Source organism: Pseudomonas carassii (genome assembly GCF_036324045.1).
Lineage (GTDB): Bacteria > Pseudomonadota > Gammaproteobacteria > Pseudomonadales > Pseudomonadaceae > Aquipseudomonas > Aquipseudomonas peradeniyensis.
This window is the reverse complement of sequence record NZ_JAZDCT010000006.1, coordinates 1-56,219: the sequence shown is the minus strand read 5'-3', so window position 1 is coordinate 56,219 and position 56,219 is coordinate 1. Positions and strand designations below refer to the sequence as shown.

At 67.0% G+C, this 56,219-nt stretch carries 52 protein-coding genes (1 of these 52 running past the window's edge); 26 read left to right on the top strand and 26 right to left on the bottom strand.

The window, feature by feature from the left end; translation table 11 throughout:
* Positions 1–50: the 3' end of a polyamine ABC transporter substrate-binding protein gene (locus V0R62_RS06360; RefSeq protein ID WP_330103135.1), read on the top strand. The gene continues 1,039 nt to the left of window position 1, outside the view; 50 of the gene's 1,089 nt are visible here — the last part of the coding sequence; its start codon lies off the left edge, out of view; it ends in the stop codon at positions 48–50.
* Between the two features lie 13 nt (positions 51–63).
* Positions 64–1,359, top strand: coding sequence for an NAD(P)/FAD-dependent oxidoreductase (locus tag V0R62_RS06355; protein WP_330103134.1), 1,296 nt, complete (start codon positions 64–66; stop codon positions 1,357–1,359).
* A gap of 10 nt (positions 1,360–1,369) precedes the next feature.
* Here the strand turns inward: V0R62_RS06355 and V0R62_RS06350 are convergent, their stop codons facing one another.
* Positions 1,370–1,675 (bottom strand): helix-turn-helix domain-containing protein, encoded by a 306-nt coding sequence (locus tag V0R62_RS06350; protein WP_028689488.1) that lies wholly within the window; start codon positions 1,673–1,675, stop codon positions 1,370–1,372.
* The gene (locus V0R62_RS06345) at positions 1,656–2,039 is read right to left on the bottom strand and encodes a type II toxin-antitoxin system RelE/ParE family toxin (protein ID WP_330103133.1); all 384 of its coding nucleotides are present in this window, start codon (positions 2,037–2,039) and stop codon (positions 1,656–1,658) included. Before V0R62_RS06345 ends, V0R62_RS06350 begins: the two co-directional genes overlap by 20 nt.
* 179 nt (positions 2,040–2,218) lie before the next feature.
* Between V0R62_RS06345 and V0R62_RS06340 the strand changes: the two genes are divergently transcribed.
* From V0R62_RS06340 to V0R62_RS06310, 7 genes are all read left to right on the top strand, one after another.
* The gene (locus tag V0R62_RS06340) at positions 2,219–2,896 is read left to right on the top strand and encodes a DUF3313 domain-containing protein (RefSeq protein WP_330103132.1); all 678 of its coding nucleotides are present in this window, start codon (positions 2,219–2,221) and stop codon (positions 2,894–2,896) included.
* A 212-nt stretch (positions 2,897–3,108) separates the two neighbouring features.
* Positions 3,109–4,812 (top strand): amidase, encoded by a 1,704-nt coding sequence (locus V0R62_RS06335; protein ID WP_330103131.1) that lies wholly within the window; start codon positions 3,109–3,111, stop codon positions 4,810–4,812.
* A 141-nt stretch (positions 4,813–4,953) separates the two neighbouring features.
* The gene (locus tag V0R62_RS06330; RefSeq protein WP_330103130.1) at positions 4,954–5,640 is read left to right on the top strand and encodes a helix-turn-helix transcriptional regulator; all 687 of its coding nucleotides are present in this window, start codon (positions 4,954–4,956) and stop codon (positions 5,638–5,640) included.
* 14 nt (positions 5,641–5,654) lie between these two features.
* Complete coding sequence (locus V0R62_RS06325) at positions 5,655–6,569, top strand: pyridoxal-phosphate dependent enzyme (RefSeq protein WP_330103129.1); 915 nt, start codon at positions 5,655–5,657, stop codon at positions 6,567–6,569.
* Positions 6,570–6,661: 92 nt separating this feature from the next.
* Positions 6,662–7,381 carry a TetR family transcriptional regulator C-terminal domain-containing protein gene (locus V0R62_RS06320; protein WP_330103128.1) on the top strand — a complete coding sequence of 240 codons (720 nt, stop codon included), beginning with the start codon at positions 6,662–6,664 and terminating at the stop codon, positions 7,379–7,381.
* Between the two features lie 241 nt (positions 7,382–7,622).
* Entirely contained in the window at positions 7,623–8,720 is a 1,098-nt protein-coding gene (gene nspC / locus V0R62_RS06315; RefSeq protein WP_186714104.1) for a carboxynorspermidine decarboxylase, read from the top strand.
* A 30-nt stretch (positions 8,721–8,750) separates the two neighbouring features.
* A complete protein-coding gene (locus V0R62_RS06310; RefSeq protein WP_330103127.1) occupies positions 8,751–9,995 on the top strand; it encodes a saccharopine dehydrogenase family protein in 1,245 nt (414 codons plus the stop codon).
* A 102-nt stretch (positions 9,996–10,097) separates the two neighbouring features.
* Here the strand turns inward: V0R62_RS06310 and V0R62_RS06305 are convergent, their stop codons facing one another.
* Positions 10,098–11,144, bottom strand: a complete 1,047-nt coding sequence (locus V0R62_RS06305) for a class I SAM-dependent methyltransferase (RefSeq protein ID WP_330103126.1) — start codon at positions 11,142–11,144, stop codon at positions 10,098–10,100.
* A 197-nt stretch (positions 11,145–11,341) separates the two neighbouring features.
* On the opposite strand from V0R62_RS06305, the gene V0R62_RS06300 reads away from it, so the two are divergent.
* The 3 genes from V0R62_RS06300 to V0R62_RS06290 all read left to right on the top strand — a co-directional run bounded on the left by V0R62_RS06300 (position 11,342) and on the right by V0R62_RS06290 (position 12,749).
* Entirely contained in the window at positions 11,342–11,830 is a 489-nt protein-coding gene (locus tag V0R62_RS06300; RefSeq protein ID WP_330103125.1) for a signal peptidase II, read from the top strand.
* Positions 11,831–12,001: 171 nt separating this feature from the next.
* Positions 12,002–12,571: a hypothetical protein gene (locus V0R62_RS06295; protein WP_330103124.1), complete on the top strand. Its 570-nt coding sequence runs from the start codon at positions 12,002–12,004 to the stop codon at positions 12,569–12,571.
* Entirely contained in the window at positions 12,552–12,749 is a 198-nt protein-coding gene (locus V0R62_RS06290) for a hypothetical protein (protein ID WP_330103123.1), read from the top strand. The genes V0R62_RS06295 and V0R62_RS06290 overlap by 20 nt, the downstream gene beginning before the upstream one ends.
* A 46-nt stretch (positions 12,750–12,795) precedes the next feature.
* Here the strand turns inward: V0R62_RS06290 and V0R62_RS06285 are convergent, their stop codons facing one another.
* Positions 12,796–13,650: a type 1 glutamine amidotransferase domain-containing protein gene (locus V0R62_RS06285; RefSeq protein WP_330103122.1), complete on the bottom strand. Its 855-nt coding sequence runs from the start codon at positions 13,648–13,650 to the stop codon at positions 12,796–12,798.
* 14 nt (positions 13,651–13,664) lie between these two features.
* Positions 13,665–13,970, bottom strand: coding sequence for a putative quinol monooxygenase (locus tag V0R62_RS06280; RefSeq protein WP_280080110.1), 306 nt, complete (start codon positions 13,968–13,970; stop codon positions 13,665–13,667).
* 87 nt (positions 13,971–14,057) lie between these two features.
* On the opposite strand from V0R62_RS06280, the gene V0R62_RS06275 reads away from it, so the two are divergent.
* Positions 14,058–14,984: a LysR family transcriptional regulator gene (locus V0R62_RS06275; RefSeq protein WP_330103121.1), complete on the top strand. Its 927-nt coding sequence runs from the start codon at positions 14,058–14,060 to the stop codon at positions 14,982–14,984.
* Here V0R62_RS06275 and gspF read toward each other — a convergent pair.
* The 7 genes from gspF to gspG are packed head-to-tail and all read right to left on the bottom strand — an operon-like array spanning position 14,965 to position 22,785.
* On the bottom strand, positions 14,965–16,170 hold the full coding sequence (gene gspF / locus V0R62_RS06270) for a type II secretion system inner membrane protein GspF (protein WP_330103120.1): 1,206 nt from the start codon (positions 16,168–16,170) through the stop codon (positions 14,965–14,967). The two genes, V0R62_RS06275 and gspF, sit on opposite strands and share 20 nt — an antisense overlap.
* Positions 16,170–17,591: a type II secretion system ATPase GspE gene (gene gspE, locus V0R62_RS06265; RefSeq protein WP_330103119.1), complete on the bottom strand. Its 1,422-nt coding sequence runs from the start codon at positions 17,589–17,591 to the stop codon at positions 16,170–16,172. Before gspE ends, gspF begins: the two co-directional genes overlap by 1 nt.
* Positions 17,588–19,957 (bottom strand): type II secretion system secretin GspD, encoded by a 2,370-nt coding sequence (gene gspD, locus V0R62_RS06260; RefSeq protein ID WP_330103118.1) that lies wholly within the window; start codon positions 19,955–19,957, stop codon positions 17,588–17,590. Before gspD ends, gspE begins: the two co-directional genes overlap by 4 nt.
* The gene (gene gspM / locus V0R62_RS06255) at positions 19,954–20,475 is read right to left on the bottom strand and encodes a type II secretion system protein GspM (protein ID WP_330103117.1); all 522 of its coding nucleotides are present in this window, start codon (positions 20,473–20,475) and stop codon (positions 19,954–19,956) included. Before gspM ends, gspD begins: the two co-directional genes overlap by 4 nt.
* Complete coding sequence (gene gspL, locus V0R62_RS06250; RefSeq protein WP_330103116.1) at positions 20,465–21,385, bottom strand: type II secretion system protein GspL; 921 nt, start codon at positions 21,383–21,385, stop codon at positions 20,465–20,467. The genes gspM and gspL overlap by 11 nt, the downstream gene beginning before the upstream one ends.
* Complete coding sequence (gene gspK / locus V0R62_RS06245) at positions 21,382–22,314, bottom strand: type II secretion system minor pseudopilin GspK (protein ID WP_330103115.1); 933 nt, start codon at positions 22,312–22,314, stop codon at positions 21,382–21,384. Before gspK ends, gspL begins: the two co-directional genes overlap by 4 nt.
* Before the next feature lie 24 nt (positions 22,315–22,338).
* Positions 22,339–22,785 carry a type II secretion system major pseudopilin GspG gene (gspG, locus tag V0R62_RS06240; protein WP_050706125.1) on the bottom strand — a complete coding sequence of 149 codons (447 nt, stop codon included), beginning with the start codon at positions 22,783–22,785 and terminating at the stop codon, positions 22,339–22,341.
* A 155-nt stretch (positions 22,786–22,940) separates the two neighbouring features.
* Here gspG and gspI point away from each other — a divergent pair, with 155 nt between their 5' ends.
* Entirely contained in the window at positions 22,941–23,300 is a 360-nt protein-coding gene (gene gspI, locus V0R62_RS06235; protein WP_330103114.1) for a type II secretion system minor pseudopilin GspI, read from the top strand.
* 10 nt (positions 23,301–23,310) lie between these two features.
* Here the strand turns inward: gspI and V0R62_RS06230 are convergent, their stop codons facing one another.
* Entirely contained in the window at positions 23,311–24,309 is a 999-nt protein-coding gene (locus tag V0R62_RS06230; RefSeq protein WP_330103113.1) for a bile acid:sodium symporter family protein, read from the bottom strand.
* 142 nt (positions 24,310–24,451) lie between these two features.
* Between V0R62_RS06230 and ampC the strand changes: the two genes are divergently transcribed.
* The 3 genes from ampC (at position 24,452) to V0R62_RS06215 (ending at position 26,856) form a co-directional block, all read left to right on the top strand.
* Entirely contained in the window at positions 24,452–25,591 is a 1,140-nt protein-coding gene (gene ampC, locus V0R62_RS06225) for a class C beta-lactamase (RefSeq protein WP_330103112.1), read from the top strand.
* A 1-nt stretch (position 25,592) separates the two neighbouring features.
* The gene (locus tag V0R62_RS06220) at positions 25,593–26,216 is read left to right on the top strand and encodes a glutathione S-transferase family protein (RefSeq protein ID WP_330103111.1); all 624 of its coding nucleotides are present in this window, start codon (positions 25,593–25,595) and stop codon (positions 26,214–26,216) included.
* A 307-nt stretch (positions 26,217–26,523) separates the two neighbouring features.
* A complete protein-coding gene (locus tag V0R62_RS06215) occupies positions 26,524–26,856 on the top strand; it encodes a hypothetical protein (RefSeq protein ID WP_330103110.1) in 333 nt (110 codons plus the stop codon).
* 60 nt (positions 26,857–26,916) lie between these two features.
* Here V0R62_RS06215 and V0R62_RS06210 read toward each other — a convergent pair whose 3' ends face one another.
* From V0R62_RS06210 to V0R62_RS06200, 3 genes are all read right to left on the bottom strand, one after another.
* Positions 26,917–27,222, bottom strand: a complete 306-nt coding sequence (locus tag V0R62_RS06210; protein ID WP_330103109.1) for a hypothetical protein — start codon at positions 27,220–27,222, stop codon at positions 26,917–26,919.
* Positions 27,223–27,437: 215 nt separating this feature from the next.
* Complete coding sequence (locus tag V0R62_RS06205) at positions 27,438–27,626, bottom strand: hypothetical protein (RefSeq protein ID WP_028691681.1); 189 nt, start codon at positions 27,624–27,626, stop codon at positions 27,438–27,440.
* A 140-nt stretch (positions 27,627–27,766) separates the two neighbouring features.
* Positions 27,767–28,087 (bottom strand): heavy metal-binding domain-containing protein, encoded by a 321-nt coding sequence (locus tag V0R62_RS06200; RefSeq protein WP_050705861.1) that lies wholly within the window; start codon positions 28,085–28,087, stop codon positions 27,767–27,769.
* Between the two features lie 134 nt (positions 28,088–28,221).
* On the opposite strand from V0R62_RS06200, the gene V0R62_RS06195 reads away from it, so the two are divergent.
* The gene (locus tag V0R62_RS06195) at positions 28,222–29,649 is read left to right on the top strand and encodes an MFS transporter (RefSeq protein ID WP_330103108.1); all 1,428 of its coding nucleotides are present in this window, start codon (positions 28,222–28,224) and stop codon (positions 29,647–29,649) included.
* Positions 29,646–30,374, top strand: coding sequence for a class I SAM-dependent methyltransferase (locus V0R62_RS06190; RefSeq protein ID WP_330103107.1), 729 nt, complete (start codon positions 29,646–29,648; stop codon positions 30,372–30,374). Before V0R62_RS06195 ends, V0R62_RS06190 begins: the two co-directional genes overlap by 4 nt.
* A gap of 158 nt (positions 30,375–30,532) precedes the next feature.
* Here V0R62_RS06190 and ribD read toward each other — a convergent pair whose 3' ends face one another.
* From ribD to V0R62_RS06155, 7 genes are read right to left on the bottom strand one after another with little or no spacing between them, the layout of a single operon-like run.
* Positions 30,533–31,447, bottom strand: coding sequence for a bifunctional diaminohydroxyphosphoribosylaminopyrimidine deaminase/5-amino-6-(5-phosphoribosylamino)uracil reductase RibD (gene ribD / locus V0R62_RS06185; protein ID WP_330103106.1), 915 nt, complete (start codon positions 31,445–31,447; stop codon positions 30,533–30,535).
* The gene (locus tag V0R62_RS06180) at positions 31,444–32,103 is read right to left on the bottom strand and encodes an SAM-dependent methyltransferase (protein WP_330103105.1); all 660 of its coding nucleotides are present in this window, start codon (positions 32,101–32,103) and stop codon (positions 31,444–31,446) included. Before V0R62_RS06180 ends, ribD begins: the two co-directional genes overlap by 4 nt.
* A 12-nt stretch (positions 32,104–32,115) precedes the next feature.
* Positions 32,116–33,807, bottom strand: a complete 1,692-nt coding sequence (locus V0R62_RS06175; RefSeq protein WP_330103104.1) for a WD40 repeat domain-containing protein — start codon at positions 33,805–33,807, stop codon at positions 32,116–32,118.
* A gap of 23 nt (positions 33,808–33,830) precedes the next feature.
* A complete protein-coding gene (gene ribA / locus V0R62_RS06170) occupies positions 33,831–34,427 on the bottom strand; it encodes a GTP cyclohydrolase II RibA (protein ID WP_062573650.1) in 597 nt (198 codons plus the stop codon).
* A gap of 34 nt (positions 34,428–34,461) precedes the next feature.
* A complete protein-coding gene (locus V0R62_RS06165; protein ID WP_330103103.1) occupies positions 34,462–35,472 on the bottom strand; it encodes a formylglycine-generating enzyme family protein in 1,011 nt (336 codons plus the stop codon).
* A gap of 56 nt (positions 35,473–35,528) precedes the next feature.
* Positions 35,529–36,422: a VOC family protein gene (locus tag V0R62_RS06160; RefSeq protein ID WP_330103102.1), complete on the bottom strand. Its 894-nt coding sequence runs from the start codon at positions 36,420–36,422 to the stop codon at positions 35,529–35,531.
* Positions 36,422–37,465 (bottom strand): methyltransferase, encoded by a 1,044-nt coding sequence (locus V0R62_RS06155; protein ID WP_330103101.1) that lies wholly within the window; start codon positions 37,463–37,465, stop codon positions 36,422–36,424. The genes V0R62_RS06160 and V0R62_RS06155 overlap by 1 nt, the downstream gene beginning before the upstream one ends.
* A 310-nt stretch (positions 37,466–37,775) precedes the next feature.
* On the opposite strand from V0R62_RS06155, the gene V0R62_RS06150 reads away from it, so the two are divergent.
* Positions 37,776–38,420, top strand: a complete 645-nt coding sequence (locus tag V0R62_RS06150) for a helix-turn-helix transcriptional regulator (RefSeq protein WP_330103100.1) — start codon at positions 37,776–37,778, stop codon at positions 38,418–38,420.
* A gap of 67 nt (positions 38,421–38,487) precedes the next feature.
* On the opposite strand, the gene V0R62_RS06145 is transcribed toward V0R62_RS06150, so the two are convergent.
* Positions 38,488–44,826 carry an amino acid adenylation domain-containing protein gene (locus V0R62_RS06145; RefSeq protein ID WP_330103099.1) on the bottom strand — a complete coding sequence of 2,113 codons (6,339 nt, stop codon included), beginning with the start codon at positions 44,824–44,826 and terminating at the stop codon, positions 38,488–38,490.
* 418 nt (positions 44,827–45,244) lie between these two features.
* Between V0R62_RS06145 and V0R62_RS06140 the strand changes: the two genes are divergently transcribed.
* Both V0R62_RS06140 and V0R62_RS06135 read left to right on the top strand, forming a co-directional pair.
* Complete coding sequence (locus V0R62_RS06140; RefSeq protein ID WP_330103098.1) at positions 45,245–45,997, top strand: response regulator transcription factor; 753 nt, start codon at positions 45,245–45,247, stop codon at positions 45,995–45,997.
* Between the two features lie 16 nt (positions 45,998–46,013).
* On the top strand, positions 46,014–47,444 hold the full coding sequence (locus V0R62_RS06135; protein ID WP_330103097.1) for an efflux transporter outer membrane subunit: 1,431 nt from the start codon (positions 46,014–46,016) through the stop codon (positions 47,442–47,444).
* Here V0R62_RS06135 and V0R62_RS06130 read toward each other — a convergent pair.
* Positions 47,414–48,166, bottom strand: coding sequence for an AraC family transcriptional regulator (locus V0R62_RS06130; protein WP_330103096.1), 753 nt, complete (start codon positions 48,164–48,166; stop codon positions 47,414–47,416). The two genes, V0R62_RS06135 and V0R62_RS06130, sit on opposite strands and share 31 nt — an antisense overlap.
* An 89-nt stretch (positions 48,167–48,255) precedes the next feature.
* Entirely contained in the window at positions 48,256–48,693 is a 438-nt protein-coding gene (locus tag V0R62_RS06125; protein ID WP_330103095.1) for a PACE efflux transporter, read from the bottom strand.
* Positions 48,694–49,007: 314 nt separating this feature from the next.
* On the opposite strand from V0R62_RS06125, the gene wecB reads away from it, so the two are divergent.
* Genes wecB through V0R62_RS06105 form a run of 4 tightly spaced genes read left to right on the top strand, consistent with a single transcriptional unit; the run spans position 49,008 to position 56,177 of the window.
* Complete coding sequence (gene wecB / locus V0R62_RS06120; protein WP_330103094.1) at positions 49,008–50,162, top strand: non-hydrolyzing UDP-N-acetylglucosamine 2-epimerase; 1,155 nt, start codon at positions 49,008–49,010, stop codon at positions 50,160–50,162.
* Positions 50,159–52,333, top strand: coding sequence for a cyclic di-3',5'-guanylate-activated glycosyltransferase NfrB (nfrB, locus tag V0R62_RS06115; RefSeq protein ID WP_330103093.1), 2,175 nt, complete (start codon positions 50,159–50,161; stop codon positions 52,331–52,333). The genes wecB and nfrB overlap by 4 nt, the downstream gene beginning before the upstream one ends.
* On the top strand, positions 52,330–55,332 hold the full coding sequence (locus V0R62_RS06110) for a phage receptor (RefSeq protein WP_330103092.1): 3,003 nt from the start codon (positions 52,330–52,332) through the stop codon (positions 55,330–55,332). Before nfrB ends, V0R62_RS06110 begins: the two co-directional genes overlap by 4 nt.
* Positions 55,332–56,177 carry a DUF4434 family protein gene (locus V0R62_RS06105; RefSeq protein ID WP_330103091.1) on the top strand — a complete coding sequence of 282 codons (846 nt, stop codon included), beginning with the start codon at positions 55,332–55,334 and terminating at the stop codon, positions 56,175–56,177. Before V0R62_RS06110 ends, V0R62_RS06105 begins: the two co-directional genes overlap by 1 nt.
* The last annotated feature ends 42 nt before the right edge of the window (positions 56,178–56,219 follow it).

Here is a 56,219-nt window from a genome sequence, read left to right as displayed (position 1 = left end):
TCCTGCGGCAGATGACCCGCTCCTGGAGCAAGATCAAGTCCAACCGCTGAGCCGAGCCCACCCATGCCACAGATGAACGAACACACCGCCTCCTACTACGCCGCCTCGGCGCGCCAGGCGGCCACCTACCCTGCGCTCAACCAGGACTTGCAGGCCGATGTCTGCGTGGTCGGCGGCGGCCTGACCGGGGTCAACGCCGCCCTGGAACTGGCCGAGCGCGGCCTCTCGGTGATCCTGCTGGAAGCCCGCCGCATCGGCTGGGGCGCCAGCGGGCGCAACGGCGGCCAGCTGATCCGCGGCATCGGCCATGACGTCTGCGGCTTTGCCCGCCATGTCGGCCAGGACGGCGTGCGCTACCTCAAGCAGGCCGGCATCGATTCGGTGGCCCTGGTGGCCAATCGCATCGAGCAATACGGCATCGAATGCGACCTGCGCTGGGGCTTTTGCGAGTTGGCCAACACCCCCGCCCAATTCGCCGCCTTCGAAGACGAGCAGCGCGACCTGGCTGAACTGGGCTATCGCCACGAGACCCGCCTGGTCAACCCCGAACACATGCACGAGATCGTCGCCAGCGACCTGTACGCCGGCGGCCTGGTGGACATGGGCTCGGGTCACCTGCACCCGCTCGACCTGGTCCAGGGCGAAGCCCGCGCCGCCCACGGCCTGGGCGTGCAGATCTTCGAGCAAAGTCCGGTGCTGCGCATCGAACATGGCAGCACGGTGACCCTGCACACTGCCCGGGGCAAGGTACGCGCTCAAAGCCTGATACTGGGCTGCAACGCCCACCTCGACGAACTGGAGCCGCGCTTGTGCGGCAAGGTGCTGCCGGCCGGCAGCTACGTGGTGGCCACCGAGCCCTTGCCCGAGGCCCTGGCGCGCACGCTGATCCCGCAGAACATGGCACTGTGCGACCAGAAGGTGGGGCTGGACTACTACCGCCTGACCGCCGACCGCCGCCTGCTGTTCGGCGGCGCCTGCCACTATTCCGGCCGCGACCCCAAGGATATCGGCGCCTACATGCGGCCCAAGGTGCTCAAGGTGTTCCCGCAACTGGCCGAGGTGCGCCTGGACTACCAGTGGGGCGGCATGATCGGCATCACCGCCAACCGTTTCCCTCAGGTCGGCCGCCTCGGCAAGCACCCCAACGTGTTCTATGCCCAGGGCTACTCCGGGCATGGCCTGAACGTTACCCACTGGACCGCGAAGCTGCTCGCCGAGGCCATCGCCACCGAGCACAGCCAGGGCTTCGATGTGTTCAGCGCGGTGCCGCACCTGACCTTCCCCGGCGGCAAGGCGCTGCGCTCGCCGCTGCTGGCGCTGGGGATGCTGTGGTACCGGTTGCGCGAGGCGCTGGGCTGACAACCCTGCTTCAGAGGATGGCCTGCAGCCCCTTGTCGGCAATGATGTTCAGTAGTTTCAAGGCAGGCCCGGCCGGGCGTGTTTCGCCCTGCTCCCACTTGCGCACCGTCGATGCGCTGGTGTGCAGGTGGAGGGCGAATACCGGTTGGCTGAAGTTCAGCGCTTCGCGCAGGTGGCGAATGTCCTGGGCGCTGAATGCCCGCACCGGGGCCGGGCAGATCGCCTCAAAGTCGCGCAACGTGACCTTGCCGACGGCGCCTGCCTGCTCGAGGTCCGAGAGGTCGACTCGCAGTGATTCAATGAGCTTGCTGGTCACAGTGGACCTCCATCAATACGCCACAGCCCAATGCCTTGGCCAGAGCGTGGGGTGACAATTCCAGAAAGACCCTGCCGGCGAACTGAAGCGCTTTCTGCTCGGCCGCCGTGACATTGGCCATGTCGCTCTTGGCGAACCCATGAAGGAACACGTAGCGATTGCCGATGCGAGCCGACAGCAGTGTTCGGTAGCCTCCCCGCTTGCCGCTGCACAGGCCCGCAACACGTTTCTTGAACAGCAAGCCACCAAGGCTCGCGTCAACCAGCCCACTCTGCATCTCCAGAACAGCCCGGCAAAGCAGGTGGTCCGGTACGCACTCCTTGAGTTGCCAGCGGGCAAACTCCCTTCGCTTGTAGACATCCATGGCCGACACTCCGAAACATACCCGTAAAGGGCATACTTTTCCAGCTTCGAAGACCAATGGATAGTCGGCGCACTCAGACTGCGCCGTAGGAAATGGCATCCGTCAACACCTGACCGCTGGCCTTCAGCCAACCACCTGCTAGCGTTGTTCTGGCCACTTCCCTCATGGACCTCGTCATCATGAAGCACCTGCCTCGCACCACCCTGTTGTGCGCTGCCCTGCTGGCCCTGGTTGCCTGCTCCAGCAACCGAGTCGATCCCAAGGACTATTCCGGCTTTCTCAAGGACTACAGCCGCCTGAAACCCGCCGAGAGCATCTCCGGCACGCCGGTGATGCGCTGGATCGACCCGGACGTCAAGGCCAGCCAGTACACCAAGGTGTTCATCGAACCGAGCCAGTTCTATCCCAAGCCGCAGCCGACCAACGTGATCTCGGCGCAGACCCTGCAGGAGATCACCCGCTACTTCAACGAAGCGATGCGCCGTGAGCTGGGCAGCGTGCTCACCCTGGTCAAGGAACCCGGCCCCAACACCATCGTGGTGCGCCCGGCGATCACCGCGGTGTCCACCAGCACCGAAGGCCTCAAGCCCTACGAGGTGATTCCCATCGCCCTGGTCGCAGCAGCGGTCAACACCGCCGCCGGCGGCCGCGACCAGGCCGTGGACATCGCCGTGGAAGCTGCCTTCCTCGATGGCGGCAACCAGAACGTGCTGGCCCAGGTGGTGCGCAAGGGCAGCGGCAAGGAGTTGGAGAACGACAGCACGCAACTGACCCTGAACGACGTCAAGCCGGTGCTCGATGGCTGGGCCAGCGACATGCGTCGCAGCTTCGTGGCGTTGCAGCAAAAATCGAAGTGAAGCGGTCGATCTGATACACCGGCCATCCCGGTGGGAGCCTCTGTCTTGTGCTGCCCGCACAGGCAAGCTCCCACGTCTTTCACCCCCTGCCGCCCAGCGCCGCAATGCCGCGCTGCAACGAAGCATTTCCCCGCTGCATGCCTGCGCCCAGTGAGACCTTCTTGCTACACTCGCCGCCATGATTTTTCCACCTGCACAACTGTGGTGACAGCATGATCGAGGTAACCGAGGTTTCCATTGCCGAGCTGCGCGACGCGCTCGAGTCCGGCCGCACGACCGCCGTCGAGCTGGTCAAGGCCTACCTGGCGCGCATCGACGCCTACGATGGCAAGGACACCGCCACTGCACTCAATGCCGTGGTCGTCCGCAACCCTGAAGCGCTCAAGGAGGCCGAAGCCTCCGACGCCCGCCGCGCCCGTGGCGAAACCCTCGGCCCGCTGGACGGCATTCCCTACACCGCCAAGGACAGCTACCTGGTCAAGGGCCTGACCGCCGCCTCCGGCAGCCCGGCGTTCAAGGACCTGGTCGCCCAGCGCGACGCCTTCACCGTCGAGCGCCTGCGCGCCGGCGGCGCCATCTGCCTGGGCAAGACCAACATGCCGCCCATGGCCAACGGCGGCATGCAGCGCGGCGTCTACGGCCGCGCCGAGAGCCCGTACAACGCCGCCTACCTGACCGCGCCCTTCGCCTCCGGCTCGTCCAACGGCGCCGGCACCGCCACCGCCGCCAGCTACAGCGCCTTCGGCCTGGCCGAGGAAACCTGGTCCAGTGGCCGTGGCCCGGCCTCGAACAATGGCCTGTGCGCCTACACCCCGTCGCGCGGGGTGATCTCGGTGCGTGGCAACTGGCCGCTGACACCGACCATGGACGTGGTCGTGCCCTACGCCCGGACCATGGCCGACCTGCTGGAGATCCTCGACGTGGTGGTGGCCGACGACGCCGACACCCGCGGCGACCTGTGGCGCCTGCAGCCATGGGTGCCGATCCCGGCCGCCTCCAGCGTGCGCCCGCAGTCGTACCTGGACCTGGCCGTGAGCGCCGAGTCGCTCAAGGGCAAGCGATTCGCCGTGCCACGCATGTACATCAACGCCGACGCCGACGCCGGCACCTCGGAGAAACCCGGCATCGGTGGCCCGACCGGTCAGCGCATCAACACCCGCGCCAGCGTGATCGAACTGTGGAAGCAGGCCCGCCTGGCCCTGGAAGCGGCCGGCGCAGAAGTGGTCGAGACCGACTTCCCGCTGGTCTCCAACTGCGAAGGCGATCGCCCCGGCGCGCCGACCGTGTTCACCCGTGGCATCGTCAGCAAGGAGTTCCTGCATGACGAACTGTGGGAACTGTCCGGCTGGGCCTTCGACGATTTCCTGCGCGCCAACGATGATCCCAAGCTCAACCGCCTGGCCGATGTCGACGGCCCGCAGATCTTCCCCCACGACCCGGGCACTCTGCCCAACCGTGAGGACGACCTGGCCGCCGGTATGGACGAATACGTCAACATGGCCAAGCGCGGCCTGAAGACCTGGGACCAGATCGCCACCGTGCCCGACGGTCTGCGCGGCCTGGAAGCTACCCGCAAGCTCGACCTGGAAGACTGGATGGACGCCCAGGGCCTGGACGCGGTGCTGTTCCCCACCGTGGCCGACGTCGGCCCTGCCGACGCCGATGTGAACCCCGAATCGGCGGACATCGCCTGGAGTAACGGTATCTGGGTGGCCAACGGCAACCTGGCGATCCGCCATCTGGGCGTGCCGACCGTGACCGTGCCGATGGGCGTGATGGCCGATATCGGCATGCCGGTGGGGCTGACCTTCGCCGGCAAGGCGTACAGTGACAACAATCTGTTGAAATTTGCTGCCGCCTTCGAGTCGACCGGCTCGCGTCGCATGATCCCGCCGCGCACGCCAAAGCTGGCCTGATCGATAGGCATCGCGGGGCAATCCCGCTCCCAAACGCACAATTGCGTGGGAGCGGGCTTGCCCCGCGATGCTTTCTACCCCAGTGGAATATTTCCACAAGGCATGCAAAAATCAACTAACTGTTGATAATGCGATGCCGCCATGACGCCTTCCCAAGAACGCCAACTCACCCTGACTGTCCTCCAGGCCACCCTGCAGGCCCTGGGCAGTGTCGTCCCACGCAACGTCGAAATCCTTCTACATAACCTCGAGCACCCGGAGCGCTCGGTAGTGGCGATCGTCAACGGCCATCTCTCCGGCCGCCGGGTCGGCAGTCCGATTCTCGCCGCCCCCGAGCAGGACCAGGGCTTCAAGGCGCTGATGCAGGCCTCGGTCGACCAACAGGGTTGTGCACCGGTGGTGCTGCCCGACTACCCCACCACCCTCAAGGGCCGCAGCCTGCGCAGCGCCACGGCAATCTTCCGCGACCGCGACGGCCAACCCTTCGCCAGCCTGTGCGTAAACACCGACGTCACCGGCCTGGACGCGGCCATGGCCTTTCTACAGCACTTCCAGCCACTGGGCGCCACGCTGACGGCGGTCGACGAGGCGGCCGACATGACCGCGCTGATGGCCGGGATCATCCAGGCCGCGCTGCAACGCAGCGGCCAGGGGCGGATGAACAAGCAGGCCAAGGTCGAGGCCGTGCGCATCATGCAGGAGCGCGGCCTGTTCATCGTCAAGGGTGGCGTGGAGAAGGCCGCCGAGGCCCTCGGCGTGACCCGCTACACCGTCTACAACTACCTGGAGCAGCTGCGCGGCGAGCCCGCCACGGCTGCCCGCGACTGAACCCGGAGCCCATCATGCCGCTGCATATTTCTACCCCGCTAATCGAATCCCGCCCGCTGTCCCTGAGCGCCGGCCGCCCGGTGTGGCTCAAGCTCGAAGCCCTGCAACCGTGCGGCTCGTTCAAGCTGCGCGGCGTCGGCCATGCTTGCGAGGTCCACCATGCCCGAGGTGCCCGGCATTTCGTCTCGTCATCCGGTGGCAATGCCGGGCTGGCGGTGGCCTATGCCGGCCGCAAGCTCGGCGTGCCGGTGACCGTGGTGGTGCCCGAGACCACCACCGAACGGGCCAGGGAACTGCTGCGCCTGGAAGACGCCAGCGTGGTCGTGCGCGGCAGTTCCTGGCAGGAAGCCAATGAGCACGCCCAGACCCTGGTCGGCGCAGACGACGCCTTTATCCACCCGTTCGACGACCCACTGCTGTGGACCGGCCACGCCAGCATGATCGACGAGGTCGCCGCCGCTGGTTTCAAGCCTGATGCAGTGGTGCTTTCGGTCGGCGGCGGCGGTCTGCTCCGTGGCGTGGTCGAGGGCCTGCAGCGCAACGGCTGGCACGACGTGCCGGTGCTGGCGGTAGAAACCGACGGCGCGGCGTCGCTGCACGCCGCCATGGCCGCCGGGCATACCGTGGAACTGCCGCGTATCGCCTCGGTGGCCACTTCGCTGGGCGCCAAGCGGGTCGCCGAGCAGGCGCTGGCCTGCACTCGCCAGCAGCCGGTGCTCAGCCACCTGGTCAGTGATGGCGAGGCGCTCGATGCCTGCGAACGGCTGCTGCGCGATCATCGCCTGCTGGTGGAACCGGCCTGCGGCGCCGCGCTGGCCCTGCTCGAACGCCCCGAGGCCGTGGCCGCCTACGGCAATGTGCTGGTGATCGTCTGCGGCGGCGCCACCGCCACGCTGGAACAGATCCGCGCCTGGCGAGCGGCCTGCTGATTCAGATGGCATAGCTGAATCTGCCCAGCTGTCGGCAAACCCGCTATCGCTATATACTTTTGAACATATCGATTCAGAAGTACGTGTTTGCCATGCCCAGTATCCGTGACCGCAACCTGCAACTGATCCTCGCCGCCGCCAGCGAAGAGTTCGCCCGCCACGGCTTCGCCGCCGCCCGGGTCGACGATATCGCCGCCCGCGCCGGCCTGCCCCGGGCCAATGTGTTCTATTACTTTCGCAACAAGCGGCTGCTCTACACGGCTGTGCTCGACCTGGTGATGGAGCCGCTGCTGCGTGCCGCGCGCAGCCTGGCGCCGGACGCTCACCCCGAACAGGCCCTGCCCCGCTATTTCAAGGCCAAGGCCGAAGTGGCGCGGCGCCATCCCGGCGCCGTGAGGGTCTGGCTCAAGGAGATGTTGCACGGTGCCCGGCAATTGCCGGACGAGCGCGCCGAACTGCTGCAGCAGAGTGCCCGACAGACCCTGACCTGCCTGGCGCAGTGGATGGAACGCGGGCTGATCGTGCGCACCGCGCCGGAGCATCTGCTGCTGTTCCTCTGGTCGACGTCCCTGGCGACCTTCCGCTTCGGCATGGCCCCCGGCAGCTCGGGGCAGATCAAGCCGACCCGCGCCTGCACCCTGGCCCAGGCCGATCTGCTGCTGCGCAGCCTGCGCCCGGAGCCTTGCCCACTGAGCAGGACTCCCACATCGCTATATCAAGAAAAATATAGCGATAGTCCTAGCTACGAGGCGCCGAATGATCGACCTTTTACTGCGCCTATCGGATTCTCGCGGCCCCTCGCAAGTGGCTGATTAGGATAGTCACATTCATCTGTTCAACTTGCTCCTGCCCCAGCAAGAAAAGGCTGCCGATCGTCCATCGCGGCACGGACAGGTCCAGCCCCAGGGAAGGCACAGCCACGGGCCTGATGGCGCTTCGCCAACGAAGTGCGCGCGCAACTCGGACGAAATGCGCCGCGCGCCCTTTCGTAGCGAGGCAAGTGAAGGCACAATGCGTGTCCTTTTTTTGGCCGGCCTGGCCGGGGGCCTTTAAATGATCAAGACGCCGTATTACCTCATCGATAAACAGAAACTGCTGGGCAACATGGAAAAGATTGCCTACGTGCGCCAGCAGTCCGGGGCCAAGGCCCTGCTCGCCCTCAAGTGCTTCGCCACCTGGTCGGTGTTCGACCTGATGCAGCAGTACATGGACGGCACCACCTCGTCCTCGCTGTACGAGCTCAAGCTCGGCCGCCAGAAGTTCGCCGGCGAAACCCACGCCTACAGCGTGGCCTGGGCCGACGATGAAGTCGAAGAGATGCTCGAGAACTGCGACAAGATCATCTTCAACTCCATCGGCCAGCTCGAGCGCTTCGCCGAACAGTCCGAGGGCAAGGTGCGCGGTCTGCGCGTCAACCCGCAGGTGAGCAGCTCCGACTACCTGCTGGCCGACCCGGCGCGCCCGTTCAGCCGCCTGGGCGAATGGGACCCAGAGAAAATCGAGAAGGTGATCGAGAAGATCTCCGGCTTCATGTTCCACAACAACTGCGAGAACGGCGACTTCGGCCTGTTCGACAAGATGCTCACGCACATCGAGGAACGCTTCGGCCACCTGCTGCACAAGGTCGAGTGGGTCAGCCTCGGTGGCGGCATCCACTTCACCGGCGAAGACTATGCCGTGGACGCGTTCTGCGCGCGCCTGAAAGCCTTCTCTCAACAGTACGGCGTGCAGGTCTACCTGGAGCCGGGCGAAGCCGCCATCACCAACAGCGCCTCGCTGGAAGTGACCGTGCTCGACACCCTGTACAACGGCAAGCACCTGGCCGTGGTCGACAGCTCGATCGAGGCGCACCTGCTCGACCTGCTGATCTATCGCCTCAACGCCAAGATGGCGCCCAACGACGGCGCGCACACCTACATGGTCTGCGGCAAGTCGTGCCTGGCCGGCGATATCTTCGGCGAGTATCAGTTCGACAAGCCGCTGCAGATCGGTGACCGCCTGTCGTTCGTCGACACCGCCGGTTACACCATGGTCAAGAAAAACTGGTTCAACGGTCTGAAAATGCCGTCCATCGCAGTCAAGCAACTCGACGGCAGCGTCGAGGTGGTGCGCGAGTTCGGGTTCGAGGACTACGTTTCGAGCCTGTCGTAAGACAGGCTTTCATGAAGGAGAAAAGCTGAATTGAAGAAGAACGTTCTTATCATTGGTGCAGGAGGTGTCGCCAAGGTGGTGGCCCACAAGTGCGCACAGCATAACGACGAACTGGGTCGTATTGCGATTGCGTCACGGAACATCTCCAAATGCCAGGCCATCATCGACAGCGTCAAGGCCAAGGGTAGCCTCAAGGTACCCGCCGACATCCAGGCCTTCTCGCTCAACGCCCTCGATGTCGAGGCGACCAAGGCACTGATCCGCGAGACCGAATCGCAGATCGTGATCAACGTTGGTTCCGCCTTCCTCAACATGTCGGTGCTGCGCGCCTGCATCGATACCGGTGTCGCTTATCTTGACACCGCGATTCACGAAGAACCGGGCAAGATCTGCGAAACCCCGCCCTGGTATGGCAACTACGAGTGGAAGCATCTCGAAGAGTGCCAGCAGAAGAACATTACCGCCATTCTCGGTGTCGGCTTCGACCCGGGTGTGGTGAACAGCTACGCGAAACTCGCGCAGCAGCAGTATTTCGACCGCATTGATTCGATCGACATCCTCGACGTCAATGCCGGTTCCCACGGCAAGTACTTCGCCACCAACTTCGACCCGGAAATCAACTTCCGCGAGTTCACCGGGCAGGTGTGGAGCTGGCAGAACAGCCAGTGGACCAGCAACACCATGTTCGAGGTCAAGCGTACCGACGATCTGCCGGTGGTGGGTTCGCAGAACCTGTACCTGACCGGCCACGACGAGGTGCACTCGATCTCGAAGAACCTGAACGTGCCGAACGTGCGCTTCTGGATGAGCTTCGGCGAGCACTACATCAACGTGTTCACCGTGCTGAAGAACCTCGGCCTGCTCTCCGAGCAACCGGTCAAGACCGCCGAAGGCCTGGAAGTGGTACCGCTGAAAGTGGTCAAGGCCGTGCTGCCGGATCCGGCTTCGCTGGCTCCGGGCTACACCGGCAAGACCTGCATCGGTGACCTGGTCAAGGGCACCAAGGACGGTCAACCGCGCGAGGTGTTCATCTACAACGTGGCCGACCACGAAGAAGCCTACGCCGAGACCGACAGCCAGGGCATCTCCTACACCGCCGGCGTGCCGCCGGTGGCCGCCGCGCTGCTGGTCGCCCGTGGCCAGTGGGACGCCGGACGCATGGTCAACGTCGAGGAGCTGCCGGCCGAGCCGTTCCTCAAGGCGTTGGACGTGATGGGCCTGCCGACCCGCGTCAAGGATGAAAAAGGTGATCGTCCATGGGACGCTGAAGCCTAAGCTGCACGACGAAGGGGCGCCAGATGGCGCCCCTTCTGTTTGTGGAGGCTGCCTGCAGGAGCGGGCTTGTCTCGCGCCAAGGACAGAAACACAGGCAGATCGCTACTTCCTGGCCTCCAGTATCAAGTTGAACGGCGTCTGCGTCGCCCTGCGGAACTGCCTGAACCCCGCCTCCTCGAACACCGCCCGCAATCGCGCCTCCCCTGCCTGCGCCCCCAATCCCAGCCCCACCTCCTGGGACAGCGAATTCGGTGTGCAGATGAAGGTGGACGCTGCATAGAACAGCCTGCCAACCGGGTTGATGTTGGCATCCAGCGTATCCTCGGCGAACGGCTCCACCAGCATCACCGTGCCGTCGTCCTTGAGCGCCCGATAGGCATGCCGCGCCGCCCCGACCGGATCGCCCATGTCGTGCAGGCAGTCGAAGAAGCACACCAGGTCCAGCTCCCGGCCGGGGTAGTCCTTGGCCGAGGCCTGCTGGAAGCTGACCCGCTCGGCCACGCCCGCGTCACGGGCCCGCTCGGCGGCGGTGAGCACCGACGGCGCATGATAGTCGTAGCCGGTAAAACGCGAGGCCGGAAACGCTTCGGCCATGACGATGGTAGAGGCGCCATGGCCACAGCCGACATCGGCCACCTGGGCACCGGCCTGCAGCTTGGCTACCACCCCCTCCAGGGCCGGCAGCCAGTCAGCCACCAGGAAGGTCCGGTAACCCGGTCTGAAGAAACGCTCGGTACCGCTGAACATGCACGGATGATGATCGCCCCAGGCGAGCGCGCCGTCGCCGCGCATGGCCGCGACCAGCTTGTCCTTGTCATGGAACAGCGCCGCCAGCACCGAAGCGCCGCCGGCCATGTAGACCGGGGAATCCTCCAGGGCCAGTGTCATGGCCTGCTCCTCGGGCAAGGTGAACTGCCCGTCGTGGTGCACCAGGTATCCCGCCGCCGCCTGGCCATTGAGCCACTCGCGCACCAACCGTGGCTGGCAGCCGGTGCGTTCGGCCAGTACCTCGGGGGTCACCGGCAGGCTGTCGGCCATGGCCCGGTACAGCCCGAGCTCATCCCCGAGAATGACATTGGCCAGCGTCGCCGCCGCGCCCATGTCACCTACCAGCTTGCCCATGAATGCTTGAAGCCGTGCCTCGTCCATGACCTGCCCTCCTCTTGCCAGAAGGCCACCGTCGGCGACGTCCGGTCCGGGAGGCGGTGGTCGGATGGATGATCGGGTCGCGTCTGCAACCGACCCGGACTTTAAGTCTAGACCCGCCTGCGCTATCTTCGCCGCGCCGCAAGCTTGCCCGCCGACGGCGGACGACCGCATTCGCGATGCCTAAAGGAACTGTCAGCATGTTTTCCAGCCGTACCCTCGTCCTCACCCTGGGCGTTGCCTTCATCATTCTCGACCAGTGGGTGAAACTGATCGCCCTGGTCGCCCTGAACAGTCACAGCTATGTCTATGGCAACTCGAGCGTCTGGCTGGACCTGGCCCTGAGCCTCAACCCCGGAGCGTTCCTCAGCCTCGGCGCCGGGCTGGCTCCGTGGCTCAAGCAAATGGTGTTCGTGCTCGCCGTCGGCGTGGTGTGCGCCTGGGCCATGGTCTGGGCTTGGCGCCACTGGCAATCAGCACCGATCAAGGCCAGCGCGGCCTGGTTCATCGCCGTGGGCGGGCTGTCCAACTTGATCGACCGGTTGTTTCGCGACGGCCACGTGGTCGATTACCTGGTCCTCAACATCGGCACCCTGCACACCGGTGTGTTCAACCTGGCCGACATCGCCATCATGGCCGGTGCCGCGGTGCTGGTGGTGGACGGCATTACCCGGCCGAGCAAACGCTGATCCCGCCTCGCCAATGGGCCGTACTGCGCAACGCGGTCGGCCCTGCGAAACAGGCCTTCGGAGCTTTACTACACAATCGTGGGAAGCCACCTACTGCCTTTCCACCATCATCGGAGTGACAGACACGTTAGCCTTTTCGCACCTCAGTTCCAATGCATTCGAGGGTGCGACATGGACGAACGTAAACTGGCCGAACTCGCCGGTTTCAAGCCGGCCGCACGCGGGCAGATTGCCCTGGAGATCGGCCAGCGCAACAATCCTCTCGCCCAGTGGCTGGCCATCGAGGAAATCGACGAGCGCGCCATCACCGCGCATGAGCACTGGCATCCACAGCGGTATGATTTCGGCTGGGAGCGTGTACTGAAATGGAAGGCCCGGCGTGCCCATGCCAGCGCCCTCGACATCGCCCTGTGGCATCACGACCAGCTGGCAGGTTTGTGCTGGGCCTCACCACAGGGCAGCAAGGAGAAGATCATGGTGCTGTACCTGCAGCGCAACCCTGATGATCGCCTGCTGACCAAAGGCCATGTCGCGCCCCTGTGCCTGAGCGGCGTACGCTTTTATGCCAGCATGCTGGGGCTGAAATGGGTCGTGGTGCGAGATCCCTTGCCTCAGGCCCGGGCAGCCTACGAGCGAGATGGTTTCATCCAGGTCAAGGGAATTGGCCTTGCCTACAACTTGGCCGCGGACTACGCTGCATTCACTCGGGAGGACGCATCGCATGACGGTAACACCCAGTGATTTTGAAGCAACCGTCGCCTACTTCAAGGCCGTTGCCGACGAGAAACTCGCGCGACTACGCGCATCGCCCCAGTACGACAGCTTTATCAACGAAGCAGCCGTGGAGGCGTTTGCCAAAGTCGAAGGTTCCGCCTACGCGGGCCGCCCCAAACGAGGCAAAGCCTGCACACCTGAATGACCGAGGCCCTGCCAGCATCCGCAAGGCCTCCATCAGTTGCACTCACTCAGTGCTTGCGACTACCGACACTCTCCAACTGCTCAAGCAACGCCTTGGCCAACGCCTTGTCAGAAAACGGATTCTGCCCGGTGATCAACTCGCGATCGACCACTACATGGGGCTGCCAGGCGTGGGCATAACTCATGCCGCCTCCTGCGCCGGCCATGGCCTTGGCGGGATAGAACTGCAGACGCTGTTCCTTGAGCGAGCCTTCGAACACCTGCTCCTCAGGGTCAGAAAAAATGGTCATGCGATAGCCCTGGTACGTCCAGTCGCTGGCCGCCGGGGTTTCGCCACGGGCGAGCGCGGCGCGATAGGCGACCGGATCCTGCTGCGCCGACAGCAGCGTGATCGGGCCGTGGCAGATGGCGGCCGTGGGCTTGCCGGCCTGGTGGAAATGGCGCAGCAAGGTGCCGACGTCCGGGTTGTTGGCCAGGTCGATCAGCGGCGCATGGCCACCTGGGATGAAGATCCCGGCATATCGGTCCAGATCACCCGCCAGCACCTCCTTCAACGACAGCGTGTCGCGAATGTCCGGCAGGCTTTCGACCACCTGGCGGATTCGCTGCATCTCGCCGGCATCGCCGCCGAAGTACATCGGGTCGATCGAGCGCTCGTCGACACTCGGCGCATTGCCCCTAGGCGTCACCAGCACCAGCTTGTAGCCGGCCTTGAGCAAGCGGTCGGCGGGCACGCCGAACTCGTTGAGGTAATAACCGGTGGGATACGGCTTGCCGTCCTTGAGCGGCAGTTGGTTCTCGCTGGACAGCAGCACCAGCACCTCGCCCTTAGGAGCGGCGACGGTATGACCGGCCAGCAACGCGCCGGCCAGAGCCAGCGCAACGGGAGCAATCTTGTTCATGGTCGATTCCTGATTCAGTTGAATGGCGCGATATCCAGCGGGCGGGCAAGCTGCACCTGGGTCGGCGCGGCCAGCCAATCGGCGGTGGCGGCGCGGTAGGCCTGGTAATGGGGGCTGTGGCGATGGGCCTCGACGGCGGCCTCGTCGACGTACAGCTCGAACAGATCGAACGCCAGCGTCCCACCCTCGCGCACGAACAGGTCGTAGCGCAGGTTGCCGGGCTCGGCGCGGGTCTGCTCGACCATCCGGCGCAGGGCCTGCTCGGTGGCGTCACGGTATTCGGGAAAGGGCTGGATGGTGGCGAAAATGGCGATGCTCATGGGCGACTCCCTCATCAAGTTGGGCCCATCCTAACCATCACGCTATGATTCGATAATTCGAAAGCACTTATTTCTGTGATTCAATTTATGAATATCAGCAACAAGGACCTCAATCTGCTGCACCTGTTCCAGGTGCTCTACGAAGAGCGCAGCGCCTCCCGTGCCGCGCAACGCCTGGCGCTCAGCCAGCCGGCCCTGAGCCACAAGCTCAACAAGCTGCGCCACCAGTTCGGCGACCCGCTGTTCGTGCGCGCGCCACGCGGCCTCACGCCCACCCCCAGGGCCCACGAGCTGGCACCCGAGGTGCGGCAGTTGATCGGGCACCTGCAGGACTTCTTCAGCCGCTGCGACGACGAGCACTTCCTTGAACGCCCGGTCCAGTTGCACCTGTACAGCACCGACTACCTGGAGCAGACCTTGCTGCCCGGGCTGCTGCCGATTCTTCGCAGCCAGGCGCCGAACCTGACCCTGGTCACCCACAACACCCGTGGCGACCTGCCCCGCGAGGCGCTGGAGAAAGGCACCTGCGACCTGGCCATCGCCGGCTTCTACAGCGGCCTGCCAGACACCTTCCACCAGCAGCGCCTGCTCAGCGAGGACTTCGTGGTGCTGGCCGCCGTCGACAACCCGAAGTTGGTCGACGGCCTGACCCTGGAGGCATTCGTGGCCTGCGACCACCTGTTGACGACCTTGACCGGCGATCTCGACGGCCGGGTCGACCAGGCCCTGCGGGCCCTCGGCCGGCAACGCCGGGTGGTGGCCGGGCTGTCCAGTTTCATCGCTCCCACGCGCCTGGTGCGCGGCACCGACCTGTTGCTGACCTGCCTGCGCTCGCTGGCCATGGAGGCAGTAGAGCGCGATCCCGGCTTGCGCCTGCACACCCTGCCCCTGGTGCTGCCGCAGGTCGAGGTGATGCAGATCTGGCACGCGCGCACTCACGCCGATCCCTTGCGCCACTGGTTCCGCCAGCAGGTGTGGCAGGTGGCGCAACAGGTCATTGCACCAGCTGGTTGATCTCGATGATCGGCATCAGCACGGCCATGACGATCAGCAGCACCACCGCGCCCATGACCACGATCATCAACGGCTCCAGCAGCGCGGTCATGCCCATGGCGCGGCGTTCGATGTCCTTGGCCAGGCTGTCGGCGGCGCGGTCGAGCATCGGCGGCAGGTTGCCGGTCTTCTCGCCGCTGGCGATCAGGTGGATGAGCAGCGGCGGAAAGACCTTCTCCACCGCCAGCGCCGAGGCCAGCCCGGCGCCCTCGCGCACCCGCGCCGTGGCCTCGTTGACGCACTGGTCGAGGCGGTCGTTGCCCAGGGTCTGGCGCGCCGCCTCCAACGCCCGCAGCAACGGCACCCCGGCGCTGCCGAGGATCGCCAGGGTGGAGGCGAAACGCGCCGTGTTCAGGCCCAGCACGAAACGCCCGAGCAACGGCAGCCGCAGGATCCGCCCGTGCCAGGCCAGGCGCGCCGCCGGGGCGCGCAGGTAGACCCGCCAGCCCCAGAACGCTCCGGCCATCAGGGCGAAGCACAGCCCCCCCCATTCGCGCACGAAGTCACTGGCCGCCAGCATGGCCAGGGTCAGCCCGGGCAGGTCCTGGCGCGCCTGGGTGAAGGCACTGACCACCTGCGGCACCACGTAGCTGAGCAGGAAGATGACGATACCCACCGACACCAGGCCCACCACCCCGGGGTAGATGAATGCCGTGAGGATCTTGCCGCGCAGGGTGTTGCGGTCCTCGATGTAGTCGGCCAGGCGCTCCATCACCTGAGCCAGGTCGCCGGATTCCTCGCCCGCCGCCACCAGTGCCCAGTAGATCTCGGGGAAATCCCTCGGCCGCTCGGCCAGGGCGTCGGCCAGGCGCATGCCGCTGCGCACATCGCCGCGCACCGCCCCCAGCAACTGTGCCACATGCTTGCGCTCGGCCTGCTCCAGGGTCGCCCCCAGCGCCGCCTCCAGCGGCAGACCGGCGGCCAGCAGACTGGCCAGCTGACGCGTGGCCCAGGCCAGGTCGCCGTCGGACAGTTTCGCGCCGAACAGGCCACTGCCCTGCCCGGCCACGGCCTGGACTTCGACCTCCAGGGTGGTCAGGCCCAGGGCGCGCAACTGGGCCATCGCCGCCCCCGGACTGTCGGCTTCGAGCAGGCCCTTGACCACGCGTCCCTGGGCATCGGCGGCTTCATAGCGATAGCGGTTCATCAGGCGTCCCGTGTCACGCGCAGGATCTCTTCCAGGCAGGTGCTGCCACTGTCAACCCAGCGTTGGCCATCCTCGCGCATGCTGCGCATGCCGTTGCGCCGGGCGGCGGCGCGCAGGGCTTGTTCGCCCGCGCCCTGGTGCACCAGGCTGCGGACCTCGTCGTCCACGCAGAACAACTCGTGGATGCCGGTACGGCCGCTGTAGCCGCAGTGGTTGCAGTGCGCGCAACCCACCGCGCGGTACTGCCCGGGCGTTGTCGGGTCGGGCTCGCGACAGTGCGGGCACAATCGGCGCACCAGGCGCTGGGCCAATACCCCGAGCAGCGCCGAGGCCAGCAGGAACGGTTCGACGCCCATGTCGATCAGGCGGTTGACCGCCGACACCGCATCGTTGGTGTGCAGGGTGGCCAGCACCAGGTGCCCGGTCAGCGAGGCCTGTACGGCGATCTGCGCGGTCTCCAGGTCACGGATCTCGCCGATCATGATCACGTCCGGGTCCTGGCGCAGGATGGCGCGCAGGGCGACGGCGAAGCTCATGTCGATGCGCGCGTTGACCTGGATCTGGCTGATGCCCGGCAAGTCGTATTCCACCGGATCCTCCACGGTGAGGATGTTGCTGACGCTGGCGTCCAGCCGTGCCAGGGCGGCGTACAGGCTGGTGGTCTTGCCTGAGCCGGTGGGGCCGGTAACCAGCACGATGCCGTGGGGCTGGCGAATCAGCTGGTCGAGCCGCTCCAGCAGGCTGGCGTCCATGCCCAGCGTCTCCAGGCGCAGGCGTCCGGCCTGCTTGTCGAGCAGGCGCATCACCACCCGCTCGCCATGACCGGTGGGCACGGTGGAAACGCGGATATCGATCGGTCGCCCGGCCACGCGTAGGGCGATGCGGCCGTCCTGGGGCAGGCGTTTTTCGGCGATATCCAGCTGCGCCATGATCTTGATCCGCGACACCAGCGCGCCGTGCAGCGCCTTGCGCGGCGAGACCACGTCGCGCAGGGTGCCGTCGACCCGGTAGCGCACCAGGCAGTGGCTCTCGAACGGCTCGATATGGATATCGCTGGCCTGGTCGCGCGCGGCCTGGGTGAGCAAGGCGTTGATCATGCGGATCACCGGCGCGTCATCCTGGGCCTCGAGCAGGTCGGTGACTTCCGGGATGTCCTGCAGCAGGCGATCCAGGTCCACCTCGTTCTCCGCCGCGCCCACCACCGCGGCCGCGCTGCCGGTGTCGGCGTAGGCGCTGACCAGCAGAGTATCCATCTGCGCATCGTCGAGCGCCTCGATCCGCGCCGGGCCATGGCGTCTGCGCACCTCGGCCACTGCCCAGGCCGGGCTCGACGGGCAGCGCGACAGCACCGCCCCGTCCTCACCGTCCACCCGCAACACCAGGCGCTGGGCCTTGGCCCACGCGTATGGCAGGCGGCTCAACGCGCCACCTCGTCCACCGGCACAGCGCGGATCGCGGCCCGTGGTGCGCGCAGCGCCGCCGGCTGGGCGCGGCCCTGGTCGGGTACGCCCTGCTCCACCGGAGGCAGCAGCGGCATGTCCATGTCTGGCAAGGCCCAGGAGTGGTCGGGCTTGAGACTGCCCTGGGCGCGGCGGATGAAATCGTAGCGGTTCAGGGTGATGCTGCGCCCGACCGCGGCATCGCGCACGATGTACGGACGCAGGAACACCATCAGGTTGGTCTTGTTGCTGGCGCGGCGCTCGCTGCGAAACAACGCACCAACCCCCGGCAGCCCGGACAGCCACGGAATGCCCTCGTTGGTCTGGGTGTAGCCGTCCTGCAGCAGGCCGCCCAGGACCATGATCTGGCCATCGTCGAGCAGGATGCTGGTGTCGATGGCGCGCTTGTTGGTCACCGTGCCGGCCGCGCTGGAGGCACGCTGGTCGACGCTGCTGACCTCCTGGTAGACGTCCAGCTTGACCGTGCCGCCCTCGGAGATCTGCGGACGCACGTTCAGTCGCAGCCCCACCTCCTCGCGCTGGATGGTCTGAAACGGGTTGTTGCTGTTGCCGCCGCCGTCGGTGACGTACTGACCACTGACGAAGGGGATGGTCTGGCCGACGAAGATGCTCGCCGCCTCGTTGTCCAGGGTCAGTAGGTTGGGTGTCGACAGCACGTTGCTGCCACCCTTGCTCTTCAGCGCCCGGGCCAGCACCTTGAGGTCGAGCACCTCGCCGATGCCCGGGATCTTCACCGTGCCGTCGACCACCCCTACCGACAGCCCCTTGGGCAGCACGTCGATGCTGCTGGGCCCCTTGACCAGGCCGCTGCCACCGAGGTTGGCACCGCCGAACACGCCATTCTTGCCAAGGTTGCCGGCCTGCCACTGGATGCCGAACTCGTTGGCATCGTCCTCGCCGACCTCGACGATCAGGCTTTCCACCACCACCTGGGCGCGGCGCTGGTCGAGCTGGTCGATGACTTCGCGCAGGCTGCGGTACAGCGGCTCGGGGGCGGAGATCAGCAGGGTGTTGGTGGTCTTGTCGGCCTGGATGGTGGCGCCACCGGCGGAGAACGCGGTGCCCTGGTCGTTCTGTTGGGTGCTGCTGCCATAACCATTCGGTGTAGTGCCGGCGCTCTGGTTGCTACTGCGGCTGGCATTGGCGTTGTTGTTGGCACTGTTGCCCTGCGCGCTGCTGCCATTGCCGCTGGTGCCGTTGCCACTGCCGCCGGTGAGCATGCCGCCGCCGCTGAGCAGCGCGCGCGTGGCGTCGTTGCCGGTGCTGTCGCTCTCGCCGGTCAGCAGCCCGCGCAGGCTCTGCGCCAGCTTGTCGGCCTGGGCATTGCGCAGGTACACCACATGCAGGTTGCCGGCGCTGTTCTGGGCGTTGTCGAGCTTGTAGATCAGGTCACGTGCCAGCTGGGTGCGCTCGGGGCTGCCGGAACGGATCACCACGCTGTTCGAACGCGGGTCGCCCAGCACGCTGATCTTCTGGGTCGGGTCGCTGCCCTGGCTGTCGAGCAGTTCGTTGACCATGCCGGCGATGTCGCTGGCGATCCCGTTGTTGATCGCCACCACGTCGGTGTCGATGGCCGTGGGAATGTCGACCCGGTCGAGGATCTGCGCCACCCGTTCGAGGTTCTCGGCGTAGTCGGTAACGACCAAGGTGTTGTTGCCGGGGTAGGCATTGATCGGGTTGTCGGGCGAGACGATCGGGCGCAGCACCGGGATCAGGTTGACGGCGTTCTCGTACTGCAGGCGGAAGGTGCGGGTGACCATGCCGTTGCCGGCGTCGTGGTCCCCGGACACCAGCGCGCCGCCGAGCAGCTTGGCGTCGGCCTGGGGCACCACCTGGGCCACGCCGCCGACGTCGACCACGCTGAAACCCTGCATGCGCAGGGCCGACAACAGCATGCCATAGGCTTTGCTGGCGGGGACCTCGCCCTCGGAGACCAAGGTCAGCTGGCCCTTGACCCGCGGATCGACCAGGAACTGCCGGCCCGTGGCGCGGGACAGACCACGCACCACGGCCTGGATATCGGCGTCGACGAAGTTCAGCTGTACCGGCTGGTCACCCAGTGGATTCGCCTGGGGCGGCGTTGCCACGGCGCGGCTGTGGCGCTGACCGACCCGAGGGGCAGGCTGACGCGTTGCCGGGCGGGCCTGTGCCTCGGGCTGCGCACGATGATCCAGCACACCCGTCGAGGTGCTGGCCTCGGCCAACGGGCGACCCAGCTCGCTGCTGGCCAAGGGGCGTTGCACGCTCGGCGCGCTGGTGCAGGCGCTGAGCGCCAGGGCCAGGAGCAAGGGCGCGAACGGCAGTCGCGGTGTACGGAGACACGTCATGAAGGGTCCTTAGCGCCATGCGCCTGATCCATGCGAAGGGTTCCGGAGAAGGTCACCGGGCTGCCCGGTTCGGCAGCCGGGTCGCGGCGCAGCGCCAGTTGGCCGATGTCCAGCCCCAGCCGTGGCGGCACACCCTGCAGCCAAGCCATCGCCGCCTCGGCGGGGGCTCGCTGCCAGCTCAGGCGCCAAGCATCACCGTCGGCGTCGAGTTGTGTGTGTGCCTGCAGGCCGGCCTGCTCCAGGCTTTGCCGCAGTGCCACGGCGGTGTCTGCGGGCCGCTGCGCCAGACGCTCGCCAAGCAGCGCGTCGAGCGCCTGCGCCTGGCCGCGCAGCTTGGGTGTCTCGGCTTGCCAGTGGTCGATCCGGGCCAGCGCAGGCTGGACCAGCACCTGCCAGCAGAGCAGCACGCCAAGCAGGCCGCCGCCCAGGGTGACGGCGCGACGTTCCCGTGCAGCCAGGGCCTGCCAACGCTGCCGTCCCTGTGCACGCAGGGTAGCCAGGCGCAGCTTAATCGGCATGGGCCAGCTCCTCGCCGGACGGCTTGGTCGCGCGCAGAGTCCAGCCCTGCCCGCTGGCCTGGCCGTCGATGCCACGGGCGGCAAGCTCGGCCTGCCAGGCGCTGCCCGTCGAGACCTTGCCGCCGTCAGCCAGGGCTGTGATACGCAGTTGGCCATCCTGGTAATCCATGGCTTCGACATTGCCGGCCAGGAACGGCATGACCTGCCCGGCGCCCTCCAGCAATGCCGCCAACCCAGGCGCCGCGCCGCCCTGCCCACCCTGCAGTTGCTGACGCGCCTGCTGCAACGGGTTGAGCACCACCGGCAATTGCGGGAAGGCCATGCGCACCTGGGTGACCATTTGGGTACGCAATTCTTCGCCCTCGCGGGCCAGGTGCGCGGCGTAAAGGTTAAGGCCCAGACACCAGACCAGCGTTGCCGCCGACCAGATGCCCAACGTGCGCCCCCAGGCCATCGGCTTCGCCGGCCCGGCCAGCCCGCCGCACAGATCCGCCGCCGACAGGGCATCGTCCTGTCGGGCGTACAAACCAGCCGGCCTGATTCCATCGGCCTGCAACCACGCCTGCAGCCTCGCCAGTTCCGTCAACCCGAGCCAGGCCACCGCGACCTGTCCATCGGCCCGACGCGCCCCATGCGCAACATGGACCTGCCCAGCATCGCCCAGCACCAGCGCTTGCACCGCGCAGCACACGGCCGACGTCAGGCGCTTGCCGGCCAAGGGTGGCATGGCGATCTCCAAGGCCAGGCTATCGTGCTCGTGCAGGTGCAGACGCCAAGGCGCGCCGTTGGCCTCCCGGAGCAATTGCCCACGGCTCGCCTGCCCGCACTGATCGGCCAGGCGATATTCCAGCAGCGACGCCTCGTCCAATTCGGCCAGCGGTACCAGCCACACGTCCATGACTGTACTCATGCGCCCACCCGGCGCCAGATGACATCCGGCAACTGTCCCTCGCGCTGGCGCAGCAGCGCCTGCAGGGGAAGCTCGCGACTGCCCAGGCGCGCCAGGCCGCGCAGGCGGAACCAGTCGCTGTTGATCCCCACCCGCACGTTGGCCATGGCCAAAGACGGCATGCGCAGGCGATTGACGAAATCGCCGCGGTTGATGAACCAACGCCCGCCGTCGCGCTCGGCCACCAACGCCGCGGCCTGCTGCAAAGACAGGCCCGGCACCTGGGCGGCCAGCACTTCGGCGCTGGCGGTATTGCCGTTGACCCAGGTCAGCGCCGGCAGCACCGTGACGAAACGGCGCAAGCGCTCCAGGGCTTGGCCATCCATGCCCTTGAGCCCAGCCAGGGCCTCGACGCTGCGCAGCATCGGGCGCCTGGCCGGCAACACTTCGGCGGCGCTGGTCGGTGAGGTCGCACGACCGCTGTCCAGAGCCAGGCCGGCACTGGCAGGAGTGACCGGCGGGCGCTGTGCGTAGCTGTCGATCACCTGCCCGGCAATGGCCGTGGCCAGTCGCTCATCGATACCGATCAGCGTGCACAGGCGCCGGAAGGTCGCCAGCGCCTCGGCGTCCACCTGACCATCGACCACCAGGTTGCGCAGGTTGAACTTGCCCTGCTCGTCCTCCAATTGCCCGTCGAAACGCACGCTGCCGGACGGCACATCGCGCATCGGCTGGGACCAGGGCTGGCCGCCACGCACCAGCGGATCGCGCAGGCGCTGTTCGAACAGCACCTGGCGGCTAAGCTGCAAGCCGCCTTCCAGGGCCCACTGGCCCTGCAACGCCAGTTGACGGTTCTCCACCTGACGGGTCAGCAACCCCTGACGCTCGATCATGCCAGCGGCGATCACCGCCACCACCGCGGCGATCAGCAATGCACTGATCACGGCCATGCCCTCCTGGCGCGCCATGGCCGGTCACAACTGCCAGGAGCCGAGATCGGCATTGACCCCGTCGCCGCCGGCCTGGCCGTCGGCGCCCAGGGAGAACACATCGATCTCGCCGTTGGCGCCCGGGTTCAGGTACTGGTACGGGCGCCCCCATGGGTCGTTGGGCAGGCGGTCGAGGTAGGCGCGCCATTGGCCGTCCTTGGCCTGGGCCGGTTTTTCCACCAGCACCTTCAGGCCCTGGTTCTGGTTGGGGTAGGCGCCGTTGTCCAGCCGGTACAGCTTGAGCGCCTGCATCAGCCCGCCGATGTCCTGCCGCGCCGCGGTGGCCCGGGCCTGGTCGGGGCGATCGAGCACCTTGGGCACCACCATCGCCGCGAGAATCCCGAGGATCACCACCACCACCATGATCTCGATCAGGGTAAAACCCTGTTGGCGGATACGCTGGGCGGGCATGTTGCGGCGGGCGATCTGCATCTCGGCATTCCTTGCTTGAGTTCGAATCGGGGGCCGATTGTGGCAAGCCGGTATGTCACGGATATTGAAAAAGCTCGGGAGTCGGCGTCGTCAAACCGTCATCGCGCCGCTCTACAGTGCCGCTTTGGCCTGCGCGAATCGCGAATGGAGCTCCCGTGCGCACCACCGAGGACGGTTTAACCCTGATCGAAGTGCTGGTGGCGCTGACCATCGTCGCCGTGGCCATGGCCGCCGCCGTGCGGGCCACCGGCTTGATGACCCAGGGCAATGGGTTGTTGCGCGACAAGGGGCTGGCCCTGCTGGCGGCCCAGGGGCGCCTGGCCGAGCTGCGCCTGGAAGGCGATACGAAGCCAGGCGTCAGGCAGTTCGAATGCGACCAGGGGCGTTTGCGCCTGCGCTGTGAGCAACGCCTGTCGCGTGCGCCGGGGGCGATGCTGGAAGTGTCGCTGCAGGTTTTCAACCGCCAGCGCGAAGGGCCAGCGCTGGCGCGATTGCAGACATTGGTGAGTCAGTGAGCGCAGCGCATCATTTCAGCGTGACGCTCGCCTCCGGATGCCCCGCCTCAACCCGCGCCGCATACCGCTGCGCCAGCACCGCACAGACCATCAGCTGGATCTGATGGAACAGCATCAACGGCAGGATCATCGCCCCGATGCCGCCGCCGACGAACAACACCTGCGCCATGGGCACGCCCGTCGCCAGGCTCTTCTTGGAGCCAGCGAACAGAATGGTGATGCGGTCCTCGACGTTAAACCCCATCAGCCGCCCGAGCAAGCGCGTGCCCAACAGCACCACCGCCAGCAGGATCCCGCACACGGCGAACAACCCGGCCAGATGTTGCGGCGACACCGTGTGCCACAGGCCGGTGACCACCGCCTCGCTGAACGCGGTGTACACCACCAGCAGGATCGAGCCCTGGTCCACCCCTTTCAGCCAGCGCGCATTGCGCTTGACCCAGGCGCCGATCCAGCGGCGGGCGACCTGCCCAGCGACGAAGGGCACCAGCAACTGCAGGGTGATCTTCAACACCGCGTCCAGCCCGGAGCCGGTGTCGCCCGAAGCGCCCAGCAGCAGCATCACCAGCAGCGGCGTCAGGAAGATCCCCAGCAGGCTCGAGGCCGCCGCGCTGCAGATCGCCGCCGGCACATTGCCCCGGGCCAGCGAGGTGAAGGCGATGGCCGACTGCACCGTGGCCGGCAAGGCGCACAGGTACAGCACGCCCAGGTACAGCTCGTTGCCCACCAGCGGCACGAACAGCGGCTTGAACGCCAGCCCCAGCAACGGGAACAGCACGAAGGTACAGGTGAACACCAGCAGGTGCAGGCGCCAGTGACCGGCGCCGGCGATGATCGCCTCACGCGACAGCTTGGCGCCGTGCAGGAAGAACAGCAGGCCGATGGCCAAATTGGTCAGCCAGCCGAACAGCAGCGCGCCCTCGCCGGAGCACGGCAGCACGGTGGCGATGAACACCACCCCGAGCAGGGCCAGGGTGAAGTTGTCGAACAGCATCCGTAGATATCTCATCTCAGTTTCCGTCTTGTCTTTGTGCAAGCCTGGACGATAAGGTCTTGGCCTTTGTGCCGCTAACGCTGGCCCCCCTGTCGGTGTCGCCCAACGGACACCTCGCTTCGCCACGCCCCTGATCCACGACAAGGAACGCCCCACCATGAAACGCCCCCCACACCTGCTGCTGGCCGCCACCCTGACGCTGGCCGCGCCGCCGCTGCTGGCCAACGACCTGCAAGCCACCGTCGATGGCGTCATTCCGCCGCTCATGCGCGAGCAAGGCATCGCCGGCATGGCCGTGGCGGTGTACGCCAACGGCCAGTCGCACTTCTTCAACTACGGCCTGGCCGACAGGGCCAACCGCCAGGCGGTGAGCCGCGACACGCTGTTCGAGGTCGGCTCGGTGAGCAAGACCTACACCGCGACCCTCGCCGCCCTGGCCAGCGCCGAAGGCAAGCTCGACCTGCAGGCCCCGGCCAGCCGCTACCAGCCGGCCCTGGCCAAAGCCTCGATCGGCAAGGCCAGCGTGCTGGAACTGGGGGCCTACAGCGGCGACTGCCTGCCCTTGCAGTTCCCCGATGAGGTGCAGACCCCGGCACAGACGCTGGCCTGGTTCCAGCACTGGCAGCCCCGCTTCGCCCCCGGCACTCACCGCTGCTACTCGAACCCCAGCCTGGGCCTGTTCGGCGACCTGGCGGCCCGCGCCCAGCAACGGCCCTTCGCCGAGCTGATGACCCAGCAGGTGCTGCCCCGCCTGGGGCTCGAGCACACCTACCTGGAAGTGCCGGCCAGCGCCCGCGGGCTCTACGCGCAAGGCTACGACGCCAACGACAAGCCGGTGCGGGTCAACCCGGGCCCCTACGCCGAGCAGGCCTACGGCATCAAGACCAGTGCCAGCGACCTGCTGCGATATGTGCAACTGCAACTGCAGCCGGACACGCTCGACCCGGCACTGCGCAAGGCCATCGCCATCACCCAGTCCGGTTACTTCCAGGTCGGCGCCATGACCCAGGGCCTGGGCTGGGAGCGCTACCCCTACCCGGTCAGCCTCGACACCTTGTTGGAATACAACGGCGCCAAGATCATCCGCGGAGAAAACCCGATCAAGGCGTTGAACCCGGCACTGCCCGCCGAGCCTGCCGCCTGGTACAACAAGACCGGCGCCACCGGCGGCTTCGGTGCCTACGTGGCGTTCGTGCCGTCCAGGCAGATGGGCATCGTGCTGCTGGCCAACCGCAACTACCCCAACGAAGAACGCGTGCGCGCCGCGCAACGCATCCTTTCCAGCCTGGAGCCGTAACATGTTGAAGATCCTGGGCAAGGCCTCGTCGATCAACGTGCGCAAGGTGCTGTGGACCTGCGTCGAACTGAACCTGCCGTTCCAGCGCGAAGACTGGGGCAGCGGCTTTCGCGCCACCGACACCCCCGAGTTCCTGGCGCTGAACCCCAACGCCATGGTGCCGGTGATCGTCGATGGCGACTTCGTGCTGTGGGAGTCCAATACCATCCTGCGCTACCTGGTCAACCAGTACGGCGGCGAGTCGCTCTACCCCGGCGCCCCGCGCGCCCGCGCCGCGGTGGACCAGTGGCTCGACTGGCAGGCTACCGACCTCAACGACGCCTGGCGCTATCCGTTCATGTCGCTGGTGCGCCAATCGCCGGCGCATCAGGATCCCGCGCTGCTGGCCGTCAGCAGCGCCCAGTGGACGGCCAGGATGCGCCTGCTCGAAGCACGCCTGCAGGCCACCGGCGCCTATGTCGCCGGCGACGACTTCAGCATCGCCGACGTGGCCATCGGCCTGTCCCTCAACCGCTGGCGGCGCACCCCGCTGGAGCACCCGGAGCTGCCGGCGCTGGAGGCCTATCATGAGCGACTGCGGCAACGCCCCGGCTACCTCGAGCACGGCGACAACGGACTGGCGTGACAGAACCGGCAGGATTGTCCGACAAGATGTAGTGACTAAAAATAATCACTACAAACCTGTTGACGCCCTTCCCGCGCCTTGTGCATGATGAGGCCGTCTCCCCGATCGGGAGCGGTGGCAAGGGTGTTCCAGACGGCCTGCGCGGTAACGCAGGCCGTCCGTGGAGAGGGAAACTGCCCAGAAGGCAGCGTGAGAAAGCCCCTGTTGCGATGCTGCTGTAGCAGCCTTGGTTAGCGCGCTACATGGTGTGGCGCCGAATGTGAACTTCAGCCGAACTTCACCAACGAATGAGAGTAATGGGGGCTTTATGATGAACTTGAACAACAATCCAACCATCGACCAATTGGCCCGGCTGTTCGCCGCGCGCAAGGACAGCCTCGACGACCATCTGCTGTGGGTCAGCCAGTCCGGCGAGGTCCGCCTTGACCGCCTGCCGCCAAACACGGTCGAAGCCGAATTTGAATCGCACATGCCCAGCATGCGCGCCCGCTTCAAGGTCTACCGCCGTGGCCAGGGCTACGTCGGCAGAAAGGCCGCCGCCGACACCACCTTCGTCGGTCGCGTACTGGAGAGCCTGCAACAAGAATGGCCCGCCGCCCGCGAACGGCAGGCAATCAAGGTGATCGACGCGCTGAACTGAACCCACGCAGCTCACCGTATCTTGAGCCCGGCCTGAAAAGGCCGGGCTTTTTCATTCCAGCTAGGCGAGGCGCCGACGTGGCATCTGTTCCGGCAGCGGTAAAGCGCCGGTTGCCAGAGCACGGGCGCGATCCACGCCCCAGACCAGCGCACGGGTCATGGTCTCGCCCGGCCGCGAGGGGTAGTACTCCTCCAGCAAGGCCTCGCCACTGCGGGCATACAGCCCGAGAAACAACTGCGTGGCACCGACCCTGGACAGGCGCACCTGCACATCGATGCTGGTGCCGTCGCTCAGTTCCTCGTCGTGACTGCGGCTGTGCAGCTGCGCATCGGCCCACTGCCAGTAGGTCTCTTCCCTGATTCGCATTGAAGTCGATACTCCGTGTCTGAAATGCCGCGCAAGAAAAGCACAGCCTCGAGCCTTCGGCGAGGGGGACGCACCTATACCATGAGCGGGGTCAAGAAATGGCGGGAAAAGCGTGCCGTCGGGCGGTTGCGTCTTGATTGAGCAAGCGCGATTGCGGAGCAAGCCCGCTCCTGCTTGTGGGAGCGGACTTGCCCCGCGATGGGGTCAGTGCTGACTCACTTCTTCGACGGGACACGCGGCGTGAAACGCCCCTTCTTGGCCCGCTGCAGGTGCGCCGGTTGCAGTTGCTCCGACTCGTCCAGGGTCATGTTGGCAAAGCCCAGACGCACGGCCGCCTGGCCGCAGCGCACCTGGCTGTTGATCGGAAACGCATCGTTCAGGTCTTCGAAATAGGATTCGCTCATGCCCTGTCTCCCTCCAATGGTAACCGTGCCGGCAAGCAATGCGCCTGCCTAGTAAAGCGGCGGTCCGTTGAAGTGAGACTAGCCGGTCATTTGCGGACCAGCCGGACAAAATCTCCTGGTCCGACCAGTGGCAACTGGCCTTACTTCAGACGCACTGCCGTGCCGGTGGCGAACACCACGACCATGCCGCCCTGTACCGATGGCATGCTGATCTCGAAGTCCACGCCCACCAGCGCATCGGCTTGCAACTGCCGTGCCCGCGCCATGAGTTCCTCGGTGGCCTGCTCGCGGGCCAGCTTCAGCGCGCCTTCCAGGGTCTGCGAGCGGCCACCGAAGAAGTCGCGAAAGCGCGCGAAGAAATCGCGCACGAAGTTGATCCCCTGCACCGATTCGGCGCTGACCACGCCGAGGTACTCGGCAATCGGGCGGCCGTCGAGCTGGCTGGTGGTGCTGATGATCATGGGTGTCGCTCCTGAAACAAGACAAAAGAGCACGATCCTAACAAATCCACCGCGACCAAATTACACAAGCAACAACTTGAATAATGATTTTCCGGCTCCTAGACTCCCAGCGCAGGACCACGCAAGGAGCGTACATGACCGCCATCCCCGAACAGCCGCCGGCCCGTTGGAGCGAACTGCTCAGCGGCGGCAACGCGCTGCGCTCGATCGCCCTGGCCGGCGGCGTCGCCCTGCACGCCATAAATGTCTATATCGTCACCACCCTGCTGCCGACGGTGATCGACGAGATTGGCGGATTGGCCTTCTATGCCTGGAACACCACCCTGTTCGTGGTCGCCTCGATCATCGGCTCCACCCTCTCCACCCGCCTGCTGGCCCGTGGCGGACCGCGGGTCGCCTACCTGCTGGCACTACTGGTGTTCGCCCTTGGCTCGATGCTCTGTGCCCAGGCCGGGAGCATGCCGATGCTGCTGCTCGGGCGCAGCGTGCAGGGCCTGGGTGGCGGCATTCTGTTCGCCCTGAGCTATGCGCTGATCCACCTGGTGTTCGACAGCCGCCTGTGGCCCCGCGCCATGGCGCTGGTCTCGGCGATGTGGGGCGTGGCCACGCTGTGCGGCCCGGCCGTGGGCGGGGTGTTCGCCGAAGGCGGGCACTGGCGCTGGGCGTTCTGGTCACTGTTGCCGGTGGCTGGCGCCCTGGCGCTGATCGTCTGCCTGCGCCTGCCGACGCGCCAGGCCCTGGACGACAATGGCGCGCGCCCGGCCTATGGGCTGATCGCTTGCCTGGTGGCCTCGGTACTGGCGATCTGCGCGGCCAGCCTGGCCGATACCTTGTGGATCAACCTGGCCGGCATCGTCGTGGGCCTCGCCCTCGCCGCGCTGATCGCCCGTCTCGATCCACGGGCGCACCATCACCTGTTGCCCACCGGGGCCTACAGCCTCAGGCAGCCGATGGGCGCGCTGTTCGCCATGATGTGCCTGCTGGTGGCAGCTATCACCACCGAAATCTATGTGCCCTACTTCCTGCAGCGCATCCATGGCTTCGGCCCGCTGGCCGCCGGCTACCTGACCGCCGTGATGGCCGCAGGCTGGACGGTCGGTGCCCTGGCCAGCGCCGGTCGCGACCGTGACGGCGGCGCCTGGCAGATCCGCAGCGGGCCGCTGGTGGTGGCCGTGGCGCTATTGGCCCTGGCCCTGCTGACCCCCGCCCCAGACTGGATTGCCAGCGCGCCGGGCCTGGCCCTGTTCGCCCTGGCCCTGGCCGGCGTGGGCCTGGGCATCGGCCTGGGCTGGCCGCACCTGCTCACCCGAGTGCTGCAGGCAGCGCGCCCCGGCGAGGAAAACCTTGCCTCGGCCTCGATCACCACCGTGCAACTTTACGCCACCGCCCTGGCTGCAGCCCTGGCCGGGCTGGTCGCCAACGGTGCCGGGCTGGTCGAGCCCGGCGGCGAGCAAGGCGCGCGTCAGGCGGCGCTATGGCTGTTCGCCGTGTTCGCCTGCGCGCCGCTGCTGGCGCTGCCGTTGGCGCTGCGCCTCACCTCTGAACGCAAGGAGTGCCCATGAAGGAATCCAAGGAAGTCTACGAACGGATCAGCGAGCAGTTCGAAGACTTCACCAGCCACGCCAGCCAGCGCGGGGTCGAGGTCGACACGTTTCGCTACATGGCCGGCGAGGTGACCGGCGAAGAGATCCTCGACCTGGCCTGCGGCCATGGTTTCTTCAGCCGCCGCCTGAAGGACTGGGGCGCGGCGCGGGTGCACGGCGTGGATATCTCGCCAAGCATGATCTACCAGGCGCGCCAGGCCAACGACGGCATTGCCTACGAAGTGCGCGACGTGGCGCAGATGGGCCGCATCGGCCAGTTCGACAAGGTTACCGCTGCCTGGCTGTTCAACTACGCCGGCAGCGTCGAGGAACTGCGGCGCATGTTCGAAAGCGTCGCGCTCAACCTCAAGCAGGACGGGCAACTGATCGCCTACACGGCCAACCCCGCCTTCGACCTGGCCCGAGGTAACTTCACCGAGTACGGCATCCGAGTGCTTGACGAGCAGCCAGTGGACGGTGGCTTGCGCTGCCGAGGGCAGTTCATGAGCACGCCGCCCGCGGACTTCACCTATTACCGCTGGGACAAGGCAGTCTACGAGCAGGCCGCCCACGATGTCGGCCTGCACAACGTGCGCTGGATCGCCCCGCTGATCAGCGGGATCCGCAAGAAGGCGCATCCACCGGGGTATTGGGATCTGTTCGAGCAGAACAGCCTGCAGGTCGGGCTGATCTGCAGTCGCTGAAATGATCGGGGCTTACGCATTTCCCCTGTAGGAGCGGCCTTGTGTCGCGAAAGGGGCGCGAAGCGGCCCCAGGATTTTGCGTTAGTGCAAAGATTGCCGGGGCTGCTGCGCAGCCCTTTCGCGACACAAGGCCGCTCCTACAGGGAAAGCGCAGGACGCTAGACCCGCACCAACCACTCATCCACCAGCCCATGACGCGCCAGGGCCTCGCACCACGCCGGCTCTGCCTCGACCTGGACTTCATTGCAGTCGAGCTCATGCAGCGCCTGTAACACCTGCGGAACACCGGGATCCTCCAGCACCTGGCAACGCGCACGGGCATACCGACCGTCCCGCCTCGCCTGCGCCCCATGCAACACCAGCGTCGGCGCCCGCCCATCGAGCACCTTGGCCGAAGCCGGGCAGTCCAGCCCCTGGTCGAGCAGTACCCGCAAGGGCACCACCGGTTCAGCTCGTTGCCCGGCGACCGGCGCCACCAGCGAGGTGTCGCAGGCCTTCACCCAGTCACACGTGGTCAGCAATGCCGAAGCCCTGCCCCGCCAGTGCGCCAGGGGCGTCTGCTCGTCGCAATGGCTGAGCATCACACCCTCGCCCAGCGCGCCGATCTCCAGCGCCGCCGGACGCAACACCCGCACCCACGGGCGCTGGCGCTCGATGCGCGAGAAGAACCCGCGATTGAGCGCCCGTGCCCGTGGGCAAGGCAATGCCTCGACCGCGATACCCGCCTCGCGCAGACGATCCGCACCGATACTCTGCGAGACGTCGCCGCTGGCCGTGACCACCCGACGTACTCCCGCCGCCACCAGGGCATCGGCGCACGGTGGCGTGCGCCCATGGTGGCCGCAGGGCTCCAGGGTTACATAGGCGGTCGCCCCCCGCGCTGCCGTGCCCGCTTCACGCAAGGCGTGCACTTCGGCGTGGGCCTGACCGGCGCGCTGGTGCCAGCCGCGCCCCACCACCTGCCCGGCGTTGACGATCACGCAGCCGACCCGCGGGTTGGGCATGGTGCTGTACAGGCCCTGGCTGGCGAGCGCCAGGGCCATGTCCAGGTAGTGGCGGTCGATCGCACTCACGTGCGGACCAGCGCCAGCAGGTAGCGGGCTTCGCCATGCTGGCGCTCGATCACCTCCAGCCCCTGCCAGGTAAAACCATGCGCCTCGAGGGTCTGGCGGATGCCGTCGTCGGTGAAGAAGTAGCCCTGGCGCTGGTTGTCCATCTCGCGCCAGCCCGGCTGCGGATGCGCCGCGTCGACCCCGAACACGTTAAGCCCCACCAGCGCGCCGGGGCGCAGCAGGCGACGCACATGGCCCAGGTACGCGCCCCATTCGTCCGGGTGCTGGTGGTGGAAGCAACCATTGTCCAGCGCCGCGTCGAACACCGTGCCCGGCGCTGGCTGCCAGTCCTGCATGGCCTTGTTGACCAGGTCCAGGCGATTGCCCCAGCGTTTGCGCAGCAACGGCCAGCTGGAGTTTTCGACGATATCCAGCCCGGTGACCCGGTGCCCGGCGAGAATGAACGTGGAGGCGTCACGGCCACGGCCCACACCGATGTCCAGCACATGCTGGTCGGGGCGCGGGTCGAGACGTTCGAGAAAAGCCTGGGCCGCCTGGATCATGCCGATGTCCCACGACCACTCGTCTTCGCCATGGCTGTAACGGTGCACGAACGAGGTGTCGAGGGCCTTGCGATAATCGCCCTGGGCCATGAAGTCACTTGCTTGCTTGCTCATCGTGCTGCTCCTTCAGGACGCCAGACGGGCGTCGATGCCGTAGATGCGCCCGTCATAGGAACTGGCCAGGAAGGCGTCGCTGACGGCGTCGTGGGTCAGGCAGGAAATGCCGCTGGCGGTCGGCCGCTGCATGGGCAGCCAGCGCCGCGAGGCCAGGTCGAACAGCGCCACGGTACCGTTGTAGGCTGCGGTGGCGATCACCCGACCATCGCCGGAGGCGGCGATGCACTTGATCGAGTGCTGGTGCGGCGAATCGAACACCTCGTCACCGGTCTCCAGCCACAGGCGCAGCTTGAGGTCGCGGCCGATGCTGGCGAAGCCGCCGGTGATCGGGCAGCAGCCGTTGGAGATGCGCGTGTGCGCCCCCTCGATATGCCGCACGCAGTTGAAGTCGGCGATGCTGTGCAGCGCGGCGTCGGCCGAGGCGCAGACACTGAACAGGTGACGCTCGTCGGCGGCCACGCCCTTGATCGCGTTGTCGTGCATGGGGATCGACGCCACCAGGCGCAGCCCGCCCTGGCCGTCATGGCCGAACACCAGGCCTTCGCCGGTGTAGGTGCCAATCAGCGCCAGGTCCTCGCCGTTCCTGACGAAGGTGGCGCCGCAGTTGAGCGGCGAACGGTGCTGGTACAGCATGCGCCCGGACAGGCCGTCGAACACCTGGCCCATCTGACCGCCGGTCAGCAGCAGCGGGCCGAACGGCAGGAGGAAGTTGCACAGGCTGCCCACTGCTGTCACCGGCTGGTCGTCACGGTGCAGGATGCCGGCGTCACCGATGCTGTACTGGCGCTCGTCGCTGCGCACCACGGCGTTGATGCTCACCGCTGGCTCGATGCCCGACACCTGCCACTGGTCCTGCTCGTAGTTCCAGGTGGCGTAGCGCGAACCGAAGGTGGCGAATACCAGTTGCTCGTCACCGACGAAGGCGCAGCTGCGCGGCCAGACAATACTCGGCAGCGCGGTGCTCCGGCGCCTGACCAGGTTGCGCCCGGCGTCGAAGGTCCAGAGGATTGCCGAACGGTCGTAACTCAGGCTCACCAGCAGGCGCTTGTCGTCGTTCCAGACGATGCGCTTGATCCCGGCGGCATGGGCCGGCACGGTCTGCACCTGGCCCTGGGCGATGATCGAGATGCGCCCCTCGTCATCCCCGGCGAACACCACGCCTTCGCGGGTGATGGCGATGGTATCGGTCTCCACGCCGCCGATGTCCACCTCGTCGCACTGCTGGCCGCTGCGGGTATCCCACTGGCGCACGGTGCCGTCGTCGCTGCTGGAGATCAGGCGCTGGCCGTCCGGCGACCAGACCACCGAGATGACGTCGGCCTGGTGGCCATGGAACGCCTGCAACTGCACGCCATCGAGGTCGAAGATGCGCAGCACGTGGTCACGCGAGCAGGTCGCCACGCGCTGGCTGTCGGGCGAGAACACCGCCATCTCGACGTCGTCGTTGTGCCCCTGCAGCACGGCTTTCAGGCGCATGCTCGGCACTTCCCAGATGCGCGCGGTGTAGTCGCTGCTGGCGCTGACCAGGTACTTGCCGTCACTGCTGAACGCGCACTGGTTGGCCAGGTGGTCGTGGTGCACGCGGTGGATCGGCTCGCCGGTGGCGGCGTTCCACAGGATTACCTGGTTGTCGTAGCCGGCGGTGGCGACGAAGCGCGCGGCATGGGCGGCGATACCGCTGATAGGGCCAATGTGTTTCATCGAAAGATCCTTTTTCGCTGGAGTCAGAGCTTGATCGAATGGCTGGACTTGACCGCCTTCGCCTGCAGGTAGTTGCGGTTGTGATTGGTCAGGAACACCCCGGTGGGGACCTGTTCGATCACATCGATGCCGCCGGCGCGCAGCTGGGCGACCTTCTCCGGGTTGTTGGTCAGCAACCGGCACTGGTGCACGCCCAGGGCCCGCAGGATCTGCACAGCCGGATCGAACGAGCGCGAGTCGGCCAGGTGGTTCAGGCGCAGGTTGGCTTCATAGGTGTCCAGGCCCTTGTCCTGCAGCAGGTAGGCCTCGAACTTGGAGTACAGGCCGATGCCGCGCCCTTCCTGGCGCAGATAGATCAGGTAGCCGCCCACCTCCTTGAGGGTGCGCAGCGCCTCCTGCAGCTGCGGGCCGCAATCGCAGCGCTGCGAGCCGAACACATCGCCGGTGATGCATTCGGAGTGCACCCGCACCAGCGGCACGTCGCACTGCTCGCGGCCGATGCCGACGGCGAAGTGCTCTTGATCACGTTCGAAACCGTGGAAGCCGAAGAAATGGGCGTCGACGTCGCCGCCGAGGATGGAAATCGGCACGATGGTGTGAAGCGAAACATCCTTGTTCATGGAATCAGACCTCTTGCACGGAAGACGGAACAGCTCAGTTGTGGTTTTCAACCAGGCGAAAGCCCATGACGTAGATCGGTCGCGGGTAACGCCCGTGGCGGCGCGCGGTGCGCGCCAGGTCGCGGAAACGGGTGAAGCTGCCACCGCGGGCCACGCGGTGGGCGCCGACATCGAGCACCAGGTCGTCCTCGATCTGCGGACCGCCGGGATAGGGTCGGTAGTCCTCGGCCACGTACTCCTCGACGTTGCCGGCCATGTCCAGCACCCCAAAGGGCGAGGCGGCGTCGCTGAACACGCCGACCGGCGTGCTGTCCAGGTAACCCAGCTCGGCGGTGTTGGCGTGCTCGACCTGGTAGGCGTCGCCCCAGGGGAACTGACGCCCTTCGGGGCCGGCGGCGGCATACTCCCACTGCGCTTCGCTGGGCAGGGCGAAACGCCGGCCAGTGCGCTCGCTGAGCCACTGGGCGTAGGCATCGGCATCACTGGCCGAGACGCTGTACACCGGGTGGTTGGCGTGGTGCCGCGGGTAGCGACCGAACGCCCAGCCGTCGGGGATGCCGGCATGCCCGCTGTCGAGCAGGAACTGGCGGTACTCCTGGTGCGTCACCGGCAAGCGGGCGATACGGAACGCCGCCATCTCCACTGCGTGACGCGGCGTTTCCTTGTCGATCCAGCTGCGGTCCAGGCCAAGCCCGTCGAACTGGTCCATCACCTGCTCGACCGCGCGCGGGTCGAGGCCGATGTGCACCCGCGCCGCAGGGATGTCGATCATCTGCGGCGCGAAGGTGTCGATGCGCGGGTCGCCGCGCAATCCCAGCACCTCGCCGGCGGCAATGCGCCGGGCCACAGGTTGCCGTGGCTGCTCGAGCAGCGTCAGCAGGACGTCCAGCGGCGCCTGGAGCAGCTCGGCGAACGCCGTGGCGACCTGAGCCTGCAACGGGTGTTCCTGGTAGTGCGATGGATAGCCCATCAATGCCCGGTCGCTGACATCCTTGGGCAGCGGGCTGGGCAGTCGTGGCCAATGCCACTGTTTGTAGCTGTTCATGCAAATACCTGCCTGAGCGCAGGCCTGCCCGGCGGCAGGCCTGCGACGACGTGGGATCAGAGACGGTCGAGGAGCAACCGGGGGTTGCTTTCGATCATCTCCACTTCGGCGCTGTAGACTTCGATCACCAGACCATCCGGGTCCTCGAAGTAGACGGCGCTGCGCACGTTGTCCGGCCCATGGTGGTAGCCCGGTGCCGGGCCGTTGCCCTTGACCAGCTTGATGGTGCCGGCGGCGGTGACCTGCTCGGCGATGCGCCGCACATCCTCGGGCAGCGCCCGCACACCGATGTGGTAGCCGGTCGGGTAGCTGAACGACTCACTCTGCTCGATGAAGAAGTCGAAGCCGTTGAGCTCCATCACGGCCTTGCGCGGACCGAGGTTGTAGCAGTAGTTGGCGCCGAGGATGTCGCTGTAGAACGCCTTGGAGGCTTCCAGGTCGCGAGTGAGAATATTGACGTGGTTCATCTCGGGGCGCTGCGCGGCCCGCGCCGCCTCGTCCAGCCCCAGTCCGTCAAGCGAGCGCCACAGTTTGGTCGCGGCCGCGAACTTGGCAAAGCCCGCCAGCCAGTCCTTGATCGCCAGCTCCGGTGCCTGCCCGGCGCCGATATCCAGCGAATACGGATAGAGGAAGCCCTGGCTCGCCTGCTGCCACTGGGCGATCACGCCGCTGGCGGACGGCAACTGCGCCAGCGCGCCCTGCACGCGGACCAGCACCAGCGCGGTGTTGCGACACAGCCCACTGGCCTCGTTGAGCAACGTGTTCAGCGCCGCCGGTGGCGTGGCGCTGTCGAGCAGCAGGCAGACCGCGTCCACCGGCCCCTGGCCGGCGGGCTTCTGGCTGACCTGCAGGCTGAAGCCCGCCGCCGCTGCGGCGCTGCCCAGGCTGTCCAGGGCCTGGGCCGCCGCATCGCCGAGCGGCGCGGCATGCAATGCCAACAAGCGCAGCATCAGACAGCCCTCCGCCCGATCAGCAGGGTGTAGCGGCCGATCGGCTCCTGCTCCACGGTGAGCCCAGCCTTCGCCATGCTGTCGATCAGGTAGCGAGTCGGATGCAGTTCGCCGTTGACCGTGTTGAGCATCATGTGCAGGGAGAAGTCGGCCGACAATGCCGGATGGATCTCGTCATCCTCCAGGGCCATGCTCAGCACCAGCAACGCGCCGTCGCCCTCGACCATGCCGGCGGCGCCGGCGATCAGGGTGCGCACCTGCTCGCGGGTGAAGTAGTGCAGGCAGTCGTTGAGCATCACCACGTCGGCCCGCTCGCCTTGGTACTGCGCCAGGTCCAGCAGGTTGCGGGCATGGAAGCCCAGACGGCTGTCGAGGCGGTACTTGGCGAAGGTGGCCGCGGCCGCCTCGCGGGTGGGTTCCAGGTCCCAGACCTCGCCCTTGACCTGCGGATTTCGGCTGGCGATCTCGGCCAGGTAGGTGCCATGGCCACCGGCCAGGTCGATCACCCGGCGGGCCTTGTCGAACAGCGGCAGGTCACGCAGTACGTCGACCATGGGCTGGCTGAAGCGGACCATGGCATCGTTGAAAGCGTCGCGAGCCGCCAGGTCGTGCTTGAAGCGGTTTTCCTGCTGGAAGTCCAGCGAGGTGCGGCTACGCAGCACTTCGTCCAGGCGTGGCCAGTTGTGCCACTGCAGGCGCTGGTGGTCGATGATCGGGCCAATGAACTCGGCGCTGTCGCTGACCAGGAAACGCTGGCTCAGCGGCAGGTTCTCGAACCCTTGGGCGGTGCGTTTCAACAGGCCCATGGCCACCAGCGCGTTGAGGAAGATGCGGCCCTTGTTCGGCACCCAACCCAGCGCATCGCTCAGGGCCTGGGCGCTGACCGGCTGGCGGGTGTGGTCGAACACACGCTGGGCCAGCGCCGAATGCAGGATGGCGGACTGGCGGTACTGGTCAGAGAGCTTCACCAGGTCGACCACGCCTTGCAGGCTGTTCAGCTCGTCGGCGTGTTCATAGATGGTCACGGGTTTCTGGGCATTCATGCACTCACATCCCTGTCGAGTTATTGTGGGTAAGCCCATGCCCGGCATTTGCCAGCAAGGTGTCGATGGACTTGCACGCACCCCTCCCTGGGACCGGCAAGCACAGGCTCCGCAAATCAGCCTAGACCCGGACCCAATAAATACAACTAATACCTTTTATATTTTTATCGCATATAAATTTTCTTATCGATAATCGTTCATCTTGCACAATTCACCGCGAATCCGGGCTATCCTTCGCCCACTTGCCTGCGCAAAGGATGGCCCAGGAGAGTGCCCGATCCGTTCATTCACGCCCGGTTTCCAGCGCTCCATGACCTCGACCACCGTTGATACCAACTGCACCGCCGACCGCATCCTGTTCCTGCTCAAGACCCGCGGGCCGCTCAAGACCGCCGACCTGGCCCAACTGCTCGCCATCACCTTCGAAGCCACCCGCCAGCAGGTGCAGAAGCTGCAGGCGGCCGACCTGGTCAGCGGCATCAGCGTGCCGGCCAAGGGCGCCGGGCGCCCTTCGCAGAAATGGACGCTGACCGCCACTGCCCAGCGCCGCTTCCCCGATTCCCACAGCGTGCTGACCCTGCAACTGATCGAAAGCGTCGAGCAGGTGTTCGGCAGCGACGGGGTCGACCGCCTGATCAGCCGCATGGAAGACAGCAACAGCCGCGAGTACCAGCAGGCCTGCGCCGATGGGCAAAGCCTGGAAGACAAGGTGCGTATTCTCGTGCAACTGCGCGAACGCGCTGGCTACATGGCCGAGATGCAGGCCGACGGCGACGACTGGCTGATCGTCGAGAACCATTGCCCGATCTGCATCGCCGCCACCCGCTGCCAGGGGTTCTGCCGCAGCGAGCTGCAGGTGTTCCAGGCGGCGATCGGCGAACAGGGGCAGGTGGAGCGCTGCGAGCACCTGATCTCGGGGGATCGGCGCTGCGTCTATCGCATTTCGCCGAAATAATCCGCCGATCTACCAGCGTGGGAGCGCTAGCCCACTCCCACATCCCTCGCCAGGTCAACGTTACTCATCAGATTCGCCGCCTGCCCTTCAGCGCCGGAATGGTGGTCTGCGCAATCGCCACCTGTTCCTGCTCACGCCGGGTGTTGGCCGCCAGGCCCGCCAGGGTCGGCTGGCTGAACAGCAGGCGCGCATCAGCATGCAGCCCGGCCTGGCGCATGCGAGCCACCAGGCTGACCGCCAGCAGCGAGTGCCCGCCGAGCTCGAAGAAGTTGTCGTCGCGGCCGACCTGCTCGATCTTCAGTACCTCCGTCCAGATCTGCGCCAGCGCCTGTTCCAGCTCGTCGCGAGGCGCCTCAAAGGCCCGACTGATCACCGCATCCGCGCCCGGCGCCGGCAAGGCGCGGCGATCGACCTTGCCGTTGGGGCTCAGCGGCAGCTCGGCCAGGAGCACGTAGGCCGAGGGCACCATGTAGGCCGGCAGGCGCGCCGACAGGTACGCACGCAGCGCTTCCAGGGTCGGCGCGGCAAGGCCGTCGCGACAGCTGGCATAGGCCACCAGGCGCTCCTCGCGCACCAGCACCACGGCCTGGCCCAGGGCCGGGTGGGCCGCCAGCAGCGCCTCGATCTCACCCGGTTCGATGCGCAGACCGTTGAGCTTGACCTGGAAGTCGTTGCGCCCGAGGAACTCCAGCTCGCCATCGGCGCGATAGCGCACCAGGTCGCCGGTGCGGTACAGGCGGTCGCCGGCCACGAACGGGCTGGCGATGAAGCGCTCGGCCTGCAACGCCGGCAAGCCCAGGTAGCCGCGGGCCACGCCAATGCCGCCGATATGCAGTTCACCGGCACACCCCACGGGCACCGGACGGTCATGGGCATCAAGCACGTACAGGCGGGTGTTGCCGATCGCCCGCCCGATCGGCGGGGCGACGGCGGGCAACGGCTGCCGCGGCTCCAGGGTCCAGGCGGTGCTGTCCACGGTGGCTTCGGTGGGACCATAGACATTGTGCAGGCGCACCTGGGGCAAACACTCACGTACCCGTTGCGCCAGCGCCAGGGTCAGCTCACCGCCGCCACAGAAGACATCGCGCAAGCTGCTGCAGCGCTGGACGCCCGGGGTGTCGAGAAACGCCTGCAGCAGGGCCGGGACAAACTTGACGGTAGTCACCCGGCGCGCCTGGATCAGCTGCACCAGATAGGCCGGATCGCGGTGCCCGTCGGGGCGCGCCAGCACCAGGCGCAAGCCGGCGCACAGCGGCCAGAACAACTCCCACACCGAGCCGTCGAAGCTGAACGGCGCCCGTTGCAGCAGCGCGTCGTCGGCCTGCGGCGGACACAGGTCGCTGCCCCAGCGCATCAGGTTGCACAACCCGCGATGCTCGACCATCACCCCTTTCGGCGTACCGGTCGAGCCCGAGGTGTACATGACATAGGCCAGGTGCCCGCTGCCCAGCTCCGGCAGCTCGGGCGCATGGTCGCCGTACGCCTGCCAATCGCCGTGATCCAGATCGACCAACATGAACGGCTGGTCCTCGAACAAGCCACGGGTGGCCCCCTGAACCAGGACCGCCAGCGGTGTGCTGTCGGCAAGCATGTAGTGCAAGCGTTCGTCGGGGTAGCCGGGGTCGAGCGGCACATAGGCGCCACCGGCCTTGAGCACGCCAAGCAGGCCGACGATCAGCGGCGCGCCGCGCTCCAGGCACACGGCGACCCGGCTGTCGGGTCGCACGCCGAGGCCGATCAGGTGATGGGCCAGCCGATTGGCCAGGGCGTCGAGCTCGCGGTAGGTGAGCTGCGTCTCTTCACTCTGCAGCGCCACGGCATCCGGCGTGCGTCCCACCTGGGCAGCGAACAGCGCCGGCAGGTGCGGATAGGCGGGATCCAGCGCCACCTCGGTGGCATTGAGAGTCTCCAGCAGATAGACGCGTTCCGTCTCCGGCAAAGTCGACAGCGACTGGAGCGCCACTGGCGGCTCGCTGACCAGGGCGTTGCCCAGCGCCTGCAGAGCGCAGCAAACATGCCCGAGCACCCGCTCGGCACCCAATTCACGGGGCGCCCGCACACTCAGACGCAGGCTGTCGCCCTGCTCGTCCACGGTCAGCACCAGGGCATGGCTGTGCACCTCGCTGGCATCGAGCAAGGTCACACCGGGCAGCGCCACAGCGTCGTGCGCGGCACCATGCCGGTAATTGAGCAGGCTGTCGAACAGTGCCACCCCGGCGGGCAGGCCGCTGCAGCGCTGGGCCAGTACCAACGGCGCGTCCTCATGCCCGAGCAGTGCCGCCAGCTGGCCGTGGATCCCAGCCAGCGCCTGGCCCACATCGCGACCGGCCAGCGATACCCGCAGCGGCAGGCTGTTGATGAACATGCCCAGCGCCCGCTCGGCGCCCTCGCCCGCCATCACCCGGCCCAGCAGCACGGTGCCGAACAGCACCTCGTCACGACCACCCAAGGTTCCCAGCACCTTCGCCCAGGCCAGGTGCATCAGGCTGCCCAGGCCGACGTCGTGCTGACGCACGCGCTGGCGCAAGGTCGTGGCCAAGTCCTCAGGAACGGTCAGGGCGCAGGTCTCGACTTTGCCCTGGCTCCCCTCGTCCATGCCGGCCAGCCTGGGTGGCGCGTCCACCCCGGTCAGGGTGTTGCGCAGGAAGGCTTCATGGCCCGCCTGCCTGGCCTCGTCGCGGCTCAGGGCGACGTAGTTGCGATACGGCACGGGCGCTGGCAGCGTGTGCCCCTCGCCCGCCATCAGCGCCGCCAGCTCGGCCAGCAGCACCTGCACCGAGACCGCGTCGTTGACCAGATGATGGAAATGCAACAGCCCCAGCCAACGCTGACGCGAGCTGTCCTCGACGCAGGCCAGGGCCATCATCGGCGCCTGGCGCAGGTCCAGCCGCAGGGCCTCTTCGCGCAGCCGCGTGGTCGCGTCGCCCGGGCCGGCCCCGAGCACCCTCAGCGGCAACCAGGCCTGGCGCCAGACCACTTGCTGCGGCTGCGCCAGCCCCTCCCAGGCCAGGCTGGTGCGCAGGATATCGTGGCGCTCGATCACCCGGGCCAGGGCCTGGTTGAACGCCTCCAGCGCAGCTTGGCTGGCGAAGGCGAACAGCGCCTGTTGCTGATACGGGTCCCGGTCTTCGGTGAGGTGGTGATACAGCAGCCCTTCCTGCAACGGCGCCAGCGGGTAGATTTCCTGCACATTGGCCGCCCCGCCCGGGACCATGCCGACGATGCGGTCGATGCTGGCCTGGTCGAGCCGGGTCAGGGCCAGCATCTCAGGGGTGATCCGTTGGCAACCCGGTGCCACGCGACTGGCCGGCACCGTCTGCGCGGGGGCGTCACCAAGCGAAGCGGCCAGGCTCGCCAAGGTCGGCTGCCCGAACAGGACCTGGGCATCAACCTGCAACCCTGCCTGACGCATGCGCTCGATCAAGCGCACCGCCAGCAACGAATGACCACCCAGCTCGAAGAAGTGATCATGCCGTCCAACCTGCTCCACCTCCAGCAGCTCGGCCCACAACGCAGCCAGGCGCTGCTCCAGCTCGCCTTGGGGCGGCTCGTGGGCGCGCCGCACCGTGGCCTCGTTGCCCGGCGCGGGCAAGGCACGGCGGTCGAGCTTGCCATTGGCGGTCAACGGCCAGGCCGTGATCGCCACAAAGGCGCTCGGTAGCAACGCGGCCGGCAGTCGGCTGCGCAGGTGCTCGTGCAACTGCAACGGGGTCGACGCCTGTTCGCCGAGGTACCAGGCCACCAGTTGGCCGTCGCGCAGCAGCACCAGCGCCTCGCGCACGCCCGGATGACTGGCCAGCGCGCTCTCGATCTCACCCAGCTCAACCCGCACGCCGCGGATCTTTACCTGGTCGTCGCCGCGCCCCAGGTATTCCAGGGTGCCGTCGGGCAGCCAGCGCACCAGGTCCCCCGTGCGGTACATCCGGGCGCCATGCTGCGGGGTGAACGGGTCGTCGAGAAAGCGCTCGGCCGTCAGTTCGGGACGGTTCAGGTAGCCACGGGCGACACCGGCACCGCCGATGTACAGCTCACCGACAGCGCCTATCGGCAGTTGTCGACCCTGGGCATCGAGCACGTACAGGCGGGTGTTGGTCACCGGCGCGCCGATATGTAGCACCTGGCCTGGGCGTACCTCGCCCGCGCTGGCCACCACCGTGGCCTCGGTCGGCCCGTAGTTGTTGATGATCCGACAACCACGCTCCCGGGCCAGTCGACGCAAACGATCGCCGCCGACCAGCAAGGTCTGTAGGGTGGGGTGTGGCTCGCCCTGGGCGAAGGCGTGCTCGGCCACCGGCGTGGGCAGGAAACTGACCTGCAGCGGCTGGGCGCGCCACCAGCGCAGCAGCGCGTCGATGTCCTCGCCACCCTCGACCACCGGCGCCAGGTACAGGGTGGCGCCGGCGCACAGGGTCGGCCAGATCTCCCAGGCCATGGCATCGAAGCCAAAACCGGCCAAGCTGGAGGTGGCGCTGCCAGGGTGGAGATCGAAGGCTTTGCTGTGCCAGTCGACCAGGTTGGCGAGCATGCGGTGCTCGATCATCACGCCCTTGGGCTGACCGGTCGAGCCAGAGGTGTAGATCACATAGACCAGGCTGGAACCCGACAGACCCGGCACCTCGAGGTCGGCGAACGCCGTCGCGGGCAGTGGCAAGCGGTCCAGCTCGATCACCGGCACCTCGATGGCTGGCAGACTCTCGCGCAGGCCGGACTGGGTCAGCACCACCTTCGGCGCACAATCGTCGAGCAGGTAGCGCAAGCGCTCGCCCGGGTGCGCCGGATCGATCGGCACATAGGCAGCACCTGCTTTCAGCACCGCCAGCAGGCCGACCAGGGTGTCCAGGCTACGCCGGGCGACCACGGCCACCCGTTGCTCCGGCACCACGCCCAGGGCCTGCAGTTGCCTGGCCAGCTGGTTGGCGCGGTTGTTCAACTCGGCATAACTCAGGTGGCGCCCCTCGTGCACGGCGGCCGTCGTCTCGGCGCGCAGCGCGGCCTGGGCCTCGATGCGTCGATGGATCAGGGCCGGGCCCTGGGCTGCGCTGGCGGTGGCATTCCACAACCGCAGGTGCTGGTGCTCGTCGGGCAGCAACAGGTCGTAGTCGTCGATGCCCGCTTGCGGCTGCTCCAGCCCTTGGGCCAGCACATGCAGCAGGCGCGCAGTGAACACCTCGACCTCTTCAGGGCCCAGCCAAGCCTGGTTATGCACCAGGTGCAGCCAGGCCTTGCCATTGTGCGGGTTGCTACGCAGGTAGATCGACAGCGGCGTCGGCTCGTGGTCGTTGCACACCTTGACGCTATGGGCGCCGAGGCTGCCATAGCGCAGGTCGTGACCCTCTTCCTCGTAGGACACGGTGATCTCGAACAGCTGCCCCCGGGCCTCCCGGGATAGCCCCAGCGCCCGGTTGAGATCGCTCAACGGCAGACGCTGGTGGCGCAGGTCGCGCCGCAGGGCATCGCCGATGCCGCGCACCAGCTCGGCGAAGCTCAAATTCCGGCCGAAGTCCATGCGCAAGGCATTGACCTGGACGAACATGCCCAGGGTCGCCTTGGCCCGCGCATTGCCACGATTACGCACCGGCAGGCCGACCACCCAGTCGTCCCGCTGCCAGGTCCGGGCGCAGCACACATGCAAGGCCGCCAGCAGCACATGGGCAACCGATCCCTGCAGCTCACCGGCCAGTTGCCGCATGCGCGCCAGCAGATGACCGTCGAAACTGCGCTCCAATGCATGGCTGGGCGTGACACCTGGCGGCAGGCCCTGTTCCCTGGGGCGCAATAGCGCATCGGGCAGCTGCAGGTAGCGGCCTTGCCAATAGGCAAGATCGCGCTGCTGGCGGGACGATCCCTGGTAGGCCAGGTCATCCTCGATGAACGCCCGGTAGGACGGGGCCGTGACCGGCAGCGCCAAGCCCTGCTCGAGCAGGCCGTAGTACTGGCCCAGCTGGTGGAGCAACTGCTCCAGGCCCCAGCCGTCGAGGATCAGGTGATGGGCCTGCAGCATCAGCAGGCTGCGCTCGGTGTCCACATGCAGCAATGCCAGGCGCAGCAACGGTCCGGTTTCAAGGGCAAAGGGCTGCTGCAGCAAGCGCTTGGCCAGGCGCTGCGCGGCCTCGAACGGCTGAGCCTGCCCGCGCAGGTCGTGCTCGTCCAGCGGCACCTGCAGGCCGGACACGAAGCGCTGGCGGGCCACGCCATCGTCACCCGCCTCGCGCACCAGCACCGTGCGCAGCCCGTCGTGGAGCGCGACCAGATGTTCTAGCGCGTGCCGTAGCAGGCCAGTGTCCACGGCGCCGTCGAACTCGAGATAGCCGCCGACATTGTAGAGCGGCGAGTCACCGTGGCTGATCTGGTCCAGCCAGATGTCGCGCTGGGTGCAGGTCAGGGGGAAGCTATCGGCGACGGACATGGGCGGGTCTTCCTTGAAACGGGGTCGTCCGCGGATTCAAGCACCCACCTCTCCCCCTGTATGGCCCCCGAAACCCGGACAATGCCAAGCGCTTTTTTGCACCGCCTGAGTGCACTGAATCTTTTGTAGGAAATCGACGACAGCCAGCAGCCGCTACCTGCCTACCCCTGTCAGCTGGCGTGACAATCGCCGGCGATCTGGCTGGTTTCTGGCGCCAACTGTTCGACAATCCATCGAATCGAGCTGCATCCACCTGAGAAATTACCGACTTTTCTTGTCGGGTTAATTGGCATTTCCTGTCCCCGCTTTCCGCTACAGACGCAGGCTCGGAGCCTGCTATTCAATAGCGCCAAGCCCCACCACTGAGAGGACTCGACCGCGAGACCCACCGCGTTACCGGATCAAGGAAGACGACGACATGAAGCTGATCGACAGCCTCGAACACCGCCACGACCCGCACCTGTACCTGCAATTGGGCGCACTGGTTGCCAGCACCGGCGATGCTACCTTCGCCGAACAGATGTTCCAGCTGATCGACGACCAGGTACCGATCCATCGGCTCGACCTCAGCGAATGGACCCTCGACAGCGACCAGGCCAGCATCCGCCAGGTCAAGGTACTGGGCAGCGCCGGCCTGCTCGAGACGACGCCCGCGCAGGCATCACTGCGCCATCCCCTGCTGCAAAGCATCATGCGCATGGAAGACCCGTTGCTGATCCAGATAAACGCCCCCGTGCACCAGTGCAACCTGGTATCGCGCAGCGGTGACCGGCGCTGGGTCGTCTGCTGCCAACGCCAGCGCAGCGAGCGGATGTTCTCCCTGGCCGAACTGTCGCTGCTCAAGCGCCTGTCCGACACCTTGCTGCCACTGGTCGAGCACCATGCCCAGCTGTTCCTGCAGGCGGCCCAGCGCCAGCCGGGGAGCGTGCAGGTGGATGAAGCCGGCTCGCTGCGCCAGGTCTTCACCGAGCGCCTGGAGCATGACGCGATCCGCCTGTCCACCCGCGAGCAGGAAGTGTGCATCGGTTTGCTCACCGGAGGCACTGTGCCGCAGATGGCCCAGCGCCTGAATGTGAAGAACAGCTCGATCGAGACCTACCTGAAACGCGCCACCGCCAAGCTCGGCGTCAGCGGACGCCATGGCCTGGCCCGCTGGATGGCCGGCACCTGATCCCAGAGACCCTGTCATGCCGCGAATCGCCCTGCCCTTGCTTGCCCTCGTATTGACCGGTTGCAGCCTCGTCCCTGACTACCAGCGCCCGCCCTCGCCAAGCGCCGGGCAGTACCCCACGGGCGTCGCCTACCGGGGCGGGCCGCCCGCCACGGACGTGACCGGCGACTGGCGCGGGGTGTTCCACGACCCGGTGCTGCGCCAGTTGCTCGACAGCGCGCTGGTCAACAACCGCGACCTGCGCGTGGCCGTGCTCAACGCCGAGGCCTACCGCGCCCAGTACCGCATCCAGCGCGCCGAACTGCTGCCGAAGATCGCCGCCAATGCCCAGGGCACGCGCCAGTACCTGCCACGGCGACGGACCGGCGGTGAAGGCATGATCAGCAGCCAGCAATCGGCCACCGTCGGCATCAGCGCCTACGAACTGGACCTGTTCGGCCGATTGCGCAGCCTCAACGACCAGGCCCTGCTCAACTACCTGGCCACCGACGAGGCCCGACGTGGCGCCGAGCTCAGCCTGCTCAGCAGTGTCGCCGGCGCCTACCTGACCTGGCGCGCCGACCAGGAGCTGCTGGCCCTGTCGCGCCAGACCCTGCAGGCCGACGAGAAGAGCCTGCGCCTGACCCAGCGCCAGCGCCGCACCGGCACCCTGTCGGCGCTCGACCAGATCCAGGCCACCACCCGCGTCGACAGTACCCGCGCCGCCGTGGCGCGCTACACCCGCCTGGCCGCCCAGGACCTCAACCAGTTGCAGCGCCTGGTCGGCGCGCAGGTCGACGAGCACCTGCCGGCGCTGCCCCTGGCCGACGAGCAGATCGCCCGGGTGCCCGCCGGCCTGCCCGCCGACCTGCTGCAACGCCGCCCGGACATCCGCCAGGCCGAGTACCAGTTGCAGGCCGCCAACGCCAATATCGGCGCGGCGCGGGCGGCGTTCTTCCCGAGCATCAGCCTGACCGCCAACGCCGGCAGCAGCAGCCGCGAGCTGGCCGACCTGTTCGACGCTGGCAGCGGCACCTGGCTGTTCCAGCCGCAGATCAACCTGCCGCTGTTCAACGCCGGCAGCCTGCGCGCCAGTCTCGATTACGCCAAGTTGCAGAAGGACATGCAGGTGGCGCGCTACGAGAAGTCGATCCAGACCGCCTTCCAGGAAGTCGCCGACGGCCTGGCGGCGCGCAGCACCTACCAGCAGCAGTTGCAGGCTCAGCGCGATCTGGTCGAGGCCAGCCAGCGCTACCACGACCTGGCCGAGAACCGCTACCGCACCGGCATCGACAGCAGCCTGACCTTCCTCGACGCCCAGCGCTCGCTGTTCAGCGCCCAGCAGGGCCTGATCAGCGACCGCCTGGCGCAACTGCTGGCCGAGGTGAACCTGTTCACCGCGCTGGGTGGCGGCTGGGAGGAGTCGCCGGGGCTGGCCTACCAGCGCTCCGAGGCCCTGCCGAAGTAGACCGACGGCGACACCCCGAGGGTGCGGCGGAACATGGCGCTGAAGGCACTGGGGCTGTCGTAGCCCAGGTCCAGCGCCACCTCCAGTACCGACCGCCCGGCCGCCAGGGCATCGAGGCTTGCCAGCAGGCGCATGCGCCGCAGCCATTGCACCAGGCTCAGGCCGGTCTCGCGCTGGAAGGCGCGGGTCAGGGTGCGCGGGTTGAGGCCGCTGTGGGCGGCGGCGCGGGCCAGGCTCCAGTCCTCGGACGGTGCCTGGCGCAGGGCGTCGCACAGGCCTTGCAGATGCGCCGAGTGCGGGCTGGGCACATGCAGGGCGAACACCGGCAGCACGCGCAGCTCGTCGAGGATCAGCTGCATGATCCGCGCCTCGCGCCCCTGGGCCGGGTGGTCGGGGGCGATGTCCATGGCGCGGATGATCAGCTCGCGCAACAGCGGCGAGATCTCGATCACCTGGCACTGGCGCGGCAGGTCCGGACGCGCGCCGGGTTCGACGAACAAGGTGCGCATGCGCACCACACCGGCCATGCGCAGCTCGTGCTCGACCGCCGCCGGCACCCACACCCCGCGCCCCGGGGGGACCACCCAGCTGCCTTCGCGGGCACTGACCGTGACCACGCCGCTGATGGCGTGGATCAGTTGGGCACGGTCATGGCAGTGCGGGGCGATGTGCTCGCCATGGCGGTAGTTCTCGGCGAGCGGCAGGATGATCGGGCGCGGCATCTGTGCGGGCCTGGCATGGGGAACGGGGATTATTGGCGATGCGCAGGGCTGAGGGGAATCCCGGTGGCTTGTGGGAGAAAGCCCGGCTATCAACACCCCTTGGCCACTTCCTGCGCCGACACCGGTACATCGAAGACCTTGTCGAACCCCCACTGGAACACGAACGCATAGACGAAGAAGAACACGAACAACGCCAGGTTGGTCACCAACGCCGCCCACAGCCCAATGTCCAGCCAGTAGGCCACCAGCGGCAGCAGGATCAGCACCAGCCCACCCTCGAAGCCCAGGGCATGCAGCAGGCGTCGCAGGAAGGTGCGGCTGCGCTGCTGCTGACGTGCCTCCCAACGCTCGAACGCCCAGTTGTAGGCCATGTTCCAGCTCATGGCGATGCCCGACATGAGGATCGACAGCACCGTCGACTGGGCCATACCGGCGCCGAATGCCAGCTCCAGCGCCGGCGCCACGCAGGCCACGGCGATGGCCTCGTAAAGGATGGCCTGGACGACCTTGCGCGCCTTGCCTTGCATGTTCGACTCCCTGAAGAAAAGGCCTACAAAGCTACAAGAAGAAGGCTGTAAGAAAAAGCCGGAAATACTTTATTGACTGACCGTTCAATCAAGAAAAGTTAGCATAAACGTTTCCGCACCACCCCTCCCTGGCGTCCGGCCCCGACAGTGCCGACACGACTCCCGCCTCCGTGGCACTTCCGCCAACGCCTGCACCGCACCGTCCGGCGCAGGCCGCGCATTGGACAACCCCGTGATCGACTGCTTGTATCTATGACTGCAAGCGGCGACACGTCGTACAACTTCGTCCAGGGAATCGAACGAGGAACTACACGATGGCTTACACCGTGATGATGGTATTCGGTACCCGCCCTGAAGCGATCAAGATGGCCCCGCTGGCCCGCGTTCTGCGCGACTGGCCCGAGGTCGACTTGCATATCTGCTCCACCGGCCAGCACCGCGAAATGCTCGAACAGGTCCTCACCGCCTTCGGCCTCACGGTCGACCAGGACCTGCAGGTGATGACCCAGAACCAGACCCTCAACGGCCTGTCCCGCGACCTGCTGGACAAGCTCGACCGCGCCTACGAGCAGGTCAAGCCCGATATCGTCCTGGTCCACGGCGACACCACCACCAGCTTCATCGCCTCGCTGGCGGCCTTCCACCGGCATATCCCCATCGGCCACGTCGAGGCTGGCCTGCGCACCGGCAACCTGCAGCAGCCCTGGCCCGAGGAAGCCAACCGACGCCTGACCGGCGTGCTCGCCAACCTGCACTTCACCCCCACCCGCGACTCCGACGCCAACCTGATCCGCGAAGGCGTGCCGCCCGAGCATATCGAGGTCACCGGCAACACGGTGATCGACGCCCTGCTGTGGATGCGCGACAAGTTGCACCGTGACAACTGGCGCCCCGCGCCCGAGTCCCCGCTCAAGGTGCTGCGCGACGACCAGCGCATGGTGTTGATCACCGGCCACCGCCGGGAGAACTTCGGCAGCGGCTTCGAACGCATCTGCCTGGCCCTGGCCGAGCTGGCCCTGCGCTACCCGGACGTGCAGTTCCTCTACCCCGTGCACCTCAACCCGCAGGTGCAGCACGCGGTGTACAGCGTGCTGTCCGGCCGCGACAACATCCACCTGGTCGCGCCCCAGGACTACCCGCATTTCGTCTGGCTGATGAACCGCGCCCACATCATCCTCACCGACTCCGGTGGCGTGCAGGAAGAGGCGCCCGCCCTGGGCAAGCCGGTGCTGGTGCTGCGCAAGGTCACCGAGCGCCCCGCCGTGCTCAAGGGTGGCACGGTCAAGCTGGTCGGCACCCTGACCGAGCGCATCGTCCACGAGACCAGCCAGTTGCTCGACGACCCGGACGCCTACGCGCGCATGGCGCAGGTGTTCACCCCCTTCGGTGACGGCCACGCCAGCGAGCGCATCGCCGAGCGCCTGAGCCGCTGGTTCGCCGAGCAATCCGCCGCGCGGGACAACGCATGAGCCTGGCCTTCATCGATTTCCTCACCTATGTCCTGTTCGGCCTGAAGATCCTTGCCATCATCCTGGCGACACTGATGTTCGTGCTCGGCCTGGACGACCTGTTCATCGACCTGTGCTACTGGGGCCGCAAGCTGATCCGGCGCTTCCGGATCTACGACAAGTTCGAGAAGGCCGACGAGAAGCGCCTGTTCGAGGTGCCGGAAAAGCCCCTGGCGATCATGGTGCCGGCCTGGAACGAGGTCGGCGTGGTCGGCGAGATGGCGCGCCTGGCCGCCTCGACGATCGACTACGAGAACTACCAGATCTTCGTCGGCACCTACCCCAACGACCCACAGACCCAGGCCGACGTCGACGCCGTGTGCCTGCACTACCCCAACGTGCACAAGGTGGTCTGCGCCCGCCCCGGCCCGACCAGCAAGGCCGACTGCCTGAACAACATCATCGACGCCATCCTGCGCTTCCAGCAGGACGCGCGCATCGAGTTCGCCGGCTTCATCCTGCATGACGCCGAGGACGTCATCTCGCCCATGGAGCTGCGCCTGTTCAACTACCTGCTGCCGAACAAGGACATGATCCAGATCCCGGTGTACCCCTACGCCCCGGAATGGAAAGGCTTCACCGCCGGCCACTATGTCGACGAGTTCGCCGAGAACCACGGCAAGGACGTGATCGTGCGCGAAGCGCTCACCGGCCAGGTCCCCAGCGCCGGGGTCGGCACCTGCTTCAGCCGCCGGGCGATCAGCGCCCTGCTCGAGGACGGCGACGGTATCGCATTTGATGTGCAGAGTCTGACCGAGGACTACGACATCGGTTTTCGCCTCAAGCAGAAGGGCATGAAGTGCATCTTCGCCCGCTACTCCATCACCGACCCGGCGCTGGCCCTCAAGCAGGACTGGCGCCCCGGCATGAGCCGCGAGTTCGCCCAGGTGATCTGCGTGCGCGAACACTTCCCGCGGGACTGGCAGCACGCCATCCGGCAGAAATCGCGGTGGATCGTCGGCATCGTGTTCCAGGGCACCAGCAACCTCGGCTGGAGCCGCAAGGGCGCGCTCAACTACTTCCTCTGGCGCGACCGCCGCGGCCTGTTCGCCTACCTGCTGAGCTTTTTGGTCAACCTGTTGCTGCTGGTGCTGCTGGCGATGTGGCTGGTGACGGTGATCGCGCCGGAGTCCTGGCGCTTCATGTCGATCCTCAGCGACAGCACGCTGCTGAGCACGCTGCTGTGGCTCAACGGCCTGCTGCTGTTCAACCGCCTGTTCCAGCGTTTCTGGTTCGTCACCCGCTACTACGGCATCTTCGAGGGCCTGCTGTCGGCGCCGCGGATGATGTGGAGCAACTTCGTCAACTTCTTCGCCAACCTGCGCGCCCTGCGCCAGGTGATGGAAATGGGCGATTCGCGGCGGGTGGCCTGGGACAAGACCACCCACGAGTTCCCCGCCCTCGCCGCGCCTGCGCGCACCCCGCTGGGCCAACGCCTGGTTGAGAAAGGCTTGATAACCGAGACTCAGCTTGAGCAGGCCATCACCAGCCCGGTCCGCCGGCGCCTGGGCCGCGAGCTGCTGCTGCGCGGCTGGCTGAGCAGCGAGCAACTGGTCGAGACCCTGGCCGAGCAGTTGGACCTGCCCTGGGCGCCACTGAACCCGTTCAAGATCGCGCCGGCGCTGATCGCCAAGCTGCCGCGCAAGCTCGCCACCCACTACGGCGTGCTGCCGGTGGACGAGGACGGCGACACCCTGGTGCTGGCCAGCGAGAGCCCGGTCAGCCAGGTCTCGCTCGGCGTGATCAGCCGCCAGCTCAAGCGCCCGGTGCGCGCCCGCCTGGCGCCGCAGGGGCGGGTCACCCTCGGCCTGCGCTACCACTACCCGAGCCCCTGGCAGAAGCCCGAGACCCGCGAAATGCTCGCGGTGCTCGAGCGCCATCAGGACGACGCCACCCTGCTGGAGCAGGTCGGCATCCACCAGGTGATGCTCGGCACGCTGCTGCAGGTGCGCGGCATGGTACCGGTGACCCTGTTCAACCAGGCGCTGATCGACTTCAACCCCGAGCAACAGAGCCTGGGCGAGCACCTGATCGCCCGCGGCATCATCACCGAGGAGGTGCTGCAGCAAGCCCTCGCCGAGCAGGCCAGCGAACAGCAGGCCGCCTATGAACTGACCCGGGAGGTGGCATGACGCCCCGTCTTTCCCTGACCCTCGCCAGCCTGCTGCTGTGCACCTCTGCCCTGGCCGCGCCGACCAAGCCGATGACCGACTTCCAGCGTTTCACCAGCTACCCCTTCATGGAGCGTGGCTACCGGGAGGCGCAGAAGGACAACTGGGCGGAGGTCGAGCGCCTGACCCGTCATGTACTCAAGCGCGTGCCCAACAACAATGAGGCCCGCGCCCTGCTGGCCGAGGCCCTGGCTCATCAGCGTCGCTACAAGGAGGCCGAGGCCATCGCCGAGGACCTCGACGACAACCCCGAGCACGCCGACGCCCTGCTCGAACTGCGCCTGACCTGGATCGAGCAGGACCCGCCCGCGGCGAGCCAGGTGGAGGCCTGGCTGGCCGACAGCCAGGGCCAGCAGCGGGTGCGCCTGTGGCAAGCGTACAGCGTCAGCTTGGCCAAGTTCGGTGGCGCGGGCAAGGCGCTGGAGTGGCTCAACCAGTTGCCGGTGCGCGACGACGGCATGGTGCTGCGCATGACACGGGCCAACTTCGCCGAGCAACTGCGCAACTGGGGCGAGACCATCGACCAACTGCAACCTCTGGCCGACAAGGGCGAACTGCCGCCGCAGGACTGGCAGCGCCTGGCCAACGCCTATATCCAGCAGGTCGATGAAAAGGGCCTGAACAAGCTGCTGGCCAGCGCGCCTTCCCAGGAAGCGGCGACCCACGCCCGCCTGGCCATGGCCAACCGCGCCATCGCCATGGGCCACAACCAGCAGGCCGAGCGTTGGCTGCAAAGCCTGCCCGCCGACCAACTGCAACATCCCGAACAGCGCCAGCAACTCTGGGAACTGGCCCGCGAGGGCGACGACGCGGCGCTGGTGCGCCAGCTGAGCAACGAACTGCAGCGCCCGTGCCTGGAGACCGTCGACTGGTTGTCGCACAAGGACCTGAAGCTGGCCCGCGAGCAGCTCGGCCAGTGCCAGGCCAGCGATAATCCGCGCAGCCATGCCATCCTCAAGCAGCGCCTGTACGGCGACCCTGCGCAGCCGCCGCAGCCACGTACGGCGGCACAGTGGGAACACCGCTACCGCCAGACCGGCGACCTCGCGGCGCTGGAGCAAGCCACGTTCATGCTGCTCGAGCGTGGCCAAACCGAGCATGCCCGGCAGTTGCTGGAGAACGGTTACGACCGCCGCCAGGGCCGATTGACACCCTCGCTGCTGCAACGCCTGGGCAACCTCTATGCGCGCAACGACGGCCCGCTGAACACCCCCCGCATGCTCGCCTTGGTACCACGCGTGGATGTCGCCACCCGCGGCCAGCTGCTCGCCCGCCTGGCCGAGGCCGGCCAGTGCGACGCGGTACGCAAGGCCATCCCGACCAACCCGAGCGAAGCCGGGCAGTATCGCGCCCTGGGCCGCTGCGCCATGCCCGACCAGCCCGGCGAAGCCGTCATCTATTACCAGGCCGCCGAGCGCCTGGGCGACACCGCCAGCCGCCTGCCCCTGGCCTACGCGCTGGAGGCCTCGGGCGACTCCGAGGCGGCGCTGCCGATCTGGAACAGCCTGCCGGCCGACGCCTGGACCGACAATGCTCGCCTGACCGCGGCGCGTGGTGCCTTGAGCGCCGGCGACGCCAATGCCGCCCGCCGCCACTGGGACGCGGCCGCGCACCGCAACGCCGACGACTGGGCCCTGGGCGCCGCCATTGCCCAGCGCCAGGGCGACGCCCAGCAGGCCCTGGCGTTCCAGCGTGAAGCCCTGCGCCACACCCCGCGCGCCGATCATTACTACGCCGCCGCCGGCACCGCCCAGCAGGCCGGTGACAGCGCCCAGAGCACGGCCTGGCTGGCCGAGGCCGTGCGCCTGGCGCCGGATCAGCCGCGCTACCGCGCCGACTACGGCATGCGCCTGGCCGGTTCGGCGGACAAACAGCAACGGCGCCAGTCCATCCCCTACCTGGAGCGCGCCACCCGCGACTTTCCCGAGGACTACCGCCTGGGCGAGACCCTGGCCCTGCGCTACGACGAAGCCGAGGACAGCGCCTCGGCCCGCCGCGAACTGCGCCGGGTACTGGACGTGGAACGCAACCTGGTCGACGGCGGCGACGAGTACGGCAGCCTGGAAGCGCGCAAGTACCGCCAGCGCCGTGCCCACGAAGCCCTGTCGCGCCGCGACAGCATCACCCTGGCCAGCACCTGGTCGCCGGCCGGCACCTCGACCAACGACAAGTTCCTCGACGACGGCGCACGCGCCGGCAGCTCCCGCCGGGCGCAATCACAGAACGTGCAGCTGGCGATGTGGGACCACGCCCTGGGCGAGGAGCCCAGCCGCAATGGCAGCACCCTGTCGGTGTATGGCCGCGTGCTGTTCGGCGGCCAGAGCCGCACCGACTACGCCCAGAGCATGGGCACCGGCGTCGGCCTGCGCTACAAGCCGCTCGGCCAGGCCAACCTCAACCTGTATGCCGAGCTGTACCACCAGCGCCAGATCGACAGCACGCACTACAGCGGCCTGAGCCTGGGCGAGCTGCTCAGCCCGGCCAAGGTCGGCGGCAACTGGGGCGACCTGCGCCACAACGCCGAGTCGAGCAACGACCTGCTGCTGCGTGCCACCGCGTCCTTCCTCGACCAGGGCCGGTACCGCAATGACTGGCGCATCGACGAGGACGACTGGGACGAGCGTTTCCTCTACCTCGACGCCGCCTGGTGGACCCGGGCCGGCGATCATGCCTGGCTGTCGCGCTTCCAGCAGGGCCATGCCTGGAAACTGCCGAGCCAGTCGCCGCAGACGATCATGCCCTACGGCTTCCTCGAGTTCTCAAGCCAGGATCCGAGCAATGACTGGCGCCAGGACGCCCGCGCCGGGGTCGGCGTGCGCTGGCAGTGGTGGTTCGACGACGACCGCTACAACGCCTACCGTGGCTCGCTGAAAGTGCGCGCCGAGTACCAGCAGGCGCTGGGCGGTAACCTCTACGAGCGCGCCAACGGCGTACTGCTGGGTGTGGAGATGAATTTCTGATGCGTACCTTTCTGGCTCTCTGCCTGCTCGCCGTGTGCCTGCCGACCCTGGCCGACCAGCGCCTGTTCTACCAGCCGCTCAACCGTGATGCCAACGTCACCCCCGCCCAGTGGCAACAACTGTGGCGCGCCACCAAGGCCCAGGGTGGCAAGACCCTGATCGTGCAGTGGAGCGCCTACGGCGACAGCGACTTCGGCGGCGCCCACGGCTGGCTTGCCGGCAGCCTGCGCGAGGCGCAGGCCCAGGGGCTGGAGCTGGTGCTAGGGCTGTACATGGACCCGGCTTACTACCAGCGGCTCGAACAGCTCGATGGCGAAGGTCTGAACAGCTACTTCAAGGCGCAGCTGGGCCGTTCCCTCACCCAGTACCAGCAGCTCAAAGCCGACTGGGCACTGCCAGTGTCCGGCTGGTACCTGCCGCTGGAGCTGGACGACCTGCACTTTCGCGATGCGGCCAGACGCGATGCGCTCTACACGCAGTTACAGGCGTTCAACCGGCAACTGGACAAGCCCCTGCATATCAGCGCCTTCAGCGCCGGCCAGCTGTCGCCTCGGGTCAATGGCGCGTGGCTGGACCAGCTGGCGAGCCTTGGTCTGAACGTGTGGTGGCAGGACGGCGCCGGCACCGGTCGCCTGGCGCCGCTGGTGCGCCAGGGTTATGAACAGGCCCTACCCTGTCGGGTGGGTATCGTGCGCGAGGCCTTTCGCCAGGTCAGCCAGCCGGGGCAACCGTTCCGCGCGGAACCGGCGCAGCCGGGGTTGATTGGGGGATGCCACGCCGAAGCCGTGTTCGCCCTGCGCTATCGGCCCTGGGCCAAGGATGTGCTGAAACCAGGCTCGTTGTAGGAGCGGCCGTGTGGGGGGGGGGAGGCGGGGCGGGGGGGCCCG

Bases quoted from the DNA above. Each gene is read 5' to 3' on its own strand.
- ampC (WP_330103112.1), top strand. From the start codon at position 24,452: ATGAAACGCCCCCCACACCTGCTGCTGGCCGCCACCCTGACGCTGGCC.
- V0R62_RS06340 (WP_330103132.1), top strand. From the start codon at position 2,219: ATGAAGCACCTGCCTCGCACCACCCTGTTGTGCGCTGCCCTGCTGGCC.
- nspC (WP_186714104.1), top strand. From the start codon at position 7,623: ATGATCAAGACGCCGTATTACCTCATCGATAAACAGAAACTGCTGGGC.
- V0R62_RS06135 (WP_330103097.1), top strand. From the start codon at position 46,014: ATGCCGCGAATCGCCCTGCCCTTGCTTGCCCTCGTATTGACCGGTTGC.
- V0R62_RS06295 (WP_330103124.1), top strand. From the start codon at position 12,002: ATGGACGAACGTAAACTGGCCGAACTCGCCGGTTTCAAGCCGGCCGCA.
- V0R62_RS06210 (WP_330103109.1), bottom strand. From the start codon at position 27,222: ATGCGAATCAGGGAAGAGACCTACTGGCAGTGGGCCGATGCGCAGCTG.
- V0R62_RS06285 (WP_330103122.1), bottom strand. From the start codon at position 13,650: ATGAACAAGATTGCTCCCGTTGCGCTGGCTCTGGCCGGCGCGTTGCTG.
- V0R62_RS06195 (WP_330103108.1), top strand. From the start codon at position 28,222: ATGACCGCCATCCCCGAACAGCCGCCGGCCCGTTGGAGCGAACTGCTC.
- V0R62_RS06205 (WP_028691681.1), bottom strand. From the start codon at position 27,626: ATGAGCGAATCCTATTTCGAAGACCTGAACGATGCGTTTCCGATCAAC.
- gspG (WP_050706125.1), bottom strand. From the start codon at position 22,785: ATGCAGATCGCCCGCCGCAACATGCCCGCCCAGCGTATCCGCCAACAG.
- V0R62_RS06165 (WP_330103103.1), bottom strand. From the start codon at position 35,472: ATGAACAGCTACAAACAGTGGCATTGGCCACGACTGCCCAGCCCGCTG.
- nfrB (WP_330103093.1), top strand. From the start codon at position 50,159: ATGAGCCTGGCCTTCATCGATTTCCTCACCTATGTCCTGTTCGGCCTG.
- V0R62_RS06190 (WP_330103107.1), top strand. From the start codon at position 29,646: ATGAAGGAATCCAAGGAAGTCTACGAACGGATCAGCGAGCAGTTCGAA.
- V0R62_RS06300 (WP_330103125.1), top strand. From the start codon at position 11,342: ATGTTTTCCAGCCGTACCCTCGTCCTCACCCTGGGCGTTGCCTTCATC.
- gspK (WP_330103115.1), bottom strand. From the start codon at position 22,314: ATGGCCGTGATCAGTGCATTGCTGATCGCCGCGGTGGTGGCGGTGATC.
- gspD (WP_330103118.1), bottom strand. From the start codon at position 19,957: ATGACGTGTCTCCGTACACCGCGACTGCCGTTCGCGCCCTTGCTCCTG.
- V0R62_RS06345 (WP_330103133.1), bottom strand. From the start codon at position 2,039: ATGGATGTCTACAAGCGAAGGGAGTTTGCCCGCTGGCAACTCAAGGAG.
- V0R62_RS06155 (WP_330103101.1), bottom strand. From the start codon at position 37,465: ATGAATGCCCAGAAACCCGTGACCATCTATGAACACGCCGACGAGCTG.
- V0R62_RS06320 (WP_330103128.1), top strand. From the start codon at position 6,662: ATGCCCAGTATCCGTGACCGCAACCTGCAACTGATCCTCGCCGCCGCC.
- V0R62_RS06140 (WP_330103098.1), top strand. From the start codon at position 45,245: ATGAAGCTGATCGACAGCCTCGAACACCGCCACGACCCGCACCTGTAC.
- V0R62_RS06305 (WP_330103126.1), bottom strand. From the start codon at position 11,144: ATGGACGAGGCACGGCTTCAAGCATTCATGGGCAAGCTGGTAGGTGAC.
- gspF (WP_330103120.1), bottom strand. From the start codon at position 16,170: ATGAACCGCTATCGCTATGAAGCCGCCGATGCCCAGGGACGCGTGGTC.
- V0R62_RS06105 (WP_330103091.1), top strand. From the start codon at position 55,332: ATGCGTACCTTTCTGGCTCTCTGCCTGCTCGCCGTGTGCCTGCCGACC.
- V0R62_RS06110 (WP_330103092.1), top strand. From the start codon at position 52,330: ATGACGCCCCGTCTTTCCCTGACCCTCGCCAGCCTGCTGCTGTGCACC.
- V0R62_RS06125 (WP_330103095.1), bottom strand. From the start codon at position 48,693: ATGCAAGGCAAGGCGCGCAAGGTCGTCCAGGCCATCCTTTACGAGGCC.
- V0R62_RS06220 (WP_330103111.1), top strand. From the start codon at position 25,593: ATGTTGAAGATCCTGGGCAAGGCCTCGTCGATCAACGTGCGCAAGGTG.
- V0R62_RS06230 (WP_330103113.1), bottom strand. From the start codon at position 24,309: ATGAGATATCTACGGATGCTGTTCGACAACTTCACCCTGGCCCTGCTC.
- V0R62_RS06330 (WP_330103130.1), top strand. From the start codon at position 4,954: ATGACGCCTTCCCAAGAACGCCAACTCACCCTGACTGTCCTCCAGGCC.
- V0R62_RS06200 (WP_050705861.1), bottom strand. From the start codon at position 28,087: ATGATCATCAGCACCACCAGCCAGCTCGACGGCCGCCCGATTGCCGAG.
- ribA (WP_062573650.1), bottom strand. From the start codon at position 34,427: ATGAACAAGGATGTTTCGCTTCACACCATCGTGCCGATTTCCATCCTC.
- V0R62_RS06160 (WP_330103102.1), bottom strand. From the start codon at position 36,422: ATGCTGCGCTTGTTGGCATTGCATGCCGCGCCGCTCGGCGATGCGGCG.
- V0R62_RS06175 (WP_330103104.1), bottom strand. From the start codon at position 33,807: ATGAAACACATTGGCCCTATCAGCGGTATCGCCGCCCATGCCGCGCGC.
- V0R62_RS06275 (WP_330103121.1), top strand. From the start codon at position 14,058: ATGAATATCAGCAACAAGGACCTCAATCTGCTGCACCTGTTCCAGGTG.
- V0R62_RS06280 (WP_280080110.1), bottom strand. From the start codon at position 13,970: ATGAGCATCGCCATTTTCGCCACCATCCAGCCCTTTCCCGAATACCGT.
- V0R62_RS06355 (WP_330103134.1), top strand. From the start codon at position 64: ATGCCACAGATGAACGAACACACCGCCTCCTACTACGCCGCCTCGGCG.
- gspM (WP_330103117.1), bottom strand. From the start codon at position 20,475: ATGCCGATTAAGCTGCGCCTGGCTACCCTGCGTGCACAGGGACGGCAG.
- V0R62_RS06290 (WP_330103123.1), top strand. From the start codon at position 12,552: ATGACGGTAACACCCAGTGATTTTGAAGCAACCGTCGCCTACTTCAAG.
- V0R62_RS06150 (WP_330103100.1), top strand. From the start codon at position 37,776: ATGACCTCGACCACCGTTGATACCAACTGCACCGCCGACCGCATCCTG.
- gspL (WP_330103116.1), bottom strand. From the start codon at position 21,385: ATGAGTACAGTCATGGACGTGTGGCTGGTACCGCTGGCCGAATTGGAC.
- V0R62_RS06130 (WP_330103096.1), bottom strand. From the start codon at position 48,166: ATGCCGCGCCCGATCATCCTGCCGCTCGCCGAGAACTACCGCCATGGC.
- V0R62_RS06215 (WP_330103110.1), top strand. From the start codon at position 26,524: ATGATGAACTTGAACAACAATCCAACCATCGACCAATTGGCCCGGCTG.
- V0R62_RS06145 (WP_330103099.1), bottom strand. From the start codon at position 44,826: ATGTCCGTCGCCGATAGCTTCCCCCTGACCTGCACCCAGCGCGACATC.
- V0R62_RS06335 (WP_330103131.1), top strand. From the start codon at position 3,109: ATGATCGAGGTAACCGAGGTTTCCATTGCCGAGCTGCGCGACGCGCTC.
- V0R62_RS06180 (WP_330103105.1), bottom strand. From the start codon at position 32,103: ATGAGCAAGCAAGCAAGTGACTTCATGGCCCAGGGCGATTATCGCAAG.
- wecB (WP_330103094.1), top strand. From the start codon at position 49,008: ATGGCTTACACCGTGATGATGGTATTCGGTACCCGCCCTGAAGCGATC.
- V0R62_RS06325 (WP_330103129.1), top strand. From the start codon at position 5,655: ATGCCGCTGCATATTTCTACCCCGCTAATCGAATCCCGCCCGCTGTCC.